Origin of the sequence: Kitasatospora sp. NPDC091207 (assembly GCF_044768625.1) — a bacterium.
Classification (GTDB): Bacteria; Actinomycetota; Actinomycetes; order Streptomycetales; family Streptomycetaceae; genus Kitasatospora.
On the sequence record NZ_JBIVVS010000012.1, the window covers coordinates 172,139 to 229,169 of the forward strand.

Sequence of the window (57,031 nt, forward strand, 5' to 3'; positions counted from 1 at the left end):
ACCACCGCCGAACTCCCCGGCCTCGCCAGTCTGTTGCGTGACTGGCGGAGCCGGGCCGGCCTGCGGACGGGGCTCGCCAAGCCGCTCCCGCAGATGGTGGTCGCCGGCCGGCTCGGCATGAGCGAGCGCTGGTACCGCGACCTGGAGCGCGGCGGCACGGCCCGCTTCGACCCCAGACTGCTGGCGCTGCTCGCCGACGTGCTGCTGCTCGACGCGGACGAGCGTGCGACCCTCTACCTCTACGCCATGGGCGGCACCCCGTCCGCGGGCCCGGCGCGCCCGGAGGACCTGCGGTCCCTCCAGGCGCTGGTCGACCGCCAGACGCCGAGACCGGCCTTCCTCGCCGACCGCGCCTGGACCATCGTCGGCCACAACCGGGCCGCCGCCGAGTGGTTCCCCTGGATGCGCCACCCCGGGGCCAACTTCGCCCGCTGGGTGCTGACCGCCCCGGAGGCCCGCGAGCAGGTCACCGACTGGACGTGGCAGGCCCGGATGACCCTGGCCATGATCCGCTTCGCGCTGGCCCGCTATCCTGGTGACGAGGCCGTGGTCGGCCTGCTCACCGAGGTCCTGCGCGACCCGCTCTGCCGCCGGCTCTGGGCGGGCCGGGCCTGCGTGGTCGCCAACCGTGACGGGGACCGCTTCGGGCTGCGGCTGCCGCACCTCTCGCCCGAACCGATCGAGACCGTGGCCCAGGTCCTGACCCCCGGTGGCCGGCCGGACCTGAGCTTCGTGGTGCTGGGCCCGCCGTCCGGGGTCTGACACCCGGGGTCCGCCCGTCCGGGGTCCGACGCGGGCGGGGTCCGCCCGTCCGGGGTCCGACGCGGGCGGGCGGGGTGTCGGGCGGGGTGTCAGTGGAAGCGCGCCACGAACCGGCGCTGCCAGGGCGTCTCGACGGCGTGCCGGTCGTAGTGCTCCCGCACGTAGGTCACCGCCTCGGCGGCCGGTACCCCGTCCAGCACGGCCAGGCAGGCCAGCGCGGTGCCCGTCCGGCCGCGCCCGCCGGCGCAGGCCAGTTCGACCCGCTCGGACGCCGACCGCTCCCAGACCTCCCGGAAGGCCGCCGCCGCCTCGGCCCGGTCGGAGGGCAGCCGGAAGTCGGGCCAGCGGAGCCAACGGCTCGCCCAGGGCACGGCCGGCGGCCGGTGCCCCAACAGGTACAGGCCGAAGCCCGGCTGCGGTCCGGGCGGCAGCGGTCGCAGCAGACCGCGCCCCCGGACCAGTCGGCCGGACGGCAGGCGCAGTACCCCGGCGGCGGTGGGGTCCCAGGTGGCGGAGGCGGTCATGGGGCGAGCCTACGGTGCGTCCGGCGGGGTCGCGGTCGGAGGCGGCCGGGCCCGGCCCGGCGGCCCGCGCGGTCAGGAGGCCGCGTGCAGCGTGGCCGGGGCGGACAGGCCGGCGCGGTGCGCCAGCGCGGCCGCCTCGCCGCGCGAGGTCACGCCCAACTTGGCCAGGATGTTGGCGACATGGAACTTCACGGTGGACTCGCTGATCAGCAGCGCGCCGGCGATCTCCCGGTTGCGGCGGCCCCGGGTGAGCTGGTCGAGGACGTCCAGCTCCCGGGGGTGCAGGCCCGCCAGCGGGTCCGGGCCGTCGGCGCCGGCCGGGGCGGTCAGCGGCAGGTCGACGGTGACGGTGGTGCCCCAGCCGGGGACGGCGTCCACGGTGAGCCGGCCCGCCAGGGCGGTGATCCGGTCCCCGGTCCGGTGCACGGCCAGGGCGTCGGCGCCGAGCAGCCCCGGGCCGTCGTCGCGCACCACGGCCCGCACGCCGTCGGCGACGATCTGCCAGCTGACGTGCAGCCGGGTCAGGCCGTCCTGCTCCAGCATGGTGAGCACGGCGGCCCGGACGGCCGCCCGCGCGGTGTGCGCGGTGTCCGCCGGGACGGAGCGCTCACCCGCCGCCGGCGGCAGCAGGTCGAGCCGGACGGGGCTGTGCCGCAGCAGCGGGTGGAGTTCGTCCGCGAGCCGGGCGAAGGCGGTGGCGGCCGGCTCCTCGCTCAACTCCCGGTCGAGATCGGCGCCCGCGCGCACGTTCAGCAGCGCGGTGACGGCCAGCTCGGCGGCGCTGCGGCGGGCGGTGGCGTCGTCCAGGGCGGCGGAGCGCAGCGGCGCCAGGATCGCGGAGAGCGCGGAGGCGTGCGAGCCGCTCAACTCGGCGATCGCGCGGGCCCGGGCGCCGGCCGAGGCCCGCGAGGCGGCGGCGTGCACGGGGGCGGCGTCGACGGCCCGGTGGTGCGAGTGGGTGGTCACCAGATCCCACAACTGCTGCAGGACGGCGAGCGGTTGAGCGGCCAGCCGGTCCTCGTCCGGCCGGACGAGGACGAGCAGCGCGCCATTGCTGCCGGCCGGGGCGGCGGAGACCGCGACGGCCGGCCTCGTCCGGCCCGCCAGGACGGCCTCGCCCTGCCACGGGCGGCCGGGCGCCACCGCTTCGGCCAGGCGGGCCAGTTCCAGGCCGGTGATCCGCCCGGCCAGTTCGGTCGGGCCGACGGAGTTGGTGGGCGAGTGGGTGCAGACGCCGCTGAGCTGGGCGATCGCGGTGTGCGGGACGAGATCGGCGAGCAGCCGGGAGAAGCGCGGCAGGAGGTTCGGCCGGGGTGCCCGGAGGATCTCCACGGCCTGGGCGAGCACGTCCTCGGGGCGCTCCCAGCCGCGCCGGCGGTGCTCGGTGCCGCCGTCCACGGCGGTCCTGTCCCCCACCGTGCCGCCCTGCCCGTCGTCCGCCGTGTCGTCGACCGCGCCGGCCACCGCGCCGTCCGTTCCGCCCACCCCGTCGTCCGTCACGCGTTCCAGCCTAGCCGGGCGGGTCGCGCCCGCGCCCGGCCGTTCGGCCAGGTGGAACCGGCCGAACGGCGAGCCGGTGAGCACGCCGTCCGGTACCAGGCTGGAACCGTCAGACCGACGAACTCCCCGACCAGTGAAGGACAGTGGGATTCCCATGACGAAGGCCATCGGCTTCTCCGCATTCGGCGGCACGGACGTGCTGCACCCGATCGAGATCGACCTGCCCGCCCCGGGCCCCGGCCGGGTGCGGGTCGCCGTCCGGGCGGCGGGCGTGAACCCGGTGGACCACAAGCTGCGCAGCGGCGCGATGACGGGCCTGTTCCCGGTGACCTTCCCGCATGTCACCGGCTTCGAGGTGGCGGGTGTGGTGGAGGCCGTCGGCGAGGGGGTGACCCGGTGGGTGCCCGGGGACGAGGTGTTCGGCCCGACCGGCGGTGGCGGGTACGCCGAACACGTCCTGGCGGCGGCGGAGGACCTGGCCCGCAAGCCGGCCGCGCTCGGCTGGGCGCGGGCGGCGGCGATCCCGGTGGCGGCGGAGACGTCCTGGCGCGCCCTCGACCTGCTCGGTGTGGAGAGCGGCCGGACGCTCCTGGTGCACGGCGCGGCGGGCGGGGTCGGCACGGTCCTGCTGCAGTTCGCCCGCTCGCGCGGCATCCGGGTGATCGGCACCGCGAGCGAGGCGAACCACGCCCGACTGCGGGAGCTGGGCGCGGTCGCGGTGGCGTACGGCGACGGACTGGCCGAGCGGGTGCGGGCCGTGGCGCCGGACGGGGTGGACCGGGTGTTGGACGCGGCCGGCCAGGGCGACGTCCTGCCGCTCTCGATCGAGCTGGCCGGCGGAGCGGAGCACGTCCTGACCATCGCGGACTGGGAGGGCGCGGCCAGGTACGGCGTGCGGTGCAGCGCCGGTGCGGAGACCGTCCACCAGCACGGCCCCGCGCTGGCGGCCGCGCTCGCGCTGCACGAGGAGGGCACCCTGAGCCTGCCGCTGCACGAGGTGTTCCCGCTGGCGGAGGCGGCGCGGGCGCACCGGGTGAGCGAGGGCGGGCACGTCCGGGGGAAGATCGTCCTCACCGTCGGCCGAGACCGGGACTGACCCGGCACCCGCGTGGGCCGGTGCCGGTGGCGGTGCCGGAAGGCGGGGCGGCGCCGGCCACCCGGATGGTCAACTGTGCTTCGATCAGGCTGATCTGACGCCTGGTCGGTAGAGTCCGGTGTCATGGCTGATGCGATCGATGTCCCGGTGCCCCCCGGTGCCCCAGGTGCCCCGGATTCCCCAGGTCGGCCGGGTGCCGGGCGGCTGGCGGGCAAGGTGTGCGTGGTGACGGGCGCGGCGAGCGGGATCGGTCGCGCGGTGGCCGAACGCTTCGTCCGGGAGGGCGCGTCCGTGGTCGCGACCGACCTCGACGCCGACGGCCTGCGGCGGCTGGCGGCCGCGCTGCCGCAGGCCGTCACCACGGTGGTCGGTGACGTCTCCCGCGACGGCGACGCCCGCAGGATGATCGGCGCCGCCGTCGAGCGGCACGGCCGGATCGACGTCCTGGTGGCCAACGCGGGGGTGCTCCCGCTGATGGAGATCACCGAGGCCGACGCCGAGGCCTGGGACCGCGTGATGGCCGTCGACGGCCGGGGGATGTTCCTGACCTGCAAGTACGCGATCGAGGCGATGGCCGGGCCCGGCGGCGCCGGTGGCGCGATCGTCTGTGTCTCCTCGATCTCCGGCGAGGCCGGCCAGCGCGGCCAGGCTGTCTACGGACCGGCCAAGTTCGTCGCGTCCGGTCTGACCAAACACCTCGCCGTCGAGTGGGCCGACCGCGGCATCCGGGTCAACGCCGTCGCCCCCGGCACCATCACCACCGAGCGCGTCCGGCGCCTGCGGGACGAGCCCGGCGGTCCCGAGTACCTCGCGGCGATCGAGCGGCGGCACCCGATGGGCCGCCTCGGGGCTCCCGCGGAGGTGGCCGCGGCGGTGGTCTTCCTGGCCTCCGACGACGCCTCCTTCATCACCGGCGCGGTCCTCCCGGTGGACGGCGGCTACCTGGCGCAGTGACCCGGTCGGGGCCGACGCCTGTCGGACGCCCCCGTCACCGCCACGGCGCCGGGCGGTCCGGTCGGCGTGGCCCGGTCGGGCGGATCCTCAGCTCGGAGGGTTCCCCGGAGAAGGTGACCTCGCCCCGGTGCAGTACGTGGACCACGGCCGCGCCGGCCAGCCCGCGGGGGAGCGACCGCGCGGTGAGGACGACGGCCCGGTCCTCGCCGGCGGCCGTACCGAGCAGGTGCGCGTGCAGCCGGGCGGCGACGGCGGGTGCCAGCCCGCGGTCCGGTTCGTCGAGCAGGAGAAGGCCCGGCCGGGTCGTCAACGCCCGTGCCACGGCGACCAGTTGCTGCTGTCCGCCGGAGAGCGTCCCGGCCGGGCGGGGCAGCAGGGCGGTCAGTTCGGGGAAGAGCGCGAGCGCCTCGCCGGCGGGGGCCCCGCCGAGGTCGAGGTGCTCGGCCACGGTGAGCGAGGCGAACACCGCCCGCTCGGCCGGCACCAGCGTCAGCCCCAGCCGGACCCGCCGGTGGACGCCGAGCGCGGTGACGTCGCGCCCCCGCCAGACCACCCGGCCGGCGGAGAGCCGGACCACCCCGGCGAGGGCGTGCAGCACACTGGTCCGCCCGGAGCCGTTGCGGCCGAGCAGCACGGTGACGGCGCCGGCCGGGAAGGCGAGGTCCACCCCGTGCAGCGCCTCCAGCGGCCCGTACCGGACGCGTGCGGCGGACAGCGCGGCCTCGACGGTCATCCGGTACCCACCCCCTCCGCCGACCCCGCCCCCGCCGACCCCGCCCCCGCCGCCCCCGTCCCCGGTGCCGTCCCGCCCCAGGCCCGGGTCACCCGGGTGTCGGCGAGCACCGCGGCCGCCGGGCCGTGGGCCACCACCCGGCCGCCGGCCATCGCGTACACGGTGTCGGCCAGCTCGCCGACCAGGTCGGGGTCGTGCTCGACCAGCAGCAGCGCCATCCCCCGGTCGGCGAGGCCGTGCAGCACGGAGACCAGCCGGGCGGTCTGGGTGGTGTCGAGGCCGGCCGCCGGCTCGTCCAGCAGCAGGACCCGGGGGTCGCCCGCCAGCGCGCGGGCCAGCTCGACCAGGCGCAGCACCCCGGTGGGCTGGTCGCCGGCCGGGTGCGCCGCGAGGTCCTGGAGGCCGAACAGGGCGAGCGCCCGCGCCGTCGCGGCCTCGACGGCGCGGGCGTCCGGGCGGCGGCCGTGCCGCTGCTCGGCACCGATCCGGACGTTGTCCGCCACCGGGAGGGTCGGGAAGACGGCGATCTGCTGGAAGGTCCGGGCCAGGCCGAGCCGGACCCGGGCGTACGCGGGCAGCCGGGTGACGTCGCGGCCGCCGAGCAGCACCCGCCCGGCGTCCGGGCGGACGGTGCCGGCCAGACAGTCGAACAGGGTGCTCTTGCCGGCGCCGTTCGGCCCGATCAGCGCGGTGATCCGCCCCGGTGGCGCGGTGAGGTCCACTCCGGCGACCGCCTCGATGCCGCCGTAGCGGCGGACCACCCCGCGGGCCGTCAGCCGGGCCCGGTCGGTACCCGCCCGGCTCACGGTCGGGCCTCCCCGGAGCCGGCGGCGGCCCGCCGGGCGGTGATCAGGGCGCGGGCCCGGCGTCCGGCCGGGGTGAGGCGGCCGGGTGGCAGCGGGCCGGCCGGCCCCACCGGGCGGCGCCGGGACAGCCGGGCCGCGACACCGGCGAGCCCGCCCGGCAGCCGGCCGATCGCCGCGGCCAGCAGGCCGACCGCGACCGCCGACACCCCGGCCACCGTCCCCGCGTCCAGACCGATCAGCAGCGCGGCGGCCAGGACCGCGCCGAGCGCGCTGTCCGCGCCGGCCACCACCACCGCGGCGAACCAGAGCAGCCCGTGCACCGGGTCGAAGGCGGCGGGGTCGAAGGCCCGCCCGGCCAGGCCCATCAGCCCGCCGCCGAGCGCGGCCAGCGCGGCCCCGGCCACGAAGGCGAACAGCTTCAGCCCGGGCACGTTCACGCCCGCCGCGACCGCGCCCGGCTCGTGGTCGCGCATCGCGGTCAGGGCCCGGCCCAGCCGCCCCCGGTGCAGACCGCGCACCACCAGCAGGCCCAGCCCGAGCAGCAGCAGCTCGGCGAGGTAGAAGGCGCGGTCTCCGGTGAGGAAGGCGGGCCGGTCGAGGGTGAGCCCGGTGGTCGCGTACGGCTGCTGGAAGACGAAGCGGCTCATCGCCGTCCCGACCGCGAAGGTGACCAGCGCCAGCGCCAGCCCGCGCCGCCGGATCGCCGGCCAGCCGGTGAGCAGCCCGAGCGGGGCGGTGGCCAGCACCGCGAACAGCAGTGCGGGCACCGCCGGCAGCGGCGGGACCAGCGGGATCCGCCCGGACATCAGCAGCGCCGTGCCCAGCGCGCCCAGCCCCGCGTACCCGGCCTGGCCGAGCGAGATCTGCCCGCCGTAGCCGGTCACCACCACGATCGAGAGCAGGACCAGGGCCAGCGCGGGGACCAGCAGCGCGCTGCGCAGGTCGTTGTCACGAAAGCCCAGCGGCAGCAGGAGCAGCACCAGGCAGACCGCCCCGGCCGCCCGGCCGCCGCCGGCCGGGCCGGTGACGGCGAGCGGGGCGCGGTCGCCGGACCGGTCCCCGAGCCGAGGCCCGGCCAGCAGGGCGGCGACCAGCAGCGCCACCACGAACAGGTTGGCCTGCACGGCCTGGACCAGCGGCAACAGCTGGCCGGCCGGGCGCAGTCTGGTCAGCTCGGCCTGCGCGATGCCGAGGCCGAGACCGGTCGCCACCGCCACCGGGATGCTGCGCAACCGCGCCGCCACCGCGACCGCCATCGTCTCCATCACCAGCAGCGGCAGCCCGTACGGGTCGAGCAGCAGGTACGGCGCGAGCGCGACGCCGACCAGCCCGGCGGTGAACGAGCCGAACGCCCAGCCCGCCGCCGAGACCCGGTCCGCGTCCACCCCGGCCAGCCGGGCCAGCCGGCGGTCGTCGACGACGGCCCGCAGCTGGAGGCCGAACCGGGTGAAGCGGGTGGTGGCGGCCACCGTCAGGGCGAGCACCAGGATGGCGGTGAGCTGCGCCACCGTGTCGGGGCGCAGGGTGTGTCCGCCGGGCAGCGTGATCGGGGTGCCGCCGAACGGGGACGGTGCGCCGTTCAGCGGCGCGGTGCCCCAGAGCAGCACCACCACCCCGATCAGCAGCACGAACACACCGAGACCGGCCACCATCGTGTCGGCGGTGCCGGCGTCGCGTCGCCGCAGGGGCCGGTACACCAGGAGGTCCAGCAGGACGCCGAGCGCGGGCGCGACCAGCAGCAGGCAGCAGGCGAGGGCCGGCCAGACCGGCCAGTGCCGCACCACCACGAGGTCGCGCAGCAGATAGGCGATGAGCATCGCCTGGGCGCCCTGGGCGAGGTTGAGCACACCGGTGGCGCGGTGGCAGACGACCAGGCCGATGCCGCTGAGGGCCGCCGCACTGCCGACGGTGAGGCCGGCCAGGGCGAGGTCGACGGTGAGGCCGACGGAGTCGAGGGGAGCGGCGTCGGGCACGGGCGGCGCTCCCCTCAGCCGATCGGGTGAGCGGGGCCGGCGGGTTCACCCGGATCGCCCGGATCGCCCGGATCACCGGGATCACCGGGTTCACCGGATTCGCCCGGCTCCTGAGGCTCGCCCGGTTCGCAGATCCGGCAGGGAGTGAGCCCCCGGGCCCGGACGGCGGCGGCGTCGACCGGCTCCGCACCGTGCTCGCCGGTCACCAGCGGGCAGCCGGGCCGGTGGTAGAGCGTGCCCTCGGCGACGGCGAGGAGACCGGTACCGGCCGGGCCGGGTCCGTCGGGTCCGTTGGGTCCTTCGGGTCCGGCTGGCCCCGCCGGCCCGTCGGACTCGACCAGGAGGGCGTAGAGCCGCTCGATCCGCCGGTCCGTCAGGTCCCCCGGGGCGGGCGGGGCCGCGGGCCGGCCGGGTGGACGCAGGGCGACCAGCACCAGGCCCGCCACGATGAGCGCCGCACCCGGGACGGTGGAGGACGCCAGGTAGGGGATCTGCTGCTCGACGAAGGCCTCGCCGGAGACCCCGTACCAGCCCAGGACGCACAGGGTCGCCCCGGCGGCCGCGAGGATCCAGCCGGTCCACTCGCGGGCCCCGCGGGCCGACCGCACCGCGCGGGCGGCCGCGCGCAGCGGCCCCGGGCCGGGCCGTCCGTCCGACCCGTTCGGGGCGGTATGAGGCTTTTCGCCCCCGGATTGCGATTCGTCCATGGATCCGCCTTGATGGTGTCACGTGCGACATTTCCAGGATCGGCCTGGAACAGCATCCGGAGATCGGCGGACCGCCCCGCGCGGTGCGGCCGAGCGGTCGGCGCCGCACCCGGGCGGCGCGGCCGAGTTCGTCGAGAGGAACACCATGCGGGTAAGGCAGAGCGGTACCGGTCGGGGCGGTGGCCCGGTCCTGCGGTCGGCGGGCGCGCTGCTCGCGCTGCTGCTGGTGGGCGCGGTCGCCGGGTGCAGCAGCAGCTCGTCCGGCTCCTCGGCCTCGGGGTCGGCCTCGGTGTCGGTCTCCCTGCCGGGGTCGGCCTCGGCCTCGGTGTCCGTGAGCGCCGGTGGCAGTGCCACCGCGAGCGTGAGCGCCGGCGCCACCGGGCCCGCCGATCCGGTGACCGCGACGAACGAGGTCACCGCGAACTGGGAGAAGTTCTTCGACCCCACCACCCCCATTCCCGAGAAGGCCTCACTGCTCCAGAACGGTGACGTGCTGCTCCCGGCGCTCCAGGGCTTCTCGCAGGACCCGCGGGTCGGCCAGGTCAAGGCCACGGTCACCAACGTGACGTTCACTTCGCCGACCGATGCCACCGTCAGCTACGAGCTCTCCCTCCAGGGCGCCGTGGTCGAGCCGAGCGCCACCGGCCAGGCCGTCCTCGACAACGGCATCTGGAAGGTCTCCCGCTCCTCGCTCTGCGGCCTGCTCACCCAGGCCGGCGCCGCGAGCGGCACCCCGGTCCCCGGATGCGGCTGACGGCTCCGCCGTCCCGCCGGGCCGCCGACGCGATCGTCCGTCGGCGGCCCGGCCGCCGCGTCCGGTGCCGGCCCCCGGTCCGCCGTGGCGCCGCCGCCCTCGCCGCGCTCCTGGCCCTGCTGCCCGCCGCCGTCACGGCCTGCGGCACCCGCCTGCCGGAGAGCGCGTTCACCCACCGCCCCGCGGCGGCCGGTACGGGCGCCGCCACCGGGGCCGACCCCGCCTCCGACACCGGCGTCACGGCGGCGGAGATCCGGATCGGGATCGTCACCTCGCTCACCAGCCCGGTCGGCAGCGAGGTGTTCAGCGGCCCGCGCTACGGCGCCCAGGCCTTCGTCCAGGCCCTCAACGACCGGGGCGGCCTGCACGGGCGCACCGTCAAGCTGGTCACCTGCGACGACGGCGGCAGCGGCATCGGCAACCAGGACTGCGTGCACCGCCTGATCGACCAGCAGCACGTCTTCGCCTTCGTCTCGGGCAGCGTGCTCGACTACGCCGGCGCACCGTACGTGAGCGGCAAGGGCGTGCCGGACATCGGCGGCCAGCCGATCGGCACGGCCTACGACCGCTGGCCGCACCTGTACGGCATCTACGGCAGCGCGGCGCCGCGCGACGGGCAGGCCGTCGGCTGGAACGGGACGCTGTACCAGACCCCCGAGGTGTTCCGCTTCTTCACCGAGCGGCTGGGCACCACCAGCGCCGCCGTGGTCGCCTACAACCAGGCCGACTCGGCCCGCTACGCCGCCCAGCTGAAGGCCGGGCTGGAGGCGGAGGGCTACCGCGTCCTGACCCAGACGGTCGACTTCGCGCTCCCGAACTTCCAAGCGGTGGCCGCCGCCGTCCGGGCCGACGGCTCCCAACTGCTCCTCGACGCCATGGACACCCGGGGCAACGCGGCGCTCTGCCGGGCACTGGACGAGGCCGGGGTGCGGGTCGCGGCGAAGGCGACCAACGTCCAGAACTGGTCGCAGACCGTCGGGACCGACTACCGCGCCTCACCCGCCTGCCGCGACGCGCTCTGGGCGACCTCCGCCAGCCTCAACTACGAGGACGTGAGCCAGCCGGCGGTCCGGGACTTCCGCGCCGCGATGGCCCGCTACTTCCCCGACCGCGAGCCGCTGCTCTCGGCCTGGGAGCTGGAGGGCTGGGCGGGCGCCCAGTGGCTCACCGACGCGATGGACTCCTGCGGCGCCGAACTCACCCGGGCCTGTGTCGAGCGGTTCATGAACCGTGCCGAGCCGTACGACGCGCACGGGCTGATCCTGCCCGCCTCGTTCGTCCCGCGGCCCCCGCCGACCGGGCCGACCCGGGCCTGTCTGAACGCCGCCCGCTGGCAGGACGCCGCCTACGGGGGCCGGGGCGGCTGGGTCACCCAGGTGGCCTCGATGACGACCACCTGCTTCGAGGTGCCGCAACTGCCCTACCGGCCGTGACGGCCGTGAGCCCGCGAGCCGGGCGGCCGTCACGGCCGGGCCGGGTTCAGCCGAGGCGCTCCACCGCGACGATCGCCGCGTCGTCGTCCAGCCGCCCGCCCGCGTGGGCCAGCAGGTCGCGGCGCACGTGCCGGACCAGGGCGTCCGGGCGGTCGGCGGCCCAGGCCGTGACGCGCTCGGTGAGCGGGTAGAACCGCCGCTTGGGGTCGCGGGCCTCGATCACCCCGTCGGTGTAGATCAGCAGCCGGTCGCCGGGCAGGAAGGGGAACTCGTCCACCTCGTAGCCGCCGGGGGCCAGCTCGCCGAGCCCGAGCGGCGGCGCGGGACGGCGCGCGTTCAGCGCGGTGACACCGTCGGCCCGCAGCAGCAGCGGGGGCGGGTGGCCGCAGTCGATCAGACGGATCACCGAGCCGTCGTCCGGGATGTCCAGGATGACGGCGGTGATGAACGACTCGCCGCTGTCGTTCGCGTCCGCCCGGCCGGCGCGGCCGGACTCGCGGTCCTCCCGCCCAGCGCGGTCCTGCTCGTCGAGCTGGGCGAGGCCCCAGCGGACGCTCCCGTCCAGATAGCCGGCGAGTTCGGTGAGGTCGGCGTGCAGGTGGGCGGCCGCGCGGAAGGCACCCAGCAGCAGGGCGGCGTCGCCGAGCGAGGCGAGGCCCTTGCCGCGGACGTCGCCGACCAGCAGCCGGGTGCCGCCTGCGGTGCGGGCCGCCGCGTAGAGGTCGCCGCCGACCTGTGCCTCGGCCTCGGCGGCGAGGTAGACGGAGGCGAGGCGCAACTGCCCGATCCGGTCCGGCAGCGGACGCAGCAGGACGCGCTGGGCCGCCTCGGAGACGGAGCGGACCTGGGCCAGCTCGCGCTCGTGGCGGTCGCGCAGCACCCGCAGGCCGACGATCAGCGCCGAGACGACGACCTGCGCGCCGAGCTGCGTCTCGTGGTTGGGCGTGGTGAGGCCGTCGCGCAGGGCGCCGATGACGGTGAGGGCGGCGAGTGCGAGCAGGGCGACCAGGGCGGTGGTCCGCGCGCCCGCGAAGGAGGCGGTGATCGCGGGGGCGACGATCAGCAGCGGTCCGAGGTGGATCGTCGGCGGCGACAGGATGTCGACCACGGTGATCACCACGATCAGCGCGAGCGGGAGCACCGTCAGCGTGTGGCGGCCGGGCCGCCACGACGGGCGGCGGTCACGGGGACGCGGCCGAAGTGGCACCTCTCCTCTGTACACCGTCCGGGTGGTGCCCCGCACCCCGGGCGGGCCCGCGCGGGGCGGTCGGAGGTCGCGCGGGGTGGTCGGAGGTCGGGCGGGAGGGCGGCCGGGCCGGGTGCCGGGCGGCTCAGTCCTCGGCGCCGTAGCGGGCGAGGTAGCCGGCGAAGCGCGCGACGTCCTCGTCGGACCAGTCGGTGAAGCGGGCGGTGAAGGCGACCCGGCGCTGCTCGCCGGCCATGCGCAACAGGGTGAGGCCGGCCTCGGTGGCGCGCAGGATCTGGCCGCGCTGGTCGTCCGGATCGGTCTCGCGGCGCAGCAGGCCGAGCTTCTCCAGCGCGGTGACCTGGCGGCTGACCGTGGACTTGTCGAGCATGAAGTACGCGGCGACGTCGGCGGCCCGGCAGCCGCCGCGCTCGTTGATCAGGTCGAGGATGCTGTAGGTGACCAGGGAGAGGTCCGGGTGCAGCTGGGAGGCCTTGTGCCGGGCGCGCCGGGCGAAGGCGGTCAGCTCGCGCTGGATGGTGTCGATCGATGTCTCGCGGCCGGGCACGGCGGTCCTACCTCCTCGGTAATTTGTTGCACTATACAACGATATTGGCCGCGGCCGCGCTCCGCCGCGCCCGGTGTCGCGTCCCGTCGCGGCGGGCCCGGGCGGCGGGCCGGGCTCAGCCGGCCCGCGGGCCGTCGGCCGGCACTCCGCCGTGCGGAGCCCCGTTCCCGCCGGTCCGGCCGGCCGGCGCCCCGCCGTCCGGAGTGCCGGTGGCCGCCGCGGCCTGCCAGGCGCGGGCGGCCGCGATCCGGCGGGTCGCACTCGGATGAGTGGCGAACAGTAGCTCAAGCAGCCGCGGCGGGTCGACATCGGACACGTTGGCCAGTGCCAGTCTGCGCTGCATGGCGATGAACTGCTCGGCATCCGAGGTCAGTTCGAGGGCGTGCCGATCCGCCCGGGTCTCGATCCGGCGGCTCACCGCGCACTGGACCGGCCCCGACAGGGCGCCCAGCAGGGCCGCGCAGGCCGCCAGCAGCGGCAGTGCGCGCGGATCCGCCGCGTCCGCCGCCCCCGCCGCCGACAGCAGCGGCCCCCAGCCGGTCAGCAGACCGAGCAGGCAGACCACCGCCGCCGCGCCCGCCGCGCCCAGCAGCGTGCCGGTCAGCACGTCCCGGTGCTTCACGTGCCCCAACTCGTGAGCCACCACCAGCTCCACCTCGCGCGGCTCGGCGGTCGACAGCAGCGTGTCGTAGGCGACGATCCGGCGGGTCGCGCCCAGGCCGGACACGTACGCGTTGAGGGCCGAGGTCCGCCGGGAGGCGTCCGCCACCAGGACGTCCCGCACCCGGACGCCGTCCCGGTCGGCGAGCGCCAGCAGGGCCGTGCGCAGCGGACCGGGCGGCATCGGGGTGAAGCGGTTGAAGACCGGCTCCACCACCAGCGGGTAGAGGAAGGAGAGCGCCGCCGTGAGCAGTGCCGCCGCGCCGGCCGCCGGCACCCACCAGTACTCCGGCGAGCGGTCGGTGAGCGTGAACAGTCCGAACGCCACCGGCAGGGTCAGGGCCAGCCCCAGGGCCAGGCCGCGCAGCACGTCCACCGCCCAGCCGCCCCAGCCCTGGGTCACCAGCCCGTACCGGGCCCGTACCGTCCGGGCGCCGGCGGCGAACGGCAGCTGCGCCGCCCGGCCGAGGAGGACCAGCGCGGCCGCCCCCGCCAGCACCTCGGCCGTCCGTGAGCCGCCGAACAGGCCGCCCGCGGCCGTCACCAGCCCGGCCCCGGCCGCGGTCAGGCCGAGCAGCAGGGTCAGGCCCAGGCCGGCCAGCCGCCCGCCCAGGGCCCACGGCAGCTGGGCACGGCGCAGCGCGCGGCCCCGGGCGCGCTGGTCCGGGGTGAAGTCGGGGGCGGCGGTGCCGGCCCCCGGAGCGGGGATCGCTGAGCCCGGAGACGGGCTGACCGGGTCTGTCATCTGTCGGCTGTCATCCGTTCGTGAACTGTCGGCCACCGGCTGCCGGCCGCCATCGGCCGGCCGCCGCCCACCGTTCGCCCACCCGGGCCCGGCCGGCGGCTGCCGGGATCAGCATGTCACTCCCGCGCCGGGCCGGTGGCGCCCCGGGTGCCCGCGCGGAGCAGTTGGTGGCCCAGGTCGATCAGGGCCCTCCCCACGGCGAACGCGTCGCCGACCGGCGGGGCCGGCTCGTCGTGCGGGTCACGGCGGGCGCGGGTGTCGCTGTGCAGCGCGGTGCCGTCGGCGTCGAGCACGGCGTGCACCCGGGTGAGGTCGCCGCTCTCGACGATGTGCAGGCTCAGCGGCCACTCCTTGGTGCGGGCGGCCGGCGCCGCGTCGGGCGCTCCCGTGGTGGCGTTCGTCGTCCGCGGGCCGGCGGGGTGCGGACGCACGGCGGTGCCGTCCGCGCGGACGATCACCACCGGGCAGCTGCCGTGCACCGCGCAGCGGGCGCTCACCGAGCCGAGCAGCGTCCGGGCCAAGGTGCCGCGCCCCCGGCTGCCGAGCACCAGGAGGTCCGCGTCCTCGGCGAGCTCCAGCAGCACCTCGGCCGCGTGCCCCAGAACCAGGCTCTCCTCGATCTCGACCGGCCGGTCCCGGCCGGCCACCTCGTCGACCTCGGCGGTCAGGGTGCGGCGGGCCGCCCGCTCGAACCCGTCGTCCACCATCGGCACCAGCCACCCGTAGAGGGACGGGTACTCCCAGGCCGCCACCGCCTGCACCGCGGCCCCGGTCAGCACCGCCTGGCCGACCGCCCAGCGCAGCGCCGCCTTCGAGGGCGCGGAGCCGTCGATCCCGACCAGGATCCGCTGCCGGCCGCCGCCGTTCGCCACGTCGTCCATGACCCGTCCACCTCGTCACCTCGACCTCGGGAGCGTCCACCCCGGGGAGCGTCCACCCTCCACGCTGCGCGTCCGCACGCCCGCCGCGCCAGGGACGCGACGGCCCGGTGCGGCGGGCGATCGGGACGGTCCGTCCCGGTGGCCGGGACGGACCGCGATCCCGTCGAGGCCCCCCGGCCCCGCGGCTACCATCGGTCGGGGCTGCCCGGCCCGGTGGGGCGGGCGGTGGACGTGAGCTGTGGCGCGGCTTCCGTGGGCGCCACCTGGGGAGAGGGGGAACCGGTATGACAGTCGAACCGTCCGGGGCGCAGGAGGCCCGGCGCGTCGAGGGCCTGGTGTCGGCGCAGGAGAAGGCGATCACCCTGTTCGCCGAGATCGAGGCGCGCGGGCTGGTGGTGCCCGGGGTGGGCGAGCGCGAGGCGAGTGACCGCATCCGGGACCTCGCCAACGAGCTGTTCGGCACCACCCGGCACTGGCACAAGCGGATCGTCCGGTCCGGCCCGAACACCCTGCTGCCGTACCGGGACAACCCGCCGGACCGGGTGATCGGCGCCGACGACGTGGCCTTCGCCGACTTCGGCCCCGTCTTCGAGGAGTACGAGGCGGACTTCGGCCGCACCTACGTCTTCGGCGACGACCCGCGCAAGCGGCGGCTCCTGGACGACCTCCCGCGCGTCTTCGCCGCCGGCCGGGACTTCTTCGCGGCCGACCCGGAGATCACCGGCCGCCGGTTGTACGCCGAGGTGGAGCGGCTGGCCGCCGAGGCGGGCTGGGAGATCGGCATCTGGCACGCCGGCCACCTCGTCGGCGAGTTCCCGCACGAGACCAACGACGGGGCCAAGGCCGAGTCCTACATCACCCCCGACAACGACAACCCGCTGCGCCGCACCGACCGGTCGGGCCGGGAGTGCCACTGGATCCTGGAGCTCCACTTCGTCGACCGGGAGCGCGGTTTCGGCGGCTTCTACGAACAGCTGCTCGACCTGGCGTGACGGCGGGCGCCCCCGGGCGGTACGGGTGTCGCCGGGCGGCGCCCGCCGTCACGGCGTCGTGCGGACGGGGCGAAGGCGATGCGGGGGAGTGGCGTAGGCTGACCGCTCTCGCATCGACCCCGGGGGGACTTCACATGCGCCGAGTCGCGGCCGCCGTCGCACTGTCGCTCGGGCTGATATCCGTGGCCGGGTGCGGGCCCGACGACCCGCCGCCGGGCCGGGCGGCGCCGGCCGGCGACGCGGCCGAGCCCTCGTCCGCCGGTACCGCGTCGGCCTCGCCCTCCGCCGGCGCCTCGGCCCCCCGCCCCGACGGCAGCATCACGGTGGCGTTCGCCGGGGACGTCCACTTCGAGGGCCGCACCGAGGCCCGGCTCGCGGTGAAGGCCCCCGAGCCGGCGCTCGGCCCGATCTCCGCGACGCTCTCCGACGCCGACCTCGCCGTCCTCAACCTGGAGACCGCGATCACCGACCGGGGCGCCCCCGAGTCGAAGACGTACACCTTCCGCACCTCGCCCAAGGCGCTCACCGCGCTCAAGGACTCCGGCGTCGACGTCGTCTCGATGGCCAACAACCACGCGGTGGACTTCGGCGCGGACGGGCTCGCGGACACCCTCGCCGCCAAGGACTCCTCGCCGATCCCGATCGTCGGCGTCGGCCGCAACGCCAAGGAGGCCTACGCCCCGTACGTCACCACGGTGCGCGGGGTGAAGGTCGCGGTGGTCGCGGCCAGCCAGGTCGAGGACCTGACCAACCAGAAGTGGCGGGCCGGCGCCACCAAGCCGGGCATCGCCTCGGCGCTGGACAGCGCCGCGCTGCTCAAGGCGGTCGGGGAGGCGAAGAAGCAGGCGCCCGTGGTGCTCGTCTACCTGCACTGGGGCGATGAGGGCAAGGCCTGTCCGACCGGTGCGCAGACCGCGATCGCCAAGAAGCTCGCCACCGCCGGGGCCACCGCGGTGGTCGGCACCCACGCCCACACCATGCTCGGCTCGGGCATGCTCGGCTCCACCTACATCGGCTACGGCTTCGGCAACTTCCTCTGGTACGGCACGTCCAACTACGCCTTCTCCGACGAGACCGGCGTGACGACGCTGACCCTGACCGCGGCCGGCAAGGTCACCGGGGAGACGTTCACGCCCGCCACCGTCGACGGCCAGGGCGTGCCCGTCCCGCAGACCGGGGCCGCCGCCGAGGCCGCCCTCAAGCGCCGCGACGGCCTCCGGGGCTGTACCGGGCTGGCCCCCGTCCCCGGCTCCTCGCGCTGAGGTCGTCCGGATCCCGGGCGGTGAGCGCCTCGGCCACCGGACGCCCGCTGCCGGCCGACCGGGCGAGCCGCTCCCGGACCTCCCGGGGGGTGCGCGGCCGCCACCCGGGCCCGTAGCAGCACCGCGAGTGGAACGTCACCCCCGCGGCGAGCAGGGCCGTCAGTGCCCGCCACCCCGCCGCGTCCCGCCCGCGCGGCACGGCCAGGTCCTGGCCCGCGTCGACCAGGGCCCCACCGCACCGGGCGCACCCGTCCCGGCCCGGCGCGCCGTGCCGCTTCACCGACCGACGGCAGGGCGGGCAGACGAAGTGACGTCGCGAGGTCCGGGAGCGGGTGCACACGCCGCCCACGGTAGGGGCCCGGCACCTCGCCGGCACCGGGATTTCCGGACCGCCGCCGGGGGCGGCCCGGGGCCCGGGGACGGCGTGAGAGGGTCGGGGCGGACAGCGTGGTGGTCGCGGGTGCGGAGGAGAACCGGCCGATGACGGAGTGGACGACGTTCGGCCGGCGGCCGGTCTACGAGTCGCCCTGGGTGGAGCTCTGGCTCGACGACGTCGAGATCCCCGGGGTCGGGCGGGTCGACCACCACGTGGTGCGGATGCCGAAGGCCTGCACGACGGCGGTGGTCACCGATGACGCGGGGCGGTTCCTGCTGCTGTACCGGCACCGGTTCATCACCGGGCAGTGGGGGTGGGAGGTGCCGGCCGGGTGGGCGGAGCCGGGCGAGGAGCCGGCGGCCGCCGCCGCCCGGGAGGTGGAGGAGGAGACCGGGTGGCGGCCCGGCCGGGTGGAGCCGCTGACCCGGTACAACGCGATGTCCGGCATCTCGACGATGCGGTTCCACGCCTTCCACATGACCGGCTGCACCCGGATCGGGGAGCCGGCCGACCGGAGCGAGGCGAGCCGGGTCGAGTGGGTGGCGGAGGAGGACGTGGTCGAGCTGCTGGCCGCCGGGGAGGTGCCCGAGGGGGCGTCGCTGGCGGCGCTCTCGTACTACCTCGGGCCCTACCGCTCGGCGCGGCGGCGGTCGGCCGGCTGATCGCCGGGGCCGGCCGCGCCGAGCGGGTCCGGGCCCGGTTCGTGCAGCACGACGTCGATGTCCACCTCGCGCTCGGCGGGCCGGTGGTGGCGGATGGTGTAGACCCGGGAGGGGGCCCTCGGGGATCGTCAACTTGACCCACTGGGTGGGGTGTTCGATCCCGAGCTCGGGCAGGGTCGGGCCGGCGAGGGTGATCCGGGTGAGGGCGGAGGTCAGCGGGGTGGTCGCGATGACCTCGACGTCGTGGGTGGGGCGGGGGCGTCGGAACATGATGACTCCTGAGCGGGCCCGGAGGCGGACACGGGCCGGAGGAAGCGGAGTTCGGGACGGTCGGGCGGCGGTGCGGGCGCCGGGCCCGGTGCGCGGGTGCCGGTCTCGGCGCGAGGACGCCGGGCGGCTCAGTGCGCGGGTGCCTCGCTCAGCGGGCGGACCCGGCGAGCTGCCGGTCGAGCAGGGCGTCGACGAAGGCCGGGTCGAGCGGACGGCGCAGCACCAGCGCGCGGTGGTGGAGCGGGGCGAGCAGGGCGTCCAGGAGCGCGGCGGCCTCGTCCTCGCAGGTGCCGAGGCAGGCCCGGGTGTGCGCCACGTCGCGGGCGCGGAGCGGGTCGAGGAAGCCGGTGTGCAGCAATTCGGCCGTGCGGGCGTCGAGTTGGGCATGGCCGAGGAGGGCCTGCAGGACCCGGCCGGCCGGTTCCTCGCCGAGGAGGACGGCGAAGCGGTGGACGGAGGCCCGCCGGCCGGCCGGGGCGGGTTCGCGGTGGTGCGGAGTGGGCCTCCGGGGTCGTGAGTTGACGGACTCCCAGGCTCGGCGCACCCGAGTGCATGTGAGGTTGGCCTTGCCTAATGCTGCTGGTCGGAGGGGAGGTCCGGTGCGAGTCCGAACCGGACCGGCGGGCGGCGCACCGGCGGTGGCGCCGACCGGCCCGGGACCGCCGGGACCGCCGGGCGAGGGGGCCCGCCGTGCTGGGGTCAGAGGTCCTTGACGAGTCGGTAGTGACCAGGGCCCCAGCGGTATCCGAGGGCCGTATTGACCGCGATCATCGGGCGGTTGGCCGCCGAGATCTCGGTGCGGGCGGTCCGCACGCGGTGGGTGGTGAGCCGGTGGGCGGCGAAGGTCTTGAGGGCCCGGGCCAGCCCGCGCCGTCGCCAGGGGCGCAGGACGCCGGTGTAGTCGATGCGGCATATGTGGGGATCGCCGGTGGTGCGGGCGGCGCTCACGCCGACGATCCGCCCCGCGCACTCGGCGGTGAACACCCAGTCGGGGCGGCAGCCTTCGCCGGCCACCGCCTCGGCGTACCAGCGGTCGTAGTCGGGCAGGGCGTCGGTGAAGTCCGGGGTGTCGGACAGGGTCTCCCGGTAGAGCCGGTAGAGCTGGAGGGCCGGCTGCGGGGCGGTGGTGGTGGCGAGGGTGGCGAAGCGGATGCCAGGGGGCGGCGTGGCCGGGCGGAGGGCGTCCAGCGTCGCGGTCGCGGTGCGGACGTGGGCGTCGATCCGGTGGCCGCGTGCGGTCAGCAGGCGGAGGAACGGCTTTCCGGTGTCCGGCAGTTCGCCGAGCAGGCGGCGGGCGCCGGCGCCGCGGGCCCAGCTCTCCAGCACGTCCGTCAGGGGGAGCAGCCGCTCGGGCGGCAGGCCCGCCGAGCCGACCACCCGGGAGGCGACGTCCCCGGGCGGAGTCCACGGGGCCCGCCAGGCGGTGGCGTAGGCGAGGAGCTCGTCGTCGGCCCCGGGGGCCACCAGCCGGATCCGGCCGAAACCGGTGAGCGCCCCGCCGGGCCCGGCGAAGAGGCTTCCCTGTGCGGGCAGTTCGGCATCCTGGGCGCGCAGCGCCGCCGGTGTGACCGGCCGCGCCCCGGTGGCGGACAGCAGCCGGGCCAGCGGCGGGTAGTCGACGGAGGGCTGGAATGGACGGTGAATCACAATGTGACATTGTACTAGTGGGTGCGATGGCTCCGTGGCGAAACCGCGCATCCACGCATCCACCACCCGCGGAGCGCGGGTCGGTCAGCGGGCCGGTGCCTCCGCGGCCGCCGCGAAGACGACGAAGTCGGCCCAGGCGGCGGGGGAGAAGGCGAGCTGCGGGCCCGTCCGGTCCTTGGAGTCCCGGACGCGGACGACGGCGGACGCGGCGGCGACCTCGACGCAGGCGCCGCCCTCGGTGCCGCCGTAGCTGGACGTGAACCAGATCGGTTCGTTGCTCATAGCTCCTCCGCCAACGTGCCGGTGAACGCTGCCGACTCCTCCGGCCCGAGGGCCGGCTACCCGGCCTCCCCGGCCAGGTGCTCGCGGCTCACCCGGCCCGGGCGCGCCGGAGCTCGACCTGGTTGCCGCGGTACCGCCAGGCCATCGGCGGTGGTGTGGTGGAAGAAGCGCTCATCGCTGAAGCCCCCCGGGTTCTCGACTGGCGTGCGTCCCGAGGCTAGTGGGGGGCCGGCCCGGTGGGTGGGCGAATCGTTCCAAACCGCACGTCCGGGTGAACCCGGTCGGTGTGCCGCCCCGTCCCGGGCCGGCGTTTCAGCGGCCGTCCGGTCCCGCGGCGTGAGTGTCGGAGGGTGGGGCGCCGCGCCGCTGTGATGAGCTGGGGGCCGCCGTGCTTCCTCCGGTCGGCGCGGCAGCCGTTCTCGGTCCTCCTGAACCGCCCTCCTGAGGGGAGACGCTCGTGCGCAGTCGTGTCGGAGCCGGGTTGCTGGCCCTGCTGTGGGGATACTCCGCCGTCGCGGGCTGTTCGTCGGCCCCGGCGCCCGCGGCCGCGTCGGCCGCCCCCACGTCGGCCGGGTCGGCGTCCGCCCCCGCTCCGGGCGGCGCGTCCGCCACCGGCTCCGGGTCGTCCTCGCCGGGCGCCGCTCCGTCGGTGGCCGTCCGGGCGACGGTCGCCGAGGAGCTGGCGGCGCCCTGGGGTCTGGTGGTGCTGCCCGACGGCGACCTGCTGGTGTCCGAGCGGGACGACGGCCGGATCCTGCGGGTCGCGGCGAAGGACGGCGCCCGTACCGTGGCCGGTGCCGTCCCCGGGGTGGTCTCCGGCGGCGAGGGCGGGTTGCTGGGCCTCGCGCTGTCACCCGGCTACGCCTCCGACCGTCTGGTGTACGCCTACCTCAGCACCGCCGCGGACAACCGCGTCGTCCGCCTGACCTACGACCCGGCGGGGCCGTCGGGCGGGCAACTCGGCACGCCGGAGGTGCTCCTGGCGGGCATTCCGCACGGCCCCCGGCACAACGGCGGCCGGATCGCCTTCGGTCCGGACGGTCTGCTCTACGTGGGCACCGGCGACAGCAGCGACAAGGCGCTCGCCCAGGACACGGGCTCGCTCGGCGGCAAGATCCTGCGGCTCACGCCGGACGGCGCCCCCGCGCCCGGCAACCCCTTCCCCGGCTCGCCGGTGTACTCCTACGGTCACCGCAATGTGCAGGGGCTCGCCTGGGATCCCCAAGGACGGCTCTGGGCCTCGGAGTTCGGTCAGGACACCTGGGACGAGCTGAACCTGATCCGGGCGGGCGGCAACTACGGCTGGCCGGTGGTCGAGGGCACCGGCAACCGTCCCGAGTTCATCGACCCGGCGGTGGAGTGGCACACCTCCGAGGCGTCCCCCAGCGGCATCGCCTACGCCGACGGCGCGGTCTGGATCGCGGCGCTGCGCGGCACCCGGCTCTGGCGCGTCCCGCTCGACGGCGACCGCGCGGCGGCCGCCCCGCAGGCGTTCCTGACCGACGCCTACGGCCGGCTGCGCACCGTCGTCGCCGACCGGGACGGCACGCTGCTGCTGGTCACCAACAACACCGACGGGCGCGGGGACTCCCGCTCCGGCGACGACCGGATCCTCCGCCTCACCCTCTCCTAGGGTCCGTCCGGACGCGGCGGCCCGGCCCGTCCGGCCGGTCGGCGGAATCGGTTCTTCCGTGCGGCAGTTGGCCCGTCGCCGGGCCGCGGGGCGGCGACGGGCCCCGCGACGGCCGCGGCGCGTCCCCGCTGGTCGTTCACTCGTTCGATGGGTTTGAAGGGCGCCGCCCGCAGCCGCCGCCCCCCGGCGGACGCGTTGTCAGTGTGTCCCGTTACGTTCCTCCCATCACAGATCATCAGCTGGGAGGAGAGCGGCCGTGACGTGGGTGGAAGCGGGGACGGGCGGCTATCAAGTCGCGCTCGACGCGGAGGGCAGGGTGGTGTGCCGCAACGCGGCCGGGCGCCCGTTGAAGTCCGTCCCGTCGAAGCTGAACGACGACCCGGTGGTCACCGGGCTCAAGCAGCTCACCGAGTGGCTCGCCGCGCACCGGCGGCGCTGCCTGGAGGACGTCGAGCGGTGGATGGTCCGCTCGCTGCCCGTGCCCGCCGCGGTCCTCGTCGCGGTCTGGCCCGACGAGGCCTGGCAGGAGGTCCTGCGCGACCTGGTGGTCACGGGGGCGGACGGCGAGGTGGCCGGCTTCCTGCGCGGCGCCGACGCCGAGCGCGGCCTCGGCCTGGTCGACCTCGACGGGGACACCGTGCGCCTGACCGACGGCGAGATCCGGATACCCCACCCCGTCCTCCTGGAGGACTTGGACGAGCTGCGCGAGTTCGCCGTCGAGCTCGGGGTCTCCCAGCAGGTGCAGCAGTTGTACCGGGAGGTCTGGCACCGCCCGGCGGAGGTCGCGTCCGGCACCGAGGTCACCGACTACTCCGGCGGCCGCTACAAGGAGTTGCGCGAGCTGCTCGGCCGTTGCGCCCGGCTCGGCTACCGGGTCCGCGGCGGCCACGCCGTACTGCCCGTCGTCGAGGGCGGCCTCGCCCTGGAGGCCCGGGTCTGGGTCGGGGACTACTACGAGTACGACGCGTGCGAGACGGGCGCGCTCAGCTGGGCGGGCCCGGACGGCAAGGTCCTGCCGCTGGCCCAGGTCGGGCCGGTCGCCTGGTCCGAAGGCATGCGGATGGCCGCCGCGCTGCACGCCGGCCGCACGATCGAAGGGGAGGAAGCCGCATGAGCACCACCGAACTGCACGAGCGCCTGCTGGACGCCGGAGCCGTCCTCCCGGCGGGCACGCTGCCCGGCGCCGGGCAGCCCGACAGCGCCGCGGACGTCCTGACCGCCCGCAGCTACGCCCACCCCGCGCTCGACGGGCGCCGCGTCGTCCGGCTCGTCCCCGGAGCGCTCGGGCCCGCCGAGGACCTGGCGGTCGACTTCCTCGGCCTGAAGCCCGCCGAGGAGCCGGCCGAGGTCGGCCAGGTCCGCCAGGAGGCGCTGGGCTTCCCCGCCTGGGCGCTGGTCCACGACCCGGCGAACGGCCACCACGCGCTCGCCCTCGTCAAGGAGATGGAGCGGCTCGCCCGGCAGGCCAAGTCCAAGCCCGGCCACGCCAAGGACGGCTTCGAGGAGCTCGCCGTGCGCCTCGGCCGCGCCGTGCCGCACTTCCTGCCGACCTACTGCGAGGAGGTCGGCCGGATCTTCATCGAGCAGGGCAACCAGACCTACGCCGGCACCTTCTTCGGCAAGGCCCGCGAGGCCGAGCGCAGCCACAGCCTCGCCGTGGACGAGGAGCGGCTGCGCGCCGTCTTCCTGGAGTTCGCGCTGGCCGGCGCGCTCACCGTCAAGGCGCTGCGCCAGTACGTCAAGGAGCTGAGCGGCCGGCTCGACCCGCTGACCGCCTGGCAGCGCTTCCGCCAGCTGTGCACCGAGCGTTCGGCCGCCGGCATGGCCCCCTACGCGGGGGTCGCCGAGGACGCCCGCGCCCTGATCCGGGCCGCCGGGCTGGACCGCGCCGAGCACGAGCAGGCCCTGCTCGTCGAGTTGCTCGCCTCGCCCGCCGTCAACCGGGCACCCGGCGCGTTCTGGAAGTCCTGGCACGGCGCCGTCATCGAGCTCGGCCGGCGCGACGAGACCGTCCGCGCCCGGCTGTTGGAGCTCCTGCCCGACCCGGCCGGGGTCTCCGACCAGGGTGCCCAGGACGCCTCCTGGCTCGCCGTCCTCGCCGAGAGCGGTGCCGAGCGGCTGCTGACCGGCCTGCCCGCCGACGCGGCGGGGGCCGGCGCCGTCGAGCCGGCCGCCGTCTGGCTGCAGCGCTGGGTGGGCCACATCGGCCGGGGCTGGCGCAACCACGGCATCGTCGCCGAGACCGTCGCCCTGGCCGCCCGGATGACCGAGCGGCTGCGCGCCGAGGCCGTCCCGGTGGACCTCTTCACCACCAACCGGCGCAGCCCCACCCAGATCGAGCTGCTGGACCTGCTGCTCGCCGAGGGCGTCCCGGTCGCCGACCCGGCCGCCGGGCACGGCTTCGGGCTCGACGACTGGGTCCGGGCGTCCGGCCCCGACGGCCGCACCCTCGCCGCCGTCGCCGCCGACCCGCGGTTCCGCCCCGCGCTGCGCGCGGCCGTCCCCAACAGCTGGACGGCCGCCGAGCAGAAGGGGTCGGCCGCCCTCCCGGTGCTGCGCGAGCTGTTCGTCGAATGGTCCGACGCGCGGGCCGACGAACTCCTCGCCGCCCGCGGCCTGGCGAGCGCCGCCGACCTGATGGGGCGGCTGCGCTCCAGCCGCACCGCGATCCGCACCGAGAACCCGGCCGCCGCCGAGCGGATCGCCGGCCTCGACGTCACCGGTCTGCTCGCCCGCACCCTGCGCGCCGGCATCCTGGACGAACTCGGCTGGCCCGCACTGGAGGAGGCACTCGGCAAGCTCGGCGTCGAGCCGGGCCCGGCGCCCGGCGGCCCGGCCGGCCGGGAGCTGCCCGAGGGCCTCGCCGCCGAGGACGCCTGGCCGCAGCTGATCCTGGCCCTCGGGAACCAGGTCGTGGTGGTCGGCCCGCAGAGCGTCCTGCTGGAGCACACCCTGCGCATCCCCGACAAGCTGGAGAGCTGGCAGCGGCCCCGGCTGCGGTTCGTCGACGGCGAGCTGCTGGTCGCCTGGTACCGGGAGGGCAAGCAGTACGCCTACTGGTCCGGCCGCCCCGCCGAGCCCTTCGAGCTCGGCGGCGAGACGATCGTGCGCTACTACGGCGGCCGGGACGATCCGGAGACGGCGTCCCTCCCGCTGCCCGGCGGCGGCCGGACCACCGGCGAGCGACCGCTGCACGCCGGTGACACCCGGATGCCCACCGAGCACCGGGTGATCGGGGACGGCACCGGCCACTGGACGGTCCGCCACGGCCAGGCCGGCGCCGCGCTCACCGAGCTGGACCCGACCACCGGCACACTGGGCCGCACCGCCGAACCGCCCCGGATCGCCGCCACCGCGGCCGCCGGCCGGCTCGACCTCGACCGCACCCGGCTGCTGCCGATGCAGCCCGGCCTGGAGGCCACCCCGCTCGGCACCGACGGCGTCGCGCTCGGCAGCTGGGTCCGGGTCGACGGCGCGACGGTCACCACCGGCACCGCCGACGGCACCACCCTCGTCCTGGCCGGCACGGGCGGGCACGTCCAGCAGTTCCCGGTGGGCCGGCTCGGCCTGCCCGGTGACGCCCGCCCGCTGGTCGTCGAGGCGCGCGGCCTCGGCCTCGCCCTGCCCGACGCCACCGGCACCGGCGGCGACACCACCACCGACCTCCGCACCTGCCGGCCCGGTGGACTGGCGGCGGCCGGCACCGCGTTCGTCCCCCCGCTCGTCCACTGGCACGCCCTGCGGCCGCGCGACGAGGCGGGCTCGAACGCCCTGCGCGGCCTGACCGACCAGCAGGCCGCCCGACTGATCGACGCCGCCTGGCCGGTGGACGTCGAGCCGGTCGCCGAGGCCGAGCAGCGCTGGCTCACCGTCCAGGGGGTGCGCCGGCCGCTCGCGGGCGGCAAGGCCGCCCGGCGCACGGTGCCGGTCGAGGCGGTCGGCGCCGTCCTGCCCGGCCTCGGGCACCCGCTGCTGCGGGCCGGTGTCGCCGGGCTCGCCCGGTCCGCCGCCGACCTGCTCGACCGGGCCGCGCGGTTCGTCCCGCAGCCCGAGGCCGAGGCCCGCCCCAAGCCCGGCACCGGCCGGACGAGCCCCGCCCACCGGCCCCGCTTCGGGCGCGACCAGGACCTCCGCGACGCGGTGGGCATCCTGCTGCCCGGCGTCCCGGGCTTCGGCCGCTCCTGGGAGCACGACGAGCAGTGGCGGGTGCTGGGCAACCTGCGCACCGTCCTCGCCGTCCTCGCCGACCCGCCGCCGGCGCCCCCGGGCACCGACGGCTGGTCCACCCCGCTCCAGGTCGAACTGGAGGGGGACGACAACCACCACGGCTGGCTGCACGCCCTCGGCCACCTCGGCCCGCTCGCCTACGCCGCGGCCGCCCCGCTCACCGGCGCGGCCGAGCGGTCGGCACTCGCCCTGCTGCTCACCGAGCTGACCCGCGGCCCGCTCGCCGACCGCGGCGCCACCCTGCGCGAGGTCACCCTGACCGAGCCGCTCGCCGCCTTCGTCGACCCCGACGGCAGCAACCGCAAGCACCAGCCGCGGGCCGGTCAGGTCCTGCGGCACGGCGACCGCACCGTGGTCCTCCTCGGCTGCCGCCACCACCGTGACGACCGGGTGCACTGGCTCGCCGTCGACCACGACCCGAGCGGCGCCTTCGGGCCGGTCGCCCACTACGGCACCGCCGAGGAGCGGAACACCGAGGAGAGCGTCACCGCCGAGTGGACGGCCGGGTTCACCGCGCTGCTCGCCCTGCACGGCGGCTTCGCCCGGGAGCCCGAACAGGCCGCCGCGTTCGGCGGCCGGACGGGCATCGGCGCCACCCGCGCCGCCCTGCTGCTCAGCCCCACGAGCACCCTCTTCCAGTGGTACGGCAACGTGCTCCCCGCCGACCGGCTCAAGGAGTTCGGCCTCAAGTCCACCGAGGCCCGGGCCGCCCGTGACTGGCTGCGCGGCCGCGACCGGGCCGGCCTCGCCGCCGTCTGGACGGCGCTGCTGCCCGCCGACCCCAAGGCCCTCTGGGTCGAGGGGCCCGACACCGCCGCCGGGGCCGAGCGCTGGACGCAGTGGTTCGGCGAGCTCGTCACCCTGCCCGAGGAGGCCCAGGCCGCCGTCACCGGCGTCGGCATCGACCACATCGAGGACGTCCTCAACCCGGCCCGGACGGCCTGGCTCAACCGCACCACCGGCTTCCGACTGCGCGCCGACGAGGACGGCGGGCCGGTGCGGCTGCGCGCCGACGACCCGGACGCCCTGCCCGGCAACTCCGGCCTGAGCGGGGTGGTCGACGCCCTGCGCTGGCTCGCCTACCACCTGCCCGCCGACAGTCCGCTGCGCCCGCTGCTGCCGCAGGCCGTCGCCGCGCTGCGTGCCCGGCTCGCCGACCCGGGGCTGCTGCTGGACTACGACCTCTACCACACCGCCAAGAACGGGGCGCTCGCACCGCTGCTGCGCACCCGTTACGGCCTGCCGGCCGAGGGTGGCGCCGACGCCGACGGCCTGGTCCGCTGCGGGGAGGCCCTCGTGCTCGTCCCCGGCACCGGGGACGGCGAAGGCGAGCACGTCTGGTTGCGCCCGGCCGGGCTCGACGGTGGTGACGACCCGCTGCTGGAGCTGCTGGAGGGCCTGGGCACCGGCTACTGGTTCGGGAGCCAGCGGCCCGCGCTGGCGGCGATCCTCGACGGCGAGCTGGAGCGCCTGGTGGCGCCGCCGGAGCTCGCGCCCGACCCGGCGCCGGCCGGTGCCGCCGGCGCCCCCGGGGCGGTCCGCTGGGCGCAGGACCCGCAGCTCAGCGCGGGCCGGCTGGTAGCGGAGGTGGCCGCGGCCCACGGCCTCGGCGCGGACGCCGCCGCGCTCTACCTCCAACTGCTCGCCCTGCCCGACCCGACCGACCGCAACGTCGCCCGCTGGACGGGCTGGAAGCCCGCCCGGCTGAAGCGGGCACGGGCCGAACTCGCCGCCACCGACCTGGTGCTGGAGGCCAAGCGGGCCCGGGCCGGCCGCGGCCTCTTCCTGCCCGGCGGCTGGCAGGAGGCCAAGGCCCCCGGCCTGCCGGCGGAGACCTGGAAGGCCGGCCTGTACGAACTGCCCACCCACCGCGCGGTCCTGCCGCGGCTGTCCGTCCCGGAGCTGTTCGCCCGGGCCTGGCAGCGGGTCGGCGACGGGGACACCCCCGGATACGAAGAGCTCCGTACCAGCAAGCGCAGGAAGGCGCGCCGATGAGCACCGCCGTGAAGGACCAGCCCGCCGACGCCACGGCGCGCCAGATCGTCCCGCCCGAGGAGAAGTACGCCGCCGAACTGGAGTTCCTGGCCGGCCACGACTCCGGCCCGCGCCCGCCCGGCTGGCTGCTCACCCCGCGCGCCGTGGTCACCTTCGTGATGGGCAGCGGCGGGGAGAAGCTCAAGGCCGGGCGGAAGAGCCTGGTGATCGAGCAGAAGTTCGTCGGCGAGCGGGCCCTGGTCGAGCGCTGCGTCGTCACCCTCGCCGGGGAGCGCGGCCTGCTGCTCGTCGGCGAGCCCGGCACCGCGAAGTCGATGCTCTCCGAGCTGCTCGCCGCCGCCGTCTGCGGCACCAGCGCGCTCACCGTCCAGGGCACCGCCGGCACCACCGAGGACCAGCTCAAGTACGGGTGGAACTACGCCCTGTTGCTGGCCAAGGGCCCCAGCCGGGAGGCCCTGGTGCCCTCGCCCGTGCTCACCGCCATGACCACGGGCGCGGTCGCCCGGGTCGAGGAGGTCACCCGCTGCCTGCCCGAGGTGCAGGACGCGCTGGTCTCGCTGCTCTCCGAACGGCGCATCGCCGTTCCCGAGCTGGCGGGCGGCCCGGACGGCCAGCTGCACGCGGCCGCCGGCTTCACGCTGATCGCCACCGCCAACCTGCGGGACAAGGGCGTCAGCGAGATGTCCGCCGCCCTCAAGCGGCGGTTCAACTTCGAGACCGTCGGCCCGATCGGCAGCCTGGCCGCCGAGGTCGAGCTGGTCCGCCGTCAGTCCACCGCCGCCGTCGCCCGGGCGGGCGCCTCCTACGCGGTGGACGACGCGGTGCTGGAGGCACTCGTCACCGCCTTCCGGGACTTGCGCACCGGCCGCTCCACCGAGGGCTGGGACGTCGAACGGCCGTCCACCGTGATGAGCACCGCCGAGGCCGTCTCGGTGGCCACCGCGCTGGGCGTCTCCGCCGCCTACCTGCCCGACGGCGGTGACCTCCTCGGGCGGTTGCCGGGCCAGCTGATCGGCGTCGTCCGCAAGGACGACCCGGCCGACGCCGCCAGGCTGCTCGGCTACTGGGACGGCCCGGTCCGCCGGCGTGCCGAACAGGGCGCGGCCACCTGGCGGATGCTCTGGGACCTGCGTTCGGCCCTGGAGGCGTGAGGCGATGACGAGGAGCAGCGCGGTGACGCCCGGCGGTGTCGCACCGGGCGGTCCGCCGTCCGGCGGGGCGGTGTCCGGCACAGCGGTGTCCGGTGACTCAGGTGCCGGGGGAGCGGACCTCGGCGAGCCCGGGCGGCCGGGCGGTCCCGGTACGGCCGACGACCACGGCGACCCCCGCGGGCTGGTCGAGGCGGAGGCAGCGCGGTTGGCCGCCTCCGGGGCCGGCCGGCCCGGGCCGTACCTGATCGGGGTCCGGCACCATGCGCCGTCGCTCAGCGCGGTGGTGCCCGCGCTGCTCGACGCGGCCCGGCCCGAGGTGGTGCTGGTCGAGCTGCCCACCGAGTTCCAGCCCTGGCTGGGCTGGTTGGCCGACGAGTCCACCCGGGCGCCGGTCGCCCTGGCCGCCGCCCCGGGCACGACCGGGGACGCCGTGGGCGAGGGGGCCGCCGGGCTGGCCTTCTACCCGTTCGCCGACTTCTCCCCGGAGCTGGCCGCGCTGCGCTGGGCCCGTCGCAACGGCGTGCCGGTCCTGGCCTGCGACCTGCCGCTCGCCCGGCGGGCCGAGGCCCGCCGGGAGGTCGGGCGGCCGGCAGCGGGCGGGGGCCCCGGCGTCGCCGACGCGCTGCGCCACCGCCTCACCGGGCGGGACGACGACGAGGACCTCTGGGATCGCCTGGTCGAGACGGCCGCCCCCGGCTCCAGCCCGGAGGCCGTCCGACGCGCCGCGCTGCTGGTCGGCTGGGCGATGCGGCGCGACGCCGCGCAGGGCGACGGCGTCGACCCCTACGACCTGCGGCGCGAGGCCTGGATGCGCGCGAGCGTCCGGGCCGCCGCGGCCGACGGCCGCCGGGTCGCCGCCGTCGTCGGGGCCTTCCACGCGCCCGCGCTGCTCGACGGCGCGGGCGGCCCCGAGGGCGGCCCCGAGGACAGCGACGGGGGCAGTGACGGGGGCGCGGCGGCGGACGACGGCCACGTCGTCTCGCTCATCCCCTACACCTACCCCCTGCTGGACGCCCGCTCCGGCTACCCGGCGGGGATCCGCGACCCGGAGTGGCAGCACACCGTGCTCGACGCGGGTGGCGATCCGGACCGGCTCGCAGACGCGTTGACCCACACCGCGGTGCGCGTCTGCCAGGCCCTGCGCCTCCAGGACCACCCGTCGGGCCCGGCCGACGCCCGGGAGATCGTCCGGCTCGCCGGAGACCTCGCACGGCTGCGCGGGCTGGCCGCCCCGGGCCGGGGCGAACTGGTCGAGGCCGTCCAGACCGTGCTCGCCCAGGGGGAGCCGTTCGGCCGGGGCCGGGCCGTCGCCCGCGCGCTGGAGCGCGTCCTGGTCGGCACCCGGACCGGGCGGGCCGCGCCCGGTGCCCCGCGCAGCGGCCTCGCGCCCGCCGTCGAGGCTGCCCTCACCGACCTCGGCCTCCCCGGGCCGGACGACACCGCCGAGGCCGCCCCGCGCGAACTCCGGCTGGATCCGCTGCGTTCACCGCTCGACCGCCGCCGCGACCTGCTCCTGCACCGGCTCACCGTCTGCGGCGTCCCGTACGGCGAACCGGTGTCCGGCGTGGGCGCGGGCGGCACCGAGACCCTCGGCGCCCGCTGGCGGGTGCGGTGGACCCCGGCCGTCGCCGCCATGCTGACGGTCGCCGGCACCCGCGGCGTCACTCCGGCCCAGGCGGCCGAGGGCGCGCTGCGGGAGCGGCTGCGCCGCGAGCAGCAGGCCGACGGCCCGACCGCCCGCGAGGTGCTCCGGGGCCTCGCCGATGCCGCCGCCTGCGGTCTGCCCGCGCTCGCCGACACCCGTCTCGCCCAGCTCACCTCCGTTCTCCCGCAGGGCGGCACGCTCCCCGAACTCCTGGACGCCCTGGCCCTGCTGGACCGCCTCGCCGCCGGTCACATCCCCGGCCTCGCGCCCGAGGAACGCCCGCCGGGCGGCCCGTCCGGTCCGGCCGCGCCGTCCGACGCCCGGTCCGACGGCCGACTCGCAGCGCTCGTGTCGGCGGGCGCGCTGCTGACCGACGCGGCGGTGCGCCAACTGGAGGGGCTGGGCGGGTCGGACGATCCGGCGGACGCCCGGGCCCTGGTGGAGCTGGCCCGCCGGGCCGACCTGTCCGGTGGCGTGCGGCTCGGCCACACACTGACCGCACTCGCCGACGGCGGCAGTCCGTTGATCCGGGGTGCGGCCGGGGCGGTGCGGGTCCTGCTCGGGCAGGACGGCCCGGCGGTCTTCGGCGGTCGCGCGGCCTCCTGGGTCGACGGGGCCACCGATGCCGGTACCCGGCATGCCCTCGGCCGCTCGCTGGTCGGCCTGCTGACGGCGGCCGAAGGGCTGTTCGCCACCGCGCCCGAGGCGCTCGAACCGGTGCTGGAGCGGGTCACCGCGCTGTCCGACACCGCCTTCCTGGACCGGCTGCCCGCGTTGCGCGGAGGCTTCGACACCCTGGCCCCGGCCGCCCGTGACCGGTTGCTGACCCTGGTCGAGGAGCGGCTCGGCAGCCGGCTGCACGCCCTGCCGGACACCGTCGCGCCCGCGCTGCTCGCCGACTGGGCCCGCGCCGACCTCGCCGCCCGCGCCGCCCTGGACCGGCGCGGCCTGCTCCCGGCGCCCCTCGTCGGGCCGCCCGCCGGGCCGACGGCCACACCGCCGACCGGGCCATCGGCCGTACCGCTCGCCCTACCTGAGCGCACCGTCCGGCCTGTGTCCGCCGCCGACCCGGACCCCGTCCCCGCGAGGGACACGCCCGCGACGGACACCCTCGCGACGCACGCGCTCGCGCCCGCCGAGCGTTGGCGGCTGCTGCTCGGCCGGCCGGGCAGCGGCGGCTTCGGCGGGCGGGCCGCCCGGCTCGCCACCGCGCTCGACGAGCTGTACGGCAGTGGGCACGGCGAGGGCTCCGGGCCCGGCCTGGACGGCCGGGGCGGCGCCGGTGGCAACCGGGGCGGCCGCGAGGCGCCGTATCCGGGCGTGCGCGAGTGGTCCGAGGAGCTGACCGCGCTGTTCGGGCCGGGTATTCGCGAGGAAGTGCTCGCCGCCGCCGTGGGGCGGGGCCGGGCAGACGCGCTGGACGCGATCGACCCGGGCGCGGTCCGCCCGTCCGTCGACCTGCTCCGCACCGTGCTGGAGCACGCGGGCGGCCTGCCCGAGGCGCGGATCGCCGGGCTGCGCCCACTGGTGCGGCGCCTGGTGGACGAACTCACCCGGGAGCTGGCGACCAGACTCCGCCCGGCGCTCACCGGGATCAGCGTGCCGCGTCCGAGCCGGCGGCCCGGTGGTGGGCTCGACCTCGACCGGACGATCCGGGCCAATCTCGCCACCGCCCGGCCGGCCCGGCCGGGGGAGCCGGAGGCCGGCACGGTGATCGTTCCCGAACGTCCGGTCTTCCGGACCAGGGCCCGTCAGGCGGCCGACTGGCGGCTGATCCTGGTGGTGGACGTGTCGGGGTCGATGGAGGCCTCCACGGTCTGGGCCGCGCTGACCGCCTCGATCCTGGCCGGGGTGCCGTCCCTGAGCACCCACTTCGTCGCCTTCTCCACCGAAGTCGTCGATCTGACCGAGCGGGTGGAGGATCCGCTGGGCCTGCTCCTGGAGGTCCGGATCGGCGGCGGCACCCAGATCGCCACCGGGCTGAAGTACGCCCGGGAGCTGGTGACGGTGCCGTCCCGGACGCTGGTCGCGGTGATCAGCGACTTCGAGGAGGGCGGCCCGGTCGGCGCGCTGCTGGCACAGACCCGCGCCCTGGTCGACTCCGGTTGCCACCTGCTCGGCTGTGCCGCACTGGACGACACCGGGGCGGCGCGTTACTCGAAGGCGGTCGCGGGCCAACTGGTCGCGGCCGGGATGCCCGTGGCGGCGCTGAGCCCGCTCGAACTGGCCCGCTGGGTGGGGGAGAAGGTCCGATGACAGAGCAGCAGATCGCGCGGCCCGGCGTGGCCTGGCCGGCCGTCCGGCCGGAGGTGGTCGCCGAGGTGGTGGCAGGCCTGTCGGCCCGCCTGCAGAAGCGGTTGGACGGAGCGGCCGCCAAGCTGGCGGACCGCCCGGTGCGGCGGTCCGGCGACGAGTGGCGGATCGAGGTGGACGAGGAGACGGCGCTCGTTCTGCACGCGCCGGGCGGAGTGGTCCGGGGGCAGGCCGATGTCCGCTGCGGTTGTCTCCTGGCGCCGGCCTGTGTGCACCGGGCGGCGGCCGTCACGGTCTGCCCGCTGGCCGATTCCGAGGCCGACACCGCCCCCGAGGCCGATCCGTACACCGGGCCGGGCCCGGCGGCGGATTTGGAACGGGAACCGGAGGACGGCGCGCCGCTCACCCCGGCCGCCGCCCCTGCCGCCCCTGCCGCCCCTGCCGCCGTCACCGCCCCGGACACCGCCGATGCCGGTTCCGGCAGCCCGCTGACCCCGGCCGAGCAGGGAGCGGCCCGCCATCTGCACCGCGCCGCCGCGGCCGTGTTGGCGGCGGGGGTGTCCGGCGCCGGCGCCGTGCTCCAGGCGGAGCTGCTGCGCGCCGCCCACCGGGCCCGGCTCGCCGGGCTCCACCGGCCGGCCGCCGTGGCGGTCGCGGTGGTCACCGGGGTCCGGGCGGCCCGCTCGGGCGAGCCGGACCACCGGCTCGCCGCCCTGGTCGCCGGCCTGCGCGAGCTGCTCGACCTGACCACGGCCCTGACCGCCGGGCACGGTGATCCCGCCGTGCTGCGCGGCACCGCCCGGCAGGCGTACCACGAGGCGGGCGGGCTGCGGCTGTACGGGCTGTTCGCCGAACCGGTGCTGACCGCCACCCATGCCGGCGTGCTCACCTGGGCGGTCGACGCCACCGGCCGGCTGAGCACCGTCGCGGAGGTCATGCCGCACGCCGACCCGACCGCCGCCGCGCCGCAGGCGGTCGGGGCCGGGAACCGGGCGGTCCGGCTGGGTGACGCGCTGCTCAGCCATCGCGAGTTCACCCGGGCGGGGCTGGCCGTCCAGGGCGCGACCCGGTCCGCGACCGGCCGGCTCGGTGCGGGCAGCTCGGTCCGGGCGGTCCGGGCCGCCGGCGCGGCGTGGACGGCGGAGCCGGTCGCCGGGCTCTGGGCGGTGCCGCCGGCCGTCCAGGTGGAACGGGCCCTGGCGGCGGAGGCACTGCCGTTCGACGCCCGGCCGGCCGGGAGCGACCTGCTGTTCCTGGACGTCACGCTGCTCGGCGCCGCCCCGTACGGGCCGGGCGAGCCAGCGCGGCTGCTCGCCGACTGTGCCGGGCTGGTGGTCGCGCTGCGCGCGGCACACGATCACCCCGGACTGGCCCACCGGGGCAACCTGGCGCTGCTCGCCACCGCGCCGGGCCTGCGGCTGCGGGTGATCGGCCGCCTGGAGCGCGCCGAGCGTCCGGAGCTGCGGTTGCTCGCGGTGGGTGCGCCGCCCGCCGGTCCGGAGCCGGGGGAACCGGCCCTCGCCCTGCCCGCCGACCGGGCGGCGCGGGTCAACCTGGGCCTGGAACGGCTGCAGACCGCCGATCTCACCCCCACCGCGAGCACCACCGCGGGGGCCGCCGCGGTCGTCCCCGGCACCGAGGCTCTGGCGGCGGCCCCCGCTGCCCCGGTCGTCCCGGACGGGCCCGCTGCCCCGGTCCACCTGCTGGGCCGCCGGGTCGCGCAGGCGGTGACCGGTGGGCGCCAGGGGCTCGCACTCGGCGCGGGGACGGCGGACACCGGCCGGGCGGAGCTGCGCGCGGCCGGTCTGACCACGGCGGCGGCCCTGCTGGACGCGCTCCGCGCGGCGGCGGCGGACCACCCCCGGGACGTGTTCGGCCGGATCGTGGCGGACGACCACGCCGCGTTCACCACCGCGTGGTTGGCGGCGGCCTGCTACGGGGAGGAGTTGGCCTCGGCGCTCTGCGCGGGGGGCTGGCAACGGCAGGATCAGGTCAAGGCTGGGTCATAAGAAAGTATTTGCACAGGCAGGTAAAACGCGTCGAATGGCATACTGGGGGGACGGGAGAACGTTCGACCGGTCGTACCACCGTCGACCAGGGCCGGTCGGCCGACCGGCCACGGGGTCCGGTTCGGGATCGGGCCCGAGTTCGCGTACGAGCTCGGGCCGGGATCCGGCCCGGGACAGGGAAGAGAAGGGCGAGCCATGGGTATCCACGACGATGCCGCCGAGATCCGCGCCTGCGGCTGGCGTACGCTCGCCGCTCTGCACGGCCTCATCGACGCGGCGCTGGAGAAGGCACTCCAGAGCGAGCACCAGCTGTCGGTGGTCGAGTACACGGTGCTCGACGCACTCTCGCGGCAGGACGGCTGGCACATGCGGATGCAGCAGCTGGCCCGGGCGGCGGCGCTGAGCAGCAGCGCGACCACCCGCCTGGTGACGCGCCTGGAGGACCGCGGCCTGCTCAGCCGCTTCCTCTGCGTGGACGACCGGCGCGGCATCTACACCGAGCTGACCCCGCAGGGCCGCCACCTGCTCACCGCCGCCCGACCGGTGCACGACGCGACCCTGGAGGCGACGCTCGCCAAGGCCACCGGGACGCCGGAGCTGGCCCCGCTGGTGCGGGCCCTGGAGGAGCTCAAGGTCACTCCGGCCGGCCCGGCCGCCGCCACGGTTCCGGCCGCCGTCTGACCAGGGGGCCCACCACCGTTCCGGCCCCACCACCGTTCCGGCAGCGCCGCGGCTCCGGCCCCCGCACCGTCCCGGCAGCGCCGCGGCTCCGGCCCCCGCACCGTCCCGGCAGCGCCGCGGTGGTCACCGGCCCTCGGTGAGAGCCTCCCGGTGGACCCGGTCGAGCAGGGCGAGCAGCAGCTCCTTGCTGGAGTTCCGCTCGCGGACGTCGCAGAGCACGACCGGGACGCCGGGATCCAGGTCCAGGGCCCGGCGGACATCCTCGGCGGTGCGGTCGCGCCGCCCGTGGAAGCAGTTGACGCCGACGGCGAACGGGATCCCGCGCTGCTCGAAGAAGTCCACGGCGGCGAAGCCGGCTTCCAGTCGCCGGGTGTCGACCAGCACGACCGCGCCGAGTGCGCCCAGCGCCAGGTCGTCCCACATGAACCAGAACCGGAACTGGCCGGGCGTGCCGAAGAGATAGAGCACGAGGTCCGCCCGGACGGTGATCCGGCCGAAGTCCAGCGCGACGGTGGTGGCGGATTTGTCCCGGACGCCGTCGAGGCTGTCGACCTCGATGCCGGCCCGGGTCAGGTGCTCCTCCGTCCGCAGTGGCGCGATCTCGCTCACCGAGCCGACCATGGTTGTCTTGCCGACGCCGAAGCCACCGGCGACGAGGATCTTGACCGCACCCGGCACGATGCTCTGGATCGTCAATTCGGCTCTCCTGGAGGGGGATGAGAAGCGTTCGTGGAGCGGGTGGGCTGTCCGGTCAGAGCCGGCGGACGCCTTCGATCACGGCCCGGATCAGTGCCACGTCCGGTGTGTCCGCCGGCCGAACGGGAGCCCTGGTGAGGATCAGCCGGGTCTCGCACAGATCGTCCAGCAGCACCTTGACCACGCTCACCGGCAGGTCCAGGCCGGCCGCGATCTCGGCCACGGCCAGCGGGCGTTCGCGGCACAGCCCGATGATCGCGGCTGCTTCGGGCGACAGCCGGGTGGTGTCCGTGCGGGGGTCGGCCGTGACCACCAGGGTGATCAGCGTGAAGCCGGTGCGGAGCGGGCCGGTGCGGCCGTTGGTGATGGCGTAGGGGCGGACCAGAGGGCCGGCGTCCTGGTCGAAGAACCAGACCTCGTCGGCGTCCGCGGTCACGCACCGCCGCCCGGGTCGGCCTCGCCGGCTGTGCCGCGCGGTGCTGCGGAGAGGTACTGGCCGACCTGCTCCACCAGCATGGTGATCTCGTGGGCCATCGGCCCTGCCTCGACCGGATCGCTGGTCAGTGCGGTGAGCCGGGCGCCCTGGCCGGCGGTGGTGACGAACAGGAACAGCTGATCCATCTCGACCACCGTCCGCCGGACCCGGCCGCCGTGGAAGCGGTCCCCGGTGCCCCGGGCCGGGCTCCGCAGGCCGGAGGGCACGGGCGAGAGGTGTGCGGCGTCGGCCGGCTCCAAGCCCCGGGAGAGGCCGACCGGCAGGCCGTCCGCGGAGAGGACGGCGGCGGGCCGGGTTTCCGTGGCCCGCGCCACCCACTGGTCCAGCAGTCGGTGGAGATCGCGCCGGGCGTCGGGCTGCCGCGTCATCACGGCTGTTCCTCGGCTGCGGGAGGCGCTGCGGGAGGGGCCGCAGGAGAGGTGGGAGGCGTGGAGGCCGCCGGAGGGGCGGCAGGCGGTTCCGGGGAGGGGTCCGCCGCGCGGGCCGCGCGGGTGCCGCGCTGGACGGCGGCCATGGTGGCGCGGGAGCGCTCCGGCGCGGTGTCGTCGACGGCCGACGCCCCGCCGCCCGCCGGGGGGCCCGGCGGTGGCACGGCGGCGGGCGCGTGTGCCTGCCGCAACTGCTCGGCCAGGCCGGCGTTCCGGACCCGCCGGGGGAGGACGGGCGGGGTCTGCGGGAGGCCGTCCGGGCCGTGCTCGGACCGGACCTCCTGGATACGCCCCTGTGCGGGGGGCGCGGGGGCGCCCGCGGAGCTCCCGAAGCCGTCAGCGACAGGGCCCCCGACGGCGGCGCCGTCCATGGCAGGGCCCTCGCCTCCCGGGAGGCCGCCGTCCGCAGCCCCGGTCGGGGGCTCGTCGGCCGGGCCGTGGTGGCGCCCCGGCAGCGCGGGCCGGGTCACGACCACCGCGTCGGGCAGCCCGGGGATCGGTGAGCCCGTAGTGGGGGACGCCGGCGCCGACGGCCCCGGCCCGACCCCGGCAGGCCCGGCGCCCAGCAGCCCGCCGAGGACTCCGGCGAGCGCATCCGACAGTTCCTCGCTGGTTCCGCCCCTCCCGCCGCCTCCACCCCCGTCCCTTGCGCCGGTCCCGTCCCTTCCGCCGCTCCCGCCGGTCCCGCCCCGCAGGTCCGCGCCCGCTCCGCCGTCCCGCTCCGGGGCGGCCTCCACCGGCGTCCGGGTCACCCGGGCGCCGGACGGCAGGCCGGCCACGGACGGCGGCAGCTCCGCCTGTTCCAGCAGCACCGACGGCACCAGCACCACGGCCCGCGTCCCTCCGTAGGGGGAGGACCGCAGCGTGACCTGGATGCGGTGCCGGGTGGCCAGCCTGGCCACCACGAAGAGACCGAGGCGCAGGTCGTCGCCGAGCGCGGAGACGTCCAGCTCGGGCGGGTCGGCCAGGTAGGCGTTGAGCCGCTCGTACTCCTCCGGGCTCATCCCGAGTCCGCGGTCCTCGACCTCGACGGCCAGCCCCCGGGAGACCTCCTGCGCGGACACCTGCACCTTGGTGTAGGGCGGGGAGAAGGTGGTGCCGTTCTCGATCAGTTCGGCGACCAGGTGGATGACGTCGGCGACGGCCTCCCCGCCGAGCGAGACGCGCGGGATGCCCCGGACGACGACCCGGGAGTAGTTCTCCGTCTCCGAGACGGCGCTGCGCAGCACGTTGACCACCGGTACGGCGTTGCGCCAGCGCCGGGCCGGCAGCGCGCCGCCGAGGATGACGAGGTTCTCGGCGTTGCGCCGCATCCGGGTGGCGAGGTGGTCGACGGCGAACAGCTCGCGCAGCAGCTCGGGGTCCTCGTGCTCGCGCTCCAGCGCGTCCAGCATGCTGATCTGACGGTGGAGCAGGATCTGGGTGCGGCGGGCGATGTTGAGGAAGACCTTCTTGGTTCCCTCGCGCCCGTGGGCCTGGTGGACGATGGCGGTGAGGGCGGCGGTGCGGACGGCGGCGACGCCCTCGGCGGCCTGCTGGAGCTCGTCGCCGACGCGCCGGGAGGGCGACCAGGACGGCGGTGGCGGGACGGCTTCGCCGGTCCGGAGCCGGCCGACCACCTGGGGGATCTCGTGCTGGGCGACGGCGAGGGCGTCGGCCCGCAGCCCGAGGAGCCGGGCGGACACCGCCCGGGCCAGCCGGACCCCGCGGACCAGGCTCCACACCAGGAGGACGGCGACGGCCGCGCTGACGGCCGACAGGGCGATCCGGTGGCCGGCGTCGCGCAGCAGGTAGAGGGCGTACCCCCAGGCGGCGGCGAGGCCGAGGCCGGGGACCAGCACGAGGGCGAGGAGAGAGCGGCGGAGCGAGCCGGACCGGCCGGCGCGGTGGCCCGTGCGCGGGGCCGATATGCCTGGCATCTGATTCCTTGGTGCGGGGCCAACGGCGGGTTCGCCCGTGCCCGGTTCTGACCGGGGTCTCGGAGCGCCACGGCCGGCGGTGCCCCGGAGGGGGCCGGACAAGGTGACGTGGTGTCACCGTCCGAGCGGTGCAGCGCGGCCGCCGACGTCAGGCACGGTATCAGCCCCAGGAGGCCCTATCGCAATATCAACTGACGATATGTGAGCGGCTGGTGACGCGGTCGCGCGCCGGTGGATCGGCCGTCGAACGGCACGTCCGGGCTGGTCAGAGCGATGGCCCGGATCGTCGACGGCCTCCCGGGAGCCTGAGGGGAGGTCTCCGGAAAGCCGTCAGGAACAGGTCAAATACGGGAAGTCGGAGGAGGGCCGGGAGCCGGGCGTGGGCCGGTCCCGGGTGCTCGCGGTACTTCCGGGGGTGGTTCAGCCCGCCAGTGGCATGTGCAGCAGGGCGGCGCCGGCCGCGCGCGCGGCGTCGGCCTCCAGTCGGGCCTCCCGCTGGGCCAGCTCGGTCCAGGCCCAGCTGGTCAGGTCGGAGAGCTCCGCCGACCACTGCTTGCCGTACGTGCCCGAGGCCACCTGGCCGAGCCGCAGTCGCTGGACGTCCGAGGTGCCGGCCGGCGGGTAGATGTGGGTGGCGTCCCGCAGATAGCGCTCGATGTGGAACTCGGCCTGCAGGCCCCGGGCGGCGTGGATCTCCATCGCGTTCCGGGCGGAGTCCAGCGCGTACTCGGTGTTGATCAGCTTGGCGTTCATCAACTCGGCATCGCAGGGCCGGCCGTGGTCCAGCTGGTGCGAGGCGTGGTAGGCGGCGAGCTTGGCGGTCATCAGTCGGGACTGCATCTCGCCCAACTTGAGTGCGATGTTGGGAAGTTGCGAGAGGGGCTTGCCGTACAGCACCCGCCCTTCGGCGAACCGCACGGTGTCCTCCACGATCGCCGTGTGGATGCCGAGGGCGACGGCGGCCAGGTTCAGCCGGCCGTACAGGGTCGAGGAGGAGTAGGCGACGTCCAGGCCCTGGCTCTCCTCGCCCAGCCGATTGGCGGCGGGGATGCGGCAGTTCTCGAAGACGATCTCGCCGAAGCTGAAGCCGTGCAGGCCGCTCTGCGAGCCGAGGCTGCCGGTGCGAAAGCCCGGGCGGCTGCTCTCGACCAGGAACGCCGACAGGCCCCTGCTGCCCTCGCCGGTGCGGAGCACCACGCCGTGCACGTCGCCGATGTGGGAGTTGCCGACGAACCACTTGCGGCCGTCAAGGACGTACTCGTCGCCCTCGCGCCGTGCGGTGCCGGTCATGCCGAGGACGTGGCCGCCCGAGTCCGGCTCGGTGACGGCGATCGTCGGCAGCACCTCGCCGGAGGCGAACCGGGGCAGCCAGTACCGGCGTTGGGTGTCCGAGCCGAAGTGGATGACCTTGGCGACACCGAGCTGGGAGGCCTGGGCCATCGCGCCCATCGCGCCGCTGACCCGGGCCAGTTCCTCGACGATGACCGTCTTCGCGAGATGGCCGAGGCCGAGCCCGCCGAAGGCCCGCGGGATGGTGGCCCCGATCCAGCCGCGGTGGGCGATCTCGCGGGAGAGCTCGACCTCGACCGTGCGGTCGGCCTCCATTCTGGCCACCTGCGGGCGCACTTCCTTCTCCGCGAACTCACGTACCTCCGCGCGGAGGCTCTCGTGTCGTTCGTCGGTGAAGTAGTCCATCGCCATGCTGGGTCCTCTCGATTGCGGGGTGGTCGTGCCTCCGTCCGTGCAGCCGAACCGCTCCGGCCGCCCAAGGGTGGGGGTGATGAGGTGGCGGCCGGTTGCCCCGATGCAGCCGGTGCGCGCGGAAGTGCGAGGCGGGATCCTGACGGAAACCGTCCGTATTTTCGGCAGGGCTCATTGTCGTATGACGATCCGGCCCTTCCCAGGGTCGATCTTGGATTGGCGTGAAAGGGATCACCCGGAAGCGGAGGAGGATTGAAGGGCCCCGTCACGGGGGATTGATCATTGCCCGTTTCGCCGCTCCGCCGGGCGCTCCGCCACGTGCCGGTGTGACCGTCCATCAGGCACGAAGCCCGGGTGGGCCGGGAGCGCGAATCGCGACGGACGTCTGATTACATGTGCGCCATGACTGATGTGATGAGCACGCAAGGCCATCCCCCGGGTCTCGCCGGCGAGTCCGACCGGACCCGCAGGCTGCGCGACCTGGGCCTCAACGAACCCACCGTGGACGAGGCCTTCGACCGCTTCGCCCACCTGGCCGCCAGCCTCACCCGCGCCCCGATCGCCATGGTCAACTTCATCAACGACGAGCGGCAGATGTTCCGGGGGCTCTTCATTCCGCCAAACTCCGCCGACGCCGCGGGCGACACCGGCTGCTCCTGGGCCGACCGGGGGATCGCCTTCGATCTGCCCACCCGGGAGATGCCGCTGAGCCACGGCTTCTGCCCGCACGTGGTCGCCCAGCGTTCCCCGCTGGCGCTCGACGACATCCTCGCCTACCCCCGGTTCGCCGGGAACCCGGTCGTCGACGAGCTGGGGGTGCGCTCCTACCTCGGCGCCCCGCTGGTCGACGACACCAACACCGTCATCGGCACCGTCTGCGTGCTCGACCGTGAGCCCCGCCCGTGGGGCCGCGAGCGGCTGCGCGACATCCAGCACCTCGCCGAGGCGCTGCTCTCCGAGATCCGGCTGCGCGACAACCTGATCGCCCAGCAGCAGGAGATGTTCGCGGCCTTCGACGGCTCGCCGTTCCCGATCATGCTCACCCACGGTCCCGACCAGCAGATCCGCTACGCCAACCCCCGGCACGCCGAGCTCTTCGGCGCGGTGGCGGCCCCCGGCCCGATCGGTCGGGCCTACCCGCAGCTCGCCGCGGCCGGGCTGGAGCAGGCGGTGGCCGAGGCCTACCACAGCGGTCGGGCCACCGTCCTGAACGACGTCCGTTTCCAGTCCACCCGGCCGGACGCCCAGCGGATCCACCAGATCTTCAGCTTCACCTGCACCCCGCAGCGGGCCGCGCGCACCGGCCGGGTCAGCGGTGTTCTGGTCGCCGGCATGGACGTCACCGCGCAGTCCCGCACCGAGGAGGAGCTGGGCACCCTGGCCGCTCTGCTGGTCGACCGGCTCCAGCAGAGCGGTGCCACCACCGGCCGCCACGGACTGGGCGCCGGGCAGGCCGGACTGGTTCTCCCCGGCTGAGCCCCGGGCCCTTCGCATCCCGTCCCCCACTGCCACGAACACGGCCATTGTCACGATCACGCCCCACGAACCACGACCACGACCACGACACCCGACCACGACGCCCGACCACGACCGCTGCCGCGGCTGTCGGCCCGGCCACTGCGGCCGGCCCGCCACCCGCGACGCCACGTCCACGAGCGACGTCACGTCCACCGATCCCGCCACCGTGGTGGGGTCGCCTCTCACCCCCGAGGAGAGGCGACCCCACCACGGTGCTTTCCGGGAGCCCGCCGGGAGCCCGCCGGGGCCCGCTGACGTGGCGGTCGCCGCAGCCGGCGCCGTGCCCCCAGCCGCAGCCGCAGCCGCAGCCGCAGCCGCAGCCGTAGCCGCAGCCACCCGGCCGCCGCGCGGGTGAACCGGCCGCCCCCGTACCCCGGACGGGCGCCGCGCGACGACCGCCGATGGTAGGCATGGGCCGCATGGAGTGGTTCGCCGGCTGGTTCGCCGCACCCGAGTACGGACTGAGCCGGTTGCTGGTGCAACGGCTGCTGGCCGTCGTCTACCTGACCGGTTTCACGGCCGCCGCCGCGCAGTTCCGGGCCCTGATCGGCGCCGAGGGCATGCTTCCGGTGCCCCGCTTCACCGAGCGGGTGCCGTTCCGCCGGGCGCCGAGCCTCTTCCACCTCCACTACAGCGACCGCTTCTTCGCCGCCGTGTCCTGGACCGGCGCGGGCCTCTCCGCCGCCCTGGCCGCCGGACTGGGCGACGCCGTCCCGCTCTGGACGTCGATGCTGCTGTGGGCGGTGCTCTGGGTGCTCTACCTGTCGATCGTCAACGTCGGCCAGACCTGGTACTCCTTCGGCTGGGAGTCCCTGCTGCTGGAAGCCGGCTTCCTCGCCGTCTTCCTGGGCAACGCGGACATCGCCCCACCGCTCCCGGTGCTCTGGCTGATGCGCTGGCTGGTCTTCCGGGTCGAGTTCGGCGCGGGACTGATCAAGCTGCGCGGCGACCGCTGCTGGCGCGACCTGACCTGTCTGCGCTACCACCACGAGACCCAGCCGATGCCCGGACCGCTCAGCTGGTTCTTCCACCACCTGCCCGCACCGCTGCACCGGGTCGAGGCCGCCGCCAACCACGTCACCCAGCTGGTGGTGCCGATCGCCCTCTTCCTCCCGCAGCCGGTCGCCACCTGGGCCGCCGTCGTCGTCGTGGTGACCCAGCTCTGGCTGGTCGCCTCGGGCAACTTCGCCTGGCTGAACTGGCTCACCATCACCCTGGCCCTCGCCGCCGTCGACCCGGCCCGGCTCGGGCTGCCCGTCCACCCGCAGGCCTACCAGGGCACCCCCGGCTGGTTCGAAGGCCTGGCGACGGCGCTGACCCTCGCCGTCGCCGGGCTCAGCTACTGGCCGGTCCGGAACATGCTCTCCCGTGAACAGGCGATGAACCGATCCTTCAACCGGCTTCATCTGGTCAACACCTACGGCGCCTTCGGCAGCGTCAGCCGGATCCGCCAGGAAGTGGTGATCGAGGGCACCCACGAGCCCACCGTCACCCGGCAGACCGTCTGGCACGAGTACGGATTCAAGGGCAAACCCGGTGACGTGCGCCGCCTTCCGCGTCAGTACGCCCCCTACCATCTGCGGCTGGACTGGCTGATGTGGTTCGCGGCCATCTCGCCCGCGTACGCCCGGCCCTGGTTCCTGCCCTTCGTCGCCCGGTTGTTGGCGAACGACCCGGCCACGCTGCGGCTGCTGCGCCACAACCCGTTCCCGGACGCCCCGCCGACCCACGTCCGGGCGACGCTCCACCACTACCGTTTCACCGACTGGCACGAACTGCGGGCCACCGGCGCGTGGTGGCACCGGACCGCGCCGCACGAGTACCTCGCGCCGGTCAGCCTTGACACCCTCACTCGTTCCGGTCACCGGCCGCCGCTCGGCCGCCGGAGCCGTGCGGTCCCCCTGGACGGGCCGCGCCGCCGACCGGGTCACCCGTCCGGCCCCGCACCGCACCACCCGCCCGGCCCTCCCGGGTAGCGGCCGGGTGGGCGGTGTGGCACGCCACACCGGTCCGTCGGGCGGTGGGTGCGTGCAAGGCTCGAACGGGCACCCGTATTCTTGGCCTCCACAACCGGCAGCCCGACCGCGCACCCCCCAGCCCCTCCCGTCGGGGCCTCCGTGCGCACCCGGTCCGCCGTCCCCTCGACGCCCGCCCCGCCGCAGTCGCCCAGAACCGGACCTCACATGACAGTGCTTCACTCGCGCAACGCCGACGCCGCAGACGCCAAGGCCGCCGCAGACGCCAAGGACGCCACGGACCCGGAGCAGAGCCGCGGCCAGGCGGCCACGGCGGAGACCGGCCTTCGGGACGACCTCGGCCGCTACGCCGAACTCGGTGCCTTCACCCTCACCGCCGGGACCCACGCCTGGTACGCGGCCGTCGACACGGTCGCCACCCCCGAGGACGCCCGCGCCGCCTCCACCGCCCTCGCCGAGCTCCGCGGCAGCGACCTCCAGCAGACCTGGGAGGCCGTCACCGCGCTGGCCGTCGAGGCCAAGATCGAGGTGCCCGGCAGCGTCGCCGTCGCGGCGCTGTTCGCCGAGACGCTCCAGCGCGTCCACCAGACCTCCGCGATCCTGGTCGCCGCCGCGTACGACGCCGACCTGGACGCCCTCGCCGCCGCCACGGCCGACCGCGCCTGGCGCCGCGAGAACGGCGTCAAGCTGCCCTTCCTGCGCGCTCGCGGGCTGCGCAAGCAGGCCGCGGCCCTGGTCGTCGGAGGCCGCAAGGTCCGCTCCGAGGAGCTGCACGAGGCGCTCGCCTCGGCCAAGGTCGAGCGCCGGGCCTGGGCCGTCCTCGCCCCCTCGGGCGCGCTGCCCGTCCCGCCCGCCGACGGCCCGTCGGCGGAGCGGACCGCGGCGGCGTTCGAGTCGATCGGCACCGGACTGCGCGACCTCGCCCGGCTGCTGCCCGAGCACGACCTGGAAGCACTGCCGTTCCCCGAGCTCATCGATCTGGTGGAGCGCCTGGCGGCGGACGAGGGCACGCTCTACCGCCTCCCGACCATCCGTTCGCTGCGTACCACCCTCGAAGAGGCCGGCCTCACCGACCTGCTCGCCGAGCTCGCCGCCGCCCGTGCCGACCGCCGCGCCGCCGAGGCCGCCTACGGCGCCCGCCAGGCCCTGGCCGGCGGCCAGCGGGACGGGCTGACGGCGACGGAGGAGACGGTCTCCGAAGCGGTCTCCGAGGAGACGACCTCCGAGGAAGCCGTCGGCGACGCCGCAACCGACGAGGAAGCTGTCGTCGACGAGGCGACCAACGAGGAAACGGTCGTCGAAGAGACGGCTGTCGAGCCCGAGGCCGAGCGCGTCGCTGACGCTGACGCCGGGACGGAGCCGGAGGTCGCGGCGGATGCCGAGGCCGAGGCGGATGAGCTCACGGCCGAGGAGCCCGCCGAGGCCCGGCCGCTCGTTGTCTCGCTCCCGTCGCCGTCGCCCGCCGCGGACGACCTGGTGGACGCCGCTCCGGCCGGTCCGGCGCAGGCCGGGGCGACGGTGCTGGAGGACGACCAACCGGAGGTCGCCGGGCCTGCTGTCGAGGACGCGCCGGTTGCCGAGGAGGTGGCGGCGGTCGCCGAGGCCGACGCGCCCGAGGCGGTCGTCGAGCCGGAGCCCGCGCCGGTGGTCGAGGAGCCCACCGCCGTCGAGCCGGCTGCTGAGTCCGAGCCGGTCGAGCCTGTCGCCGAGGTCGCCGAGGTCGAGCCCGAGGCTGCCGAGCCCGAGGCGGCTCAGGTCAACCTCGCGGCCGACACCGACGTCGAGATCGCCGGGCCCGCTGTCGAGGACGCGTCCGAGGCTGTCGAGCCCGAGGCGGTCGTCGAGCCGGAGCCGGCGTCGGTGGTCGAGGAGCCCGCCGCCGCCGAGCCGGTTGCCGAGGCCGAGGTCGAGCCCGCTGAGCCGGTCGTCGAGGTCGAGTCGGCGGAGGCCGTGGTGGACGCCCCGGTCGAGGTCGTCGAGCCGGAGCCGGCGTCGGTGGTCGAGGAGCCCGCCGCCGCCGAGCCGGTTGCCGAATCCGAGTCGGCCGAGCCCGTCGCCGAGGCCGAGGTCGAGATCGCCGTGTCCGCTGTCGAGGATGCGCCGGTTGCCGAGGAGGTGGCGCCGGTCGCCGAGGCCGAGGAGACCACATCCGAGATCGTCGAGCCCGAGGCGGTCGTCGAGCCGGAGCCGGCGTCGGTGGTCGAGGAGCCCGCCGTCGTTGAGCCGGTTGCCGAGGCCGAGGTCGAGCCCGCTGAGCCGGTCGTCGAGGTCGAGTCGGCGGAGGCCGTGGTGGACGCCCCGGTCGAGGTCGTCGCGCCCGAGCCCGTTGCCGAGGCTGTCGAGGTCCTCCCGGCCGGCCGGCCCGAGAAGCCCGACTTCACGCCGGGCCGCCCGGTGACCGCCTACTCGGCCGACGAACTGCTCGCCGTCGTGCGGTGGCTGGACGGGGACGGAGTCGGCCGCAGCGACGAGGAGTTGCTGCGGGCGGCGATGAAGGAGCTGGGCTTCGCCCGCCTCGGCCCGCGCATCAAGGAGGCGCTGGGCGCCGCCGTGACGGCCGCGCGCGGCTGACCCACAGCAACGCCGAAGGGTCCGGTGGAAGCGGTTCGCCGCTTCCACCGGACCCTTCGGCGTACTCGGCCGGCCTTGTTCGTCGACGTGGCCGGGGTTCGGGACGGTCGGGCGCCCGCCGGCCGCACCGGTGACGGGCTCGGTGACGTCGCTGTCGTGCACGTTGCGGGCCAGGCTCCCCAGGGGCAGGGGCAGGGGCAGGGGCCGAGCCGGGGTACCGGCCCCCGAGGCCCCGGGTCCTCCCGTGGCCCCGCCGAGGGCCGGCCGTCCTTGGCTGATGTGACCGCCGTGCCGGCGCCCGGGCGCCGCCGCCTCGGCCGGGTCCGGCGCTCCGCGCGCTCAGCCCCGGGCGGCTCCCGGTCGGGCCCGGGCCAGCTGTGCCGCCAGCAACCGGGGTGCCTCCACCAACGACGGCCCGTACCAGGTCAGATGGCGCCCGCTCAGCAGGGCCGCCGGGATGCCCGGGAAGGCCTCCGGGCCGTCGTCCGCGCCGAAGCGGTACGGCTCGTCCGGGAGGACGATCAGCTCGGGCTCGCAGGAGAGGAGTTCGGGTAGGGGGACGGCCGGGTAGCGGTCGGGGTGATCGGCCTGGGCCGGCTGGACGCCGAGGCGGCGGAGCAGGTCGCCGGCGAAGGTGTCGCGGCCGAGCACCATCCACGGTCGGCGCCAGATCGGGACGACGGCACGTCGGGGTGTCGGCCGGGGAGGGACATCCGCCCAGGCGGCCTCGGCGGCATCCAGCCAGGTCGGGCGGGCGAGCTCGCAGGCGATGGTGAGCAGCCGGTGGAGGGAGTCGAACGCCTGCTCCAGGGTGCGGATGTCGGTGACCCAGACGGGCACGCCGGCGGCGCGCAGCGCGTCGAGGTCGGGGCGGCGGTTCTCCTCGTCGTTGGCGAGTACGAGATCGGGTACGAGGGCCGTGATCCGGCGGACGTCCGGGTTCTTGGTGCCGCCGATCCTGCTGACGGCCAGGCCGGCGGGGTGGCTGCACCAGTCGGTGGCGCCGATCAGCAGGCCGGGAGCGGTGGCGGCGACGGCTTCGGTCAGCGAGGGCACCAAGGACACGACCCGTCGGACCGGGCCGGGGCCGCACGGCACCGGCAGCCCGAGGTCGTCCACCCGGACAGCGGTCCTGGACGGCGCTCCTGACGGCACTTCTGACGGCAGGTCGGACGACTGGTCGCGCGGGGAGGCCATCCGGCCACCCTAACGAGTTCCGCCGTGATCGGACGGGGCGTGATCGGACGGGGCGTGACCGAAGCGGGGCGTGACCGAAGCGGGGCGTGTCCGAGGCAGAGCGTGCGGGGCGATGGTGTGGTGCCGGTCCGCCGGATCGGCACCCTGGCAGGATGGCGGGCATGGAACGTGTACTCGGCATCGGCGGATACTTCCTGCGGGCCGCCGACCCGGCCGCGCTGAGCGCGTGGTACCGCGACTGTCTGGGCCTGGACGCCGACGAGCACGGCCTGTGGCGGCAGGAGGCCGGGCCGACGGTGTTCGCGACCTTCGAGTCCGGGACGGACTACTTCGGGTCCCGCTCCCAGCAGGTCATGCTCAACTTCCGGGTCCGCGACCTCGACGCGATGCTCGCACAACTGCGCGCGGGGGGAGCTGACGTGGCCGAGGAGACGCAGGACATGGCGGGTGTCGGCCGGTTCGGCTGGGTCACCGATCCCGAGGGCAACCGGATCGAGCTGTGGCAGCCGGCCTGACCGGGTGCGCGCGCCGGTGGTGACGAGCCGCGGGTGCGCCGGGATCACCGACCGAACGCCCGGTCCGTCGACGGAAAAGTCGCGGGAACCGGGCGGGCGCGGGGGCCGACTACCTGGTCCGGGCTCGCAGGACGGGTCCGAGCACGACCATTGACCAGGAGAGTTCCATGCGCCCTCGCGTGTTCTGCGGCATCGCGGCCGCCATCGCCCTGTTCGCCACGGCCTGTGGGAGCGGCGGTGGGGGGAGCAGCGCCGGCGGCGACCGGGCCGACGGGGGCGGGCAGGCCACCGCCGCCGGGTTCCCCGTGAAGGTGGCGGACTGCCAGGGCAGGGAGACCACCGTCCAGCAGGCGCCGAAGCGGATCGTCACCAGCAACGCCGCGAGCCTGGAGATGCTGCTCCAGCTCGGCGCGGGCGACCGGGTCGTCGGTACCGGGTTCCCGCCGGGCAAGGGCAGCCTGCCGGCGGCGTTGGCCGAGCAGGGCGCGAAGGTGCCGGTGCTGGGGGACAAGGTGATCGCCAAGGAGAAGCTGCTCGGCTCGGGCGCCGACCTCTACGTGGACACCTTCGGCGCGATGCCGATGATGGGCGCGGCGGGCGCCGGGCCCAGCGAGGAGGAGTTCGCGGCGGCGGGCATCCAGCACGTCCTGCTGCTGTCCACCGCCTGCGCTGGCACGCCGAAGGCGGCCAAGGCGCCGCGCACCGATCTCGCCGAGGTCGAGAACGACATCCGCCGGCTCGGCGCGGTGACCGGCACGGCGGCCAGGGCCGAGGAACTGGTCTCCGGGATGGAGCGGCAGATCGGCGAGGTCCGCACGGCGATCGCCGCCGTGCCCGCCGAGCAGCGGCCGAGCTACTTCCTGTTCGACTTCGACGCCGGCACCAAGCAGCCGATGTCGGTCTGCGGCCGGCAGGTGGCCAACGCGGTCATCACCCTGGCGGGCGCGCGCAACGTGTTCGCCGACTGCGACGCCGACTTCAAGCCGGCCTCCTGGGAGGACGTGGTCGCCAAGAACCCGGACTGGATCCAGCTCGCGGTGCGCAACCGGGGCAGTGAGCAGGAGAACCGCAAGGCCTTCGAGGACGCCGAGGCCTTCCTGCGCGCCTTCCCCGCCACCCAGGGCCTGAAGGCCGTCCAGGAGGGGCACTTCCTGCGGATCGGCTCCGAGGTCACCACCATCGCCGGGGTGCGCAACGCCGACACCGTCCGGCAGATCGCGGCCACCGTCCACCCCGCGCTCGTCAAGAACGGCCAGTAGGCCGTGGCATCGGCCGCCGTCACCGGCAGGCGGAGCCGGACGGGGACGCTGCGCGCCGGGCCGCTGGCCGTCGTGCTCGCCCTCGCGCTGGTCGCCGCGCTGACCGCCGCCGTCTCGCTCGGGTCGGTGGACATCCCGCCCGGCGAGGTCTGGTCGGTGGTCGCCCACCGGCTCACCGGCCACCCGCCCGAGCCCGGCACCCGGGACCTCATCGTCTGGCAACTGCGGGTCCCGCGCGCCCTGCTGGCGGCGATGGTCGGGGCCGGGCTCGGCCTGGTCGGCACGGCCGTCCAGGCGTTGGTCCGCAACCCGCTCGCAGACCCCTATCTGCTCGGGATCTCCTCCGGCGCCTCGCTGGGCGCGGTCGCGGTGATCGTCCTCGGCGGCGGGCTCGGCCTGGAGCTGGCCTTCGGCAGTGCGATCGGGCTGACCATCTCGCTGGCCGCCTTCCTCGGCGCGCTGGCCGCGTTCTCACTGGTCTGGCTGATGGCCCGGCGCGGCGGTGGGTTCTCGCCGCTGCGCCTCGTCCTGGCCGGCATCGGCATCGGCCAGTTCCTCGCCGGCTTCACCAGCTACCTGGTCCTGCAGACCAGCGACGAACAGCAGACCAGGGGCGTGCTGTTCTGGCTGATGGGCAGTCTCAGTGGCGCCGTCTGGGGCCAACTCGTCGTCCCCGCCATCGCGGTGGCGCTCGGGCTGGCGGTGCTGCAGGCCCGCGCCCGCGGCCTGAACGCGCTGCTGATGGGCGACGAGACGGCGGCCGGGCTCGGTGTGGACGTCACCCGGCTGCGCCGCGAGGTCTTCGTCGTCACCAGTGTGCTGACCGGCGTGCTGGTCGCCGTCTCGGGCGCGATCGGCTTCGTCGGACTGATGGTGCCGCACGTCTGCCGGTTGCTGGTCGGCGGTGACCACCGCCGGCTGCTGCCGCTGTCCGCCCTCACCGGGGCGGTGCTGCTGGTGGTGGTCGACACCCTCGCCCGAACCGCCCTGGACACCCAGGAGCTGCCGATCGGGGTGGTCACCGCCCTGCTCGGCGCGCCCACCCTGCTCTTCCTGCTGGACCGACGACTGGAGCGGAATTGAGGATCGCGGTCGAGGATCTGAGTGTCACCCTGTCCGGACGGACGGTGGTGGCCGGCGTCCATCTGGTCGCCAAGGAAGGCGAGATCGCCGGGCTGGTCGGCCCGAACGGCAGCGGCAAGTCCAGCCTGCTGCGCACCGTCTACCGGCATCTGCGGCCGAGCGCCGGGCGGGTCCTGCTGGCCGGCCGGGAGCTGGCCGGGCTGACCGCCGCGCAGTCCGCCCGGCACATCGCCGCGCTGCCCCAGGAGCGCGGCGGGGACTTCGAGTTGACCGTCCGCGAGGTGGTGGCGATGGGCCGCACCCCGTACAAGCGGGCCTTCGCGGGGGACGACGCGGAGGACCACCGCCTGGTCGCGGACGCCCTGGCACGGGTCGAGATGGCGGACGCGGCGGACCGCCGGTTCGCCCAGCTGTCCGGTGGGGAGCGCCAACGCGTGCTGCTGGCACGGGCCCTGGCCCAACAGCCGGACGTCCTGGTGCTGGACGAGCCGACCAACCACCTGGACGTCCGGCACCAGGTCGAGCTGCTCGGCCTGCTGCGCGAGCAGCGCCGTACCACGCTGATCGCGCTGCACGACCTCAACGCGGCGGCCTCGGTCTGCGACCGGCTGCACGTCCTGCACGGCGGCAGCCTGGTGGCCTCCGGGACGCCACGTGACGTGCTGACCGCCGAGCTGCTCGCCGAGGTGTTCGGCGTACGGGCGGCGGTGGTCGAACACCCGCTCACGGGTGACCCGTTGATCGCGTTCGACCACCGCACGCCCGCGTCGTCACCGGCGGGGCCGCCGACGTGTCAGACGGTCTCGTAGTGGCTCGGGCGGCCGTCGCGCTCCACCAGGCGGCCGATCTCCCGGGCCTCCGCGCTGCGCAGCAACTCCCAGCGCCCGTCCGGTCGGTGGAGTACCGCGGAGTGCCACGGCGTCATCCAGGCGTCGGCGGCCTCCAGCAGCCGGATGCCGAACTTCGCCACCCCGACCCGCTGCGGGTGGATGGAGAGCCGGAAGGACCGGGGGTGCTGCTCGGCGATCAGGTCGCCCCAGGCGCGGCTGCGCTGGATGACGCCGTACGCGCGCTGCCGGCAGTCCCGCTGCAGGGCGGAGCGGGTGCCGGTGAAGCCGGCGGTGTCCTCGGTGAGGAACCGGGTGATGCCGCGGTAGAGCCGCAGGGTCTCCTCGTCGGTGAGCACCTGTTCGCGCAACTCCTCCTTGCTGGGCGCGTACTGGGCGTGCACCCGGGCCCGCTTCTCGTCGAACGGCAGGTCGCCGAGGACGGCCCGCAGATCGAAGGTGGCGAGGTGGCCCAGCCCCTCCTGCGTGATCATCGCGGACAGTGCGTCGGAGTACTGGTCGATGTGGTCGTCGGGGACGTGGATCAGATCGCCGAAGATGTGGCCGTCGGAGCAGATCAGGATCCGCGCACCGGGTTCGTAGAGCGCGCCGATCCGCTCGCAGAGTCCGTCGAGGAAGGTGAGCGAGAGGCGTTCGCCCTCGTCGGGCAGATGGCCGAGCACCTTGGCGAGGTTGGGGGATTTGCAGGGGAAGCCGGGCAGGGTGAACACGATCGGGTCGCCGACGGCGACGAAGTCGGCCAACTGCTCCAGCTGGAGCGGGAAGTCGGCGGCGGTGGCGTTCACCTCGGGGTCGGAGGCGCGGCGGTGCGGCAGCAGCAGCTCCAGGATCGCGGCGCAGATCCGCGGCACGGACCGCGGATCCGGGGCGGCGGGGCGCCGAGCGGTGCCCGGCCGGGCCGGGGCGGTTCGCGCGGTGTCGGGGCAGGTGGTGCCCGGGTGGGCGGTGGTGCCGGACTGGGCGGCGGTGTCGGTCGGGGAATCGGTGGCGACGCCGGCGGGCGGCATGGTGGTCCTCCACGGGACGAACGGTGTGCGGGCTTCGGGGCAGGCGGGAGCCACGGCCCGGCGATGGGCGCCGGGCCGGTCAGCGGTGGTGCCGGGGAGCCGTGGGGCGGTCAGGTCCGCTTGTCGTAGGCGACCGGGAGGCGGTTCACGCCCCGGGCGAGGACGGCTGGCACCCAGGTGAGCGCGTCGATCCCCTCGCCGTCCCCGGTGGACGGGCGCAGTCCGGGCAGCCGGGTGAGCAGGGTGGCGACGGCGATCTGGAGTTCGAGCCGGGCCAGGGCGGCGCCGGGGCAGTAGTGGATGCCGTGGCCGAAGGCCAGGTGGGCGTTGGGGGTGCGGTCGAAGTCGAGGACGTCGGCGTCCGGGAACTGCTCGTCGTCGCGGTTGGCGGCGCAGAGCGAGACGATCACGGAGTCGCCGGCCGGGACGGTCGTGCCGTACAGGTCACTGTCCTCGGCGAAGAAGCGCCAGGTGGTGATCTCGAACGCGGCGTCGTGGCGCAGCAGTTCCTCCACCGCCCGGGTGAGCAGGGCGGGGTCGGCGGCGACGCCGTCCCGCAGCCGGGCGAGCTGGTCGGGGTGGCGCAGCAGGGTGATCAGCATGGTGGTGATCTGGTTGGTGACGGGCTCCTGGCCGGCCACCAGCAGCTGGAACACGATCGAGTCGCGCTCCTCGGGGGTCAACTCGCCCGCGTCGCAGGCGGCGACGAGCCGGCCGAGCAGGTCCACGTCGGGCCCGGCGGGGTCGTGGGAGGCGCGCTTGTGGGCCACCACGTCGGCGATGTACCCCTGGAGGCCACGCAGCCGGCCCTCGTATGCCGGCCGGCCCGGGTCCTGCGGGCCGACCGGTTGGACGACCTTGCCCCAGTCGCGGTCGAAGCGGACGGCCAACTCCTGCGGCAGTCCGATGACTTCGGCGAGCACCCGGAAGGGGTAGTGGGCCGCGAAGCCGGCCACCAGATCGGCGCCGCCGGTGTCGGGCAGCTCGTCGACCAGGGCGTCGGCGAGCTCCTGGACGCGCGGGCGCAGGGACTCCACCCGGCGCGGGGCGAAGGCGTCCAGGACGAGCCGGCGCATCTGGGTGTGCTTCGGCGGGTCCTGGTGCAGCAGGTGGACCTGGAGCTGGGAGTGCTGTGGCTCGGGCATGATCGAGGCGAGCCGGCGCCAGCCCTCGTTGCCCAGGGCGTGGTTCTTGCCGAGCCGGGGGTCGTTGAGGGTCTCGTGGGCGGCCTGGTAGCCGGTCACCAGCCAGGCGGCGATCCCGCTCGGGAACCGCACCCGGTGGACCGGTCCGGCCTCGCGCATCCGCCGGTAGAGCGGATAGGGGTCGCTCTTGTACTCCGGCCCGTACAGCGGTACCGGGTCGGGGAGTTCACCGTGTCCGAACGGGCAGCGCGGGGTGTCCGCCGGGCTGCCCGTGGTCGGATCGTGGACGGTGTCGGTCATGCGGTGGTCCTCCGGTCGGGGTGTGTGGTGCGCGCGCGACGGCGCTTCGTCAGGTTCCGGAGCGCCGGGAGCCCGTGGAGCTGTCGGCGCTCCGGGTACTCGCGGTGCTCGCGGTGCTCGCGGAATCGGTGGAGCTCTTGGTGCCGGTACTGCCAGTACTGCCGGTGGTGCCGGTAGTGCGGGTACTGCGGGTGGTGCGGTGGTGCAGGGCGAGGAGGGCCACGGCCGTGGTGGCGGCCAGCGTGGCGAGGACGAGCCCGGCCCGGACGGCCGTGGTGCCGGCGCCGCCGGCCAGCGCGGCGGCGGTGCCGAGGGCGGGTCCGAGGGCGAAGCCGAGGCTGCGGGAGAGCTGGACGGCGGAGCCGGCGGTGGCCAGCTGCTTCGCCGCCGCGGCGCTCATCACCAGGGCCTGCACGGGGCCGCCGTTGAGGCCCATGCCGGCCCCGGCGATCGCGAGCCGCCAGGAGATGTCGGCGGGCGTCCAGCCGGCGTCCAGCGGGACGAGCAGCAGCAGGCCGGTGGCGGTGACGGTGGCGCCGGTCAGCGCGGTGGGCCGGGCGCCCCAGCGGTCCGCCAGCCGCCCGCCGAAGCGGCCGGCCAGCACCATGCCGAGCGGGAACGCCAGCATGGTCAGCGCGGTGGTGGTGGCGGTGATCCCGTCGTCCCGGCGCAGGTGCTGGGCGAGCAGGTAGTGGGTCGCGGCGAAGCCGGCCGCCAGGGCCAGCACCGAGCCGTCCAGGGCGGCGACGCCGGGGGTGCGGAGCACGGCCGCGACCGGCCGTCCGCCGGGCCGGCGCAGCCAGAGCAGCACCAGCGGGGCCGCGGGCAGGGCGAGCAGCAGGAAGCCGGGCGCGTCGGGCGCGAGGGTCAGCCCGAGCAGGACGGCGGCCACCGCGGAGCCGATCAGCGCGGCGTCACCGAGCGAGCCCCGGTCGGGCAGCCGCAGCCGCCCGCCGCGCGGGGCGTGCCGGTGGGCGATCAGCAGGGCGACCAGGCAGACCGGCAGCTTGACCAGGAAGATGGCCCGCCAGCCGACGTGGTCGAGCAGCAGGCCGCCGATCACCGGACCGGTGACGGCACCGAGCGGGCCGAGGGTGGCGGGCACGCTCATCGCGCGGCCGCGCAGCTCCGGCCGGACGGCGGTGGCGGCCAGCACCGGCATCAGCACGAACAGCACGGCGCCGAAGGCGCCCTGCGCGAGCCGGGCCGCCACCAGCCAGCCCGCCCACGGCGCGAGGGCGGCGAGCACACTGCAGAGCGCGAAGCAGCTCACCGCCAGCAGCAGGGCGGACCGGGTGCCGACCTGGTCGAGCCAGCGCCCGGCGGGCAGCAGCAGGGCCACCAGGGGGAGTTGGTAGCCGAGGACGGCCCACTGGGCGGTGGTGGACGAGACGTGAAGTCCCTCGGCGATGTCGGTGAGCGCCAGGTTGACGACGTTCATGTCGAGCATGGCCACGAACGAGAGCAGTCCGGCCGCCACGACCAGGATCCACCGGTCCTGCGGCTGTGCCGGACCGTCGCCCGGCCCACTGCCGGCCGGCGCCTGTCGCGCTGCCATGGATTCTCCTCCGCTGTGCCGTCGCGGACACCGCCTCGGCGGCGGGGTCCGGTACAGCAGTCGGAGCCGGGGGAGCTCCGGTTCCGAACAGGTGAAGGAATTTCCCGGTTGGCCGGAATGTGGCGGCGGTGGCCGATCGTGCTCGATCGAGACCGGTTCCGACTGCCACCGATCGGGATGCGGGCCGTCCCGGTCGCCGATCGACCGCGCCGGCCGGCGGCTGGCCCGGTGGAAATAGCCGTGCACGTTCCGGGGTTGCAGCCAGGCACGACGCACGGTCGCGGCAGGACCGAAAGGATCATCATGAAGATCGGGATCATCGGCGCGGGCAACATCGGCGGCAACCTCACCCGCCGGCTCACCACCCTCGGGCACGAGGTGTCCGTGGCCAACTCACGGGGCCCGCAGACGCTGACCGCGCTCGCCGAGGAGACCGGCGCCACACCG

At 75.9% G+C, this 57,031-nt stretch carries 45 protein-coding genes and 1 pseudogene (2 of these 46 cut by a window edge); 23 read left to right on the forward strand and 23 right to left on the reverse strand.

The genetic code is table 11. The features are described 5' to 3' along the window. Window positions 1-762, forward strand: the 3' portion of a protein-coding gene (locus ACIQTO_RS21235) for a helix-turn-helix transcriptional regulator (protein WP_402390099.1). 54 nt of this gene lie to the left of the window's left edge; only the last 762 of its 816 coding nucleotides appear in the window; its start codon lies off the left edge, out of view; the stop codon is at window positions 760-762. A gap of 89 nt (window positions 763-851) precedes the next feature. Here the strand turns inward: ACIQTO_RS21235 and ACIQTO_RS21240 are convergent, their stop codons facing one another. Further along, window positions 852-1,286, reverse strand: a complete 435-nt coding sequence (locus ACIQTO_RS21240) for a protein-tyrosine phosphatase family protein (RefSeq protein ID WP_402390101.1) — start codon at window positions 1,284-1,286, stop codon at window positions 852-854. A 72-nt stretch (window positions 1,287-1,358) separates the two neighbouring features. Further along, window positions 1,359-2,786, reverse strand: coding sequence for a LuxR C-terminal-related transcriptional regulator (locus ACIQTO_RS21245; RefSeq protein WP_402390104.1), 1,428 nt, complete (start codon window positions 2,784-2,786; stop codon window positions 1,359-1,361). 154 nt (window positions 2,787-2,940) lie between these two features. Here ACIQTO_RS21245 and ACIQTO_RS21250 point away from each other — a divergent pair, with 154 nt between their 5' ends. Together ACIQTO_RS21250 and ACIQTO_RS21255 are read left to right on the forward strand one after the other, a co-directional pair. Further along, complete coding sequence (locus ACIQTO_RS21250) at window positions 2,941-3,882, forward strand: NADP-dependent oxidoreductase (RefSeq protein WP_402390106.1); 942 nt, start codon at window positions 2,941-2,943, stop codon at window positions 3,880-3,882. Between the two features lie 147 nt (window positions 3,883-4,029). Next, window positions 4,030-4,836 carry an SDR family NAD(P)-dependent oxidoreductase gene (locus tag ACIQTO_RS21255; RefSeq protein ID WP_402390242.1) on the forward strand — a complete coding sequence of 269 codons (807 nt, stop codon included), beginning with the start codon at window positions 4,030-4,032 and terminating at the stop codon, window positions 4,834-4,836. Window positions 4,837-4,870: 34 nt separating this feature from the next. Here the strand turns inward: ACIQTO_RS21255 and ACIQTO_RS21260 are convergent, their stop codons facing one another. The 4 genes from ACIQTO_RS21260 to ACIQTO_RS21275 are packed head-to-tail and all read right to left on the reverse strand — an operon-like array spanning window position 4,871 to window position 9,055. Continuing rightward, the gene (locus ACIQTO_RS21260) at window positions 4,871-5,569 is read right to left on the reverse strand and encodes an ABC transporter ATP-binding protein (protein WP_402390109.1); all 699 of its coding nucleotides are present in this window, start codon (window positions 5,567-5,569) and stop codon (window positions 4,871-4,873) included. After that, a complete protein-coding gene (locus tag ACIQTO_RS21265) occupies window positions 5,566-6,375 on the reverse strand; it encodes an ABC transporter ATP-binding protein (RefSeq protein ID WP_402390111.1) in 810 nt (269 codons plus the stop codon). The genes ACIQTO_RS21260 and ACIQTO_RS21265 overlap by 4 nt, the downstream gene beginning before the upstream one ends. Then, a complete protein-coding gene (locus tag ACIQTO_RS21270; protein ID WP_402390113.1) occupies window positions 6,372-8,348 on the reverse strand; it encodes an ABC transporter permease in 1,977 nt (658 codons plus the stop codon). The genes ACIQTO_RS21265 and ACIQTO_RS21270 overlap by 4 nt, the downstream gene beginning before the upstream one ends. Before the next feature lie 14 nt (window positions 8,349-8,362). Beyond that, on the reverse strand, window positions 8,363-9,055 hold the full coding sequence (locus ACIQTO_RS21275; protein ID WP_402390116.1) for a hypothetical protein: 693 nt from the start codon (window positions 9,053-9,055) through the stop codon (window positions 8,363-8,365). A gap of 145 nt (window positions 9,056-9,200) precedes the next feature. Between ACIQTO_RS21275 and ACIQTO_RS21280 the strand changes: the two genes are divergently transcribed. Beyond that, a complete protein-coding gene (locus ACIQTO_RS21280; protein WP_402390119.1) occupies window positions 9,201-9,809 on the forward strand; it encodes a hypothetical protein in 609 nt (202 codons plus the stop codon). Beyond that, a complete protein-coding gene (locus ACIQTO_RS21285) occupies window positions 9,800-11,242 on the forward strand; it encodes an ABC transporter substrate-binding protein (RefSeq protein WP_402390121.1) in 1,443 nt (480 codons plus the stop codon). The genes ACIQTO_RS21280 and ACIQTO_RS21285 overlap by 10 nt, the downstream gene beginning before the upstream one ends. Window positions 11,243-11,288: 46 nt before the next feature. On the opposite strand, the gene ACIQTO_RS21290 is transcribed toward ACIQTO_RS21285, so the two are convergent. From ACIQTO_RS21290 to ACIQTO_RS21305, 4 genes are all read right to left on the reverse strand, one after another. After that, complete coding sequence (locus ACIQTO_RS21290; RefSeq protein WP_402390124.1) at window positions 11,289-12,383, reverse strand: PP2C family protein-serine/threonine phosphatase; 1,095 nt, start codon at window positions 12,381-12,383, stop codon at window positions 11,289-11,291. Window positions 12,384-12,573: 190 nt separating this feature from the next. Beyond that, window positions 12,574-12,996, reverse strand: a complete 423-nt coding sequence (locus ACIQTO_RS21295; protein WP_402390127.1) for a MarR family winged helix-turn-helix transcriptional regulator — start codon at window positions 12,994-12,996, stop codon at window positions 12,574-12,576. Window positions 12,997-13,111: 115 nt separating this feature from the next. Then, entirely contained in the window at window positions 13,112-14,401 is a 1,290-nt protein-coding gene (locus tag ACIQTO_RS21300; RefSeq protein ID WP_402390130.1) for a M48 family metalloprotease, read from the reverse strand. A gap of 116 nt (window positions 14,402-14,517) precedes the next feature. Beyond that, window positions 14,518-15,282, reverse strand: coding sequence for a universal stress protein (locus ACIQTO_RS21305; RefSeq protein ID WP_402390132.1), 765 nt, complete (start codon window positions 15,280-15,282; stop codon window positions 14,518-14,520). 284 nt (window positions 15,283-15,566) lie between these two features. Here ACIQTO_RS21305 and ACIQTO_RS21310 point away from each other — a divergent pair, with 284 nt between their 5' ends. The 3 genes from ACIQTO_RS21310 to ACIQTO_RS21320 all read left to right on the forward strand — a co-directional run bounded on the left by ACIQTO_RS21310 (window position 15,567) and on the right by ACIQTO_RS21320 (window position 18,574). Further along, the gene (locus ACIQTO_RS21310) at window positions 15,567-16,274 is read left to right on the forward strand and encodes a M24 family metallopeptidase (RefSeq protein WP_402390135.1); all 708 of its coding nucleotides are present in this window, start codon (window positions 15,567-15,569) and stop codon (window positions 16,272-16,274) included. Window positions 16,275-16,408: 134 nt separating this feature from the next. After that, window positions 16,409-17,536 carry a CapA family protein gene (locus ACIQTO_RS21315; RefSeq protein ID WP_402390137.1) on the forward strand — a complete coding sequence of 376 codons (1,128 nt, stop codon included), beginning with the start codon at window positions 16,409-16,411 and terminating at the stop codon, window positions 17,534-17,536. 480 nt (window positions 17,537-18,016) lie between these two features. After that, window positions 18,017-18,574, forward strand: coding sequence for an NUDIX domain-containing protein (locus tag ACIQTO_RS21320; RefSeq protein ID WP_402390140.1), 558 nt, complete (start codon window positions 18,017-18,019; stop codon window positions 18,572-18,574). On the opposite strand, the pseudogene ACIQTO_RS21325 reads toward ACIQTO_RS21320, so the two are convergent. The 4 genes and pseudogenes from ACIQTO_RS21325 to ACIQTO_RS21340 all read right to left on the reverse strand — a co-directional run. After that, window positions 18,541-18,684: pseudogene (locus tag ACIQTO_RS21325) on the reverse strand (siderophore-interacting protein); the annotation flags it as partial. The gene ACIQTO_RS21320 and the pseudogene ACIQTO_RS21325 sit on opposite strands and share 34 nt — an antisense overlap. Window positions 18,685-18,992: 308 nt before the next feature. Next, complete coding sequence (locus ACIQTO_RS21330) at window positions 18,993-19,388, reverse strand: TetR/AcrR family transcriptional regulator C-terminal ligand-binding domain-containing protein (RefSeq protein ID WP_402390144.1); 396 nt, start codon at window positions 19,386-19,388, stop codon at window positions 18,993-18,995. A gap of 155 nt (window positions 19,389-19,543) precedes the next feature. Further along, window positions 19,544-20,491, reverse strand: a complete 948-nt coding sequence (locus ACIQTO_RS21335; RefSeq protein WP_402390146.1) for a GNAT family N-acetyltransferase — start codon at window positions 20,489-20,491, stop codon at window positions 19,544-19,546. Between the two features lie 84 nt (window positions 20,492-20,575). Continuing rightward, on the reverse strand, window positions 20,576-20,773 hold the full coding sequence (locus ACIQTO_RS21340; protein ID WP_402390148.1) for a DUF397 domain-containing protein: 198 nt from the start codon (window positions 20,771-20,773) through the stop codon (window positions 20,576-20,578). A 457-nt stretch (window positions 20,774-21,230) separates the two neighbouring features. Here ACIQTO_RS21340 and ACIQTO_RS21345 point away from each other — a divergent pair, with 457 nt between their 5' ends. The 7 genes from ACIQTO_RS21345 (at window position 21,231) to ACIQTO_RS21375 (ending at window position 36,367) form a co-directional block, all read left to right on the forward strand. Further along, a complete protein-coding gene (locus ACIQTO_RS21345; RefSeq protein ID WP_402390151.1) occupies window positions 21,231-22,406 on the forward strand; it encodes a PQQ-dependent sugar dehydrogenase in 1,176 nt (391 codons plus the stop codon). A 256-nt stretch (window positions 22,407-22,662) separates the two neighbouring features. After that, the gene (locus ACIQTO_RS21350) at window positions 22,663-23,520 is read left to right on the forward strand and encodes a DUF4132 domain-containing protein (protein ID WP_402390153.1); all 858 of its coding nucleotides are present in this window, start codon (window positions 22,663-22,665) and stop codon (window positions 23,518-23,520) included. Beyond that, window positions 23,517-28,628 carry a hypothetical protein gene (locus tag ACIQTO_RS21355; RefSeq protein WP_402390156.1) on the forward strand — a complete coding sequence of 1,704 codons (5,112 nt, stop codon included), beginning with the start codon at window positions 23,517-23,519 and terminating at the stop codon, window positions 28,626-28,628. Before ACIQTO_RS21350 ends, ACIQTO_RS21355 begins: the two co-directional genes overlap by 4 nt. Next, a complete protein-coding gene (locus ACIQTO_RS21360; protein ID WP_402390159.1) occupies window positions 28,625-29,779 on the forward strand; it encodes an AAA family ATPase in 1,155 nt (384 codons plus the stop codon). The genes ACIQTO_RS21355 and ACIQTO_RS21360 overlap by 4 nt, the downstream gene beginning before the upstream one ends. 4 nt (window positions 29,780-29,783) lie before the next feature. Then, on the forward strand, window positions 29,784-33,680 hold the full coding sequence (locus ACIQTO_RS21365; RefSeq protein ID WP_402390161.1) for a DUF5682 family protein: 3,897 nt from the start codon (window positions 29,784-29,786) through the stop codon (window positions 33,678-33,680). Further along, window positions 33,677-35,686: a hypothetical protein gene (locus ACIQTO_RS21370; protein ID WP_402390164.1), complete on the forward strand. Its 2,010-nt coding sequence runs from the start codon at window positions 33,677-33,679 to the stop codon at window positions 35,684-35,686. The genes ACIQTO_RS21365 and ACIQTO_RS21370 overlap by 4 nt, the downstream gene beginning before the upstream one ends. Before the next feature lie 195 nt (window positions 35,687-35,881). Continuing rightward, complete coding sequence (locus tag ACIQTO_RS21375; RefSeq protein WP_402390166.1) at window positions 35,882-36,367, forward strand: MarR family winged helix-turn-helix transcriptional regulator; 486 nt, start codon at window positions 35,882-35,884, stop codon at window positions 36,365-36,367. A 123-nt stretch (window positions 36,368-36,490) separates the two neighbouring features. Here ACIQTO_RS21375 and ACIQTO_RS21380 read toward each other — a convergent pair whose 3' ends face one another. From ACIQTO_RS21380 to ACIQTO_RS21400, 5 genes are all read right to left on the reverse strand, one after another. Next, window positions 36,491-37,063, reverse strand: a complete 573-nt coding sequence (locus ACIQTO_RS21380; protein ID WP_402390168.1) for a GTP-binding protein — start codon at window positions 37,061-37,063, stop codon at window positions 36,491-36,493. Between the two features lie 55 nt (window positions 37,064-37,118). After that, the gene (locus ACIQTO_RS21385; RefSeq protein WP_402390171.1) at window positions 37,119-37,499 is read right to left on the reverse strand and encodes a DUF742 domain-containing protein; all 381 of its coding nucleotides are present in this window, start codon (window positions 37,497-37,499) and stop codon (window positions 37,119-37,121) included. Then, on the reverse strand, window positions 37,496-37,927 hold the full coding sequence (locus ACIQTO_RS21390; protein ID WP_402390174.1) for a roadblock/LC7 domain-containing protein: 432 nt from the start codon (window positions 37,925-37,927) through the stop codon (window positions 37,496-37,498). Before ACIQTO_RS21390 ends, ACIQTO_RS21385 begins: the two co-directional genes overlap by 4 nt. Continuing rightward, on the reverse strand, window positions 37,927-39,906 hold the full coding sequence (locus tag ACIQTO_RS21395; protein WP_402390177.1) for a sensor histidine kinase: 1,980 nt from the start codon (window positions 39,904-39,906) through the stop codon (window positions 37,927-37,929). The genes ACIQTO_RS21390 and ACIQTO_RS21395 overlap by 1 nt, the downstream gene beginning before the upstream one ends. 420 nt (window positions 39,907-40,326) lie before the next feature. After that, window positions 40,327-41,601, reverse strand: a complete 1,275-nt coding sequence (locus ACIQTO_RS21400) for an acyl-CoA dehydrogenase family protein (protein ID WP_402390244.1) — start codon at window positions 41,599-41,601, stop codon at window positions 40,327-40,329. 420 nt (window positions 41,602-42,021) lie between these two features. Here ACIQTO_RS21400 and ACIQTO_RS21405 point away from each other — a divergent pair, with 420 nt between their 5' ends. From ACIQTO_RS21405 to ACIQTO_RS21415, 3 genes are all read left to right on the forward strand, one after another. Then, complete coding sequence (locus ACIQTO_RS21405) at window positions 42,022-43,083, forward strand: GAF domain-containing protein (RefSeq protein WP_402390179.1); 1,062 nt, start codon at window positions 42,022-42,024, stop codon at window positions 43,081-43,083. 452 nt (window positions 43,084-43,535) lie between these two features. Next, window positions 43,536-45,101 (forward strand): lipase maturation factor family protein, encoded by a 1,566-nt coding sequence (locus ACIQTO_RS21410; protein WP_402390182.1) that lies wholly within the window; start codon window positions 43,536-43,538, stop codon window positions 45,099-45,101. Between the two features lie 207 nt (window positions 45,102-45,308). Then, complete coding sequence (locus ACIQTO_RS21415) at window positions 45,309-47,672, forward strand: hypothetical protein (protein ID WP_402390185.1); 2,364 nt, start codon at window positions 45,309-45,311, stop codon at window positions 47,670-47,672. Between the two features lie 339 nt (window positions 47,673-48,011). Here the strand turns inward: ACIQTO_RS21415 and ACIQTO_RS21420 are convergent, their stop codons facing one another. After that, a complete protein-coding gene (locus ACIQTO_RS21420) occupies window positions 48,012-48,869 on the reverse strand; it encodes a helical backbone metal receptor (RefSeq protein WP_402390187.1) in 858 nt (285 codons plus the stop codon). A 161-nt stretch (window positions 48,870-49,030) separates the two neighbouring features. Between ACIQTO_RS21420 and ACIQTO_RS21425 the strand changes: the two genes are divergently transcribed. The 4 genes from ACIQTO_RS21425 to ACIQTO_RS21440 all read left to right on the forward strand — a co-directional run bounded on the left by ACIQTO_RS21425 (window position 49,031) and on the right by ACIQTO_RS21440 (window position 52,535). Next, window positions 49,031-49,384, forward strand: a complete 354-nt coding sequence (locus ACIQTO_RS21425) for a VOC family protein (RefSeq protein ID WP_402390190.1) — start codon at window positions 49,031-49,033, stop codon at window positions 49,382-49,384. A 167-nt stretch (window positions 49,385-49,551) separates the two neighbouring features. Continuing rightward, entirely contained in the window at window positions 49,552-50,643 is a 1,092-nt protein-coding gene (locus ACIQTO_RS21430; RefSeq protein ID WP_402390193.1) for an ABC transporter substrate-binding protein, read from the forward strand. A gap of 3 nt (window positions 50,644-50,646) precedes the next feature. Next, window positions 50,647-51,726, forward strand: a complete 1,080-nt coding sequence (locus ACIQTO_RS21435; RefSeq protein WP_402390196.1) for a FecCD family ABC transporter permease — start codon at window positions 50,647-50,649, stop codon at window positions 51,724-51,726. Continuing rightward, the gene (locus tag ACIQTO_RS21440) at window positions 51,723-52,535 is read left to right on the forward strand and encodes an ABC transporter ATP-binding protein (RefSeq protein WP_402390200.1); all 813 of its coding nucleotides are present in this window, start codon (window positions 51,723-51,725) and stop codon (window positions 52,533-52,535) included. Before ACIQTO_RS21435 ends, ACIQTO_RS21440 begins: the two co-directional genes overlap by 4 nt. Here the strand turns inward: ACIQTO_RS21440 and ACIQTO_RS21445 are convergent. The 3 genes from ACIQTO_RS21445 to ACIQTO_RS21455 all read right to left on the reverse strand — a co-directional run bounded on the left by ACIQTO_RS21445 (window position 52,520) and on the right by ACIQTO_RS21455 (window position 56,584). Then, window positions 52,520-53,581, reverse strand: coding sequence for an L-tyrosine/L-tryptophan isonitrile synthase family protein (locus ACIQTO_RS21445; protein ID WP_402390202.1), 1,062 nt, complete (start codon window positions 53,579-53,581; stop codon window positions 52,520-52,522). The genes ACIQTO_RS21440 and ACIQTO_RS21445 overlap by 16 nt on opposite strands. Window positions 53,582-53,691: 110 nt before the next feature. Further along, entirely contained in the window at window positions 53,692-55,026 is a 1,335-nt protein-coding gene (locus tag ACIQTO_RS21450; RefSeq protein ID WP_402390204.1) for a cytochrome P450, read from the reverse strand. A 49-nt stretch (window positions 55,027-55,075) separates the two neighbouring features. After that, complete coding sequence (locus ACIQTO_RS21455; protein ID WP_402390206.1) at window positions 55,076-56,584, reverse strand: MFS transporter; 1,509 nt, start codon at window positions 56,582-56,584, stop codon at window positions 55,076-55,078. Window positions 56,585-56,887: 303 nt separating this feature from the next. Between ACIQTO_RS21455 and ACIQTO_RS21460 the strand changes: the two genes are divergently transcribed. Then, on the forward strand, window positions 56,888-57,031 hold the 5' end (the start) of the coding sequence (locus ACIQTO_RS21460) for an NADPH-dependent F420 reductase (protein WP_402390208.1). The gene runs 522 nt beyond the window's last position; 144 of the gene's 666 nt are visible here — the first part of the coding sequence; it begins with the start codon at window positions 56,888-56,890; its stop codon lies off the right edge, out of view.

Coding starts and splice junctions, on each gene's coding strand:
- ACIQTO_RS21240 (WP_402390101.1), bottom strand. CDS start 1,286: ATGACCGCCTCCGCCACCTGGGACCCCACCGCCGCCGGGGTACTGCGC.
- ACIQTO_RS21250 (WP_402390106.1), top strand. CDS start 2,941: ATGACGAAGGCCATCGGCTTCTCCGCATTCGGCGGCACGGACGTGCTG.
- ACIQTO_RS21260 (WP_402390109.1), bottom strand. CDS start 5,569: ATGACCGTCGAGGCCGCGCTGTCCGCCGCACGCGTCCGGTACGGGCCG.
- ACIQTO_RS21275 (WP_402390116.1), bottom strand. CDS start 9,055: ATGGACGAATCGCAATCCGGGGGCGAAAAGCCTCATACCGCCCCGAAC.
- ACIQTO_RS21280 (WP_402390119.1), top strand. CDS start 9,201: ATGCGGGTAAGGCAGAGCGGTACCGGTCGGGGCGGTGGCCCGGTCCTG.
- ACIQTO_RS21285 (WP_402390121.1), top strand. CDS start 9,800: ATGCGGCTGACGGCTCCGCCGTCCCGCCGGGCCGCCGACGCGATCGTC.
- ACIQTO_RS21300 (WP_402390130.1), bottom strand. CDS start 14,401: ATGACAGACCCGGTCAGCCCGTCTCCGGGCTCAGCGATCCCCGCTCCG.
- ACIQTO_RS21305 (WP_402390132.1), bottom strand. CDS start 15,282: ATGGACGACGTGGCGAACGGCGGCGGCCGGCAGCGGATCCTGGTCGGG.
- ACIQTO_RS21310 (WP_402390135.1), top strand. CDS start 15,567: ATGACAGTCGAACCGTCCGGGGCGCAGGAGGCCCGGCGCGTCGAGGGC.
- ACIQTO_RS21315 (WP_402390137.1), top strand. CDS start 16,409: ATGCGCCGAGTCGCGGCCGCCGTCGCACTGTCGCTCGGGCTGATATCC.
- ACIQTO_RS21320 (WP_402390140.1), top strand. CDS start 18,017: ATGACGGAGTGGACGACGTTCGGCCGGCGGCCGGTCTACGAGTCGCCC.
- ACIQTO_RS21340 (WP_402390148.1), bottom strand. CDS start 20,773: ATGAGCAACGAACCGATCTGGTTCACGTCCAGCTACGGCGGCACCGAG.
- ACIQTO_RS21355 (WP_402390156.1), top strand. CDS start 23,517: ATGAGCACCACCGAACTGCACGAGCGCCTGCTGGACGCCGGAGCCGTC.
- ACIQTO_RS21360 (WP_402390159.1), top strand. CDS start 28,625: ATGAGCACCGCCGTGAAGGACCAGCCCGCCGACGCCACGGCGCGCCAG.
- ACIQTO_RS21365 (WP_402390161.1), top strand. CDS start 29,784: ATGACGAGGAGCAGCGCGGTGACGCCCGGCGGTGTCGCACCGGGCGGT.
- ACIQTO_RS21370 (WP_402390164.1), top strand. CDS start 33,677: ATGACAGAGCAGCAGATCGCGCGGCCCGGCGTGGCCTGGCCGGCCGTC.
- ACIQTO_RS21375 (WP_402390166.1), top strand. CDS start 35,882: ATGGGTATCCACGACGATGCCGCCGAGATCCGCGCCTGCGGCTGGCGT.
- ACIQTO_RS21390 (WP_402390174.1), bottom strand. CDS start 37,927: ATGACGCGGCAGCCCGACGCCCGGCGCGATCTCCACCGACTGCTGGAC.
- ACIQTO_RS21395 (WP_402390177.1), bottom strand. CDS start 39,906: ATGCCAGGCATATCGGCCCCGCGCACGGGCCACCGCGCCGGCCGGTCC.
- ACIQTO_RS21400 (WP_402390244.1), bottom strand. CDS start 41,601: ATGGACTACTTCACCGACGAACGACACGAGAGCCTCCGCGCGGAGGTA.
- ACIQTO_RS21405 (WP_402390179.1), top strand. CDS start 42,022: ATGAGCACGCAAGGCCATCCCCCGGGTCTCGCCGGCGAGTCCGACCGG.
- ACIQTO_RS21410 (WP_402390182.1), top strand. CDS start 43,536: ATGGGCCGCATGGAGTGGTTCGCCGGCTGGTTCGCCGCACCCGAGTAC.
- ACIQTO_RS21415 (WP_402390185.1), top strand. CDS start 45,309: ATGACAGTGCTTCACTCGCGCAACGCCGACGCCGCAGACGCCAAGGCC.
- ACIQTO_RS21420 (WP_402390187.1), bottom strand. CDS start 48,869: ATGGCCTCCCCGCGCGACCAGTCGTCCGACCTGCCGTCAGAAGTGCCG.
- ACIQTO_RS21425 (WP_402390190.1), top strand. CDS start 49,031: ATGGAACGTGTACTCGGCATCGGCGGATACTTCCTGCGGGCCGCCGAC.
- ACIQTO_RS21430 (WP_402390193.1), top strand. CDS start 49,552: ATGCGCCCTCGCGTGTTCTGCGGCATCGCGGCCGCCATCGCCCTGTTC.
- ACIQTO_RS21445 (WP_402390202.1), bottom strand. CDS start 53,581: ATGCCGCCCGCCGGCGTCGCCACCGATTCCCCGACCGACACCGCCGCC.
- ACIQTO_RS21450 (WP_402390204.1), bottom strand. CDS start 55,026: ATGACCGACACCGTCCACGATCCGACCACGGGCAGCCCGGCGGACACC.
- ACIQTO_RS21455 (WP_402390206.1), bottom strand. CDS start 56,584: ATGGCAGCGCGACAGGCGCCGGCCGGCAGTGGGCCGGGCGACGGTCCG.